Annotated in this window: 42 protein-coding genes (1 of these 42 running past the window's edge); 24 read left to right on the top strand and 18 right to left on the bottom strand. The window is 64.8% G+C overall.

Annotated features, from left to right (window positions below; translation table 11 throughout):
* The first annotated feature begins 712 nt into the window (after positions 1 to 712).
* The 5 genes from FHS94_RS15155 to FHS94_RS15175 all read left to right on the top strand — a co-directional run bounded on the left by FHS94_RS15155 (position 713) and on the right by FHS94_RS15175 (position 7591).
* Positions 713 to 2902, top strand: coding sequence for a TonB-dependent receptor (locus tag FHS94_RS15155; protein WP_184059395.1), 2190 nt, complete (start codon positions 713 to 715; stop codon positions 2900 to 2902).
* A 16-nt stretch (positions 2903 to 2918) separates the two neighbouring features.
* Positions 2919 to 3932, top strand: a complete 1014-nt coding sequence (locus FHS94_RS15160; protein WP_184059397.1) for a 4Fe-4S dicluster domain-containing protein — start codon at positions 2919 to 2921, stop codon at positions 3930 to 3932.
* Positions 3929 to 5149: an MFS transporter gene (locus FHS94_RS15165; protein WP_184059399.1), complete on the top strand. Its 1221-nt coding sequence runs from the start codon at positions 3929 to 3931 to the stop codon at positions 5147 to 5149. The genes FHS94_RS15160 and FHS94_RS15165 overlap by 4 nt, the downstream gene beginning before the upstream one ends.
* Positions 5150 to 5473: 324 nt before the next feature.
* Positions 5474 to 5635: a hypothetical protein gene (locus tag FHS94_RS15170; RefSeq protein WP_184059401.1), complete on the top strand. Its 162-nt coding sequence runs from the start codon at positions 5474 to 5476 to the stop codon at positions 5633 to 5635.
* Between the two features lie 348 nt (positions 5636 to 5983).
* Positions 5984 to 7591 (top strand): bifunctional GNAT family N-acetyltransferase/carbon-nitrogen hydrolase family protein, encoded by a 1608-nt coding sequence (locus FHS94_RS15175; RefSeq protein ID WP_184059403.1) that lies wholly within the window; start codon positions 5984 to 5986, stop codon positions 7589 to 7591.
* A 445-nt stretch (positions 7592 to 8036) separates the two neighbouring features.
* Here FHS94_RS15175 and FHS94_RS15180 read toward each other — a convergent pair whose 3' ends face one another.
* The 4 genes from FHS94_RS15180 to FHS94_RS15195 all read right to left on the bottom strand — a co-directional run bounded on the left by FHS94_RS15180 (position 8037) and on the right by FHS94_RS15195 (position 9715).
* Positions 8037 to 8357, bottom strand: a complete 321-nt coding sequence (locus tag FHS94_RS15180; RefSeq protein WP_184059405.1) for a hypothetical protein — start codon at positions 8355 to 8357, stop codon at positions 8037 to 8039.
* Between the two features lie 461 nt (positions 8358 to 8818).
* Positions 8819 to 9079, bottom strand: coding sequence for a hypothetical protein (locus FHS94_RS15185; protein WP_184059407.1), 261 nt, complete (start codon positions 9077 to 9079; stop codon positions 8819 to 8821).
* 90 nt (positions 9080 to 9169) lie between these two features.
* Complete coding sequence (locus FHS94_RS15190; protein ID WP_343055310.1) at positions 9170 to 9403, bottom strand: hypothetical protein; 234 nt, start codon at positions 9401 to 9403, stop codon at positions 9170 to 9172.
* A 105-nt stretch (positions 9404 to 9508) separates the two neighbouring features.
* Complete coding sequence (locus tag FHS94_RS15195) at positions 9509 to 9715, bottom strand: cold-shock protein (RefSeq protein WP_184059411.1); 207 nt, start codon at positions 9713 to 9715, stop codon at positions 9509 to 9511.
* 499 nt (positions 9716 to 10214) lie between these two features.
* On the opposite strand from FHS94_RS15195, the gene FHS94_RS15200 reads away from it, so the two are divergent.
* Positions 10215 to 12218, top strand: coding sequence for a hybrid sensor histidine kinase/response regulator (locus FHS94_RS15200; protein WP_425506191.1), 2004 nt, complete (start codon positions 10215 to 10217; stop codon positions 12216 to 12218).
* Positions 12219 to 12393: 175 nt separating this feature from the next.
* On the opposite strand, the gene FHS94_RS15205 is transcribed toward FHS94_RS15200, so the two are convergent.
* On the bottom strand, positions 12394 to 13155 hold the full coding sequence (locus FHS94_RS15205; protein ID WP_184059413.1) for an ABC transporter permease: 762 nt from the start codon (positions 13153 to 13155) through the stop codon (positions 12394 to 12396).
* On the bottom strand, positions 13152 to 14081 hold the full coding sequence (locus FHS94_RS15210) for an ABC transporter ATP-binding protein (protein WP_184059415.1): 930 nt from the start codon (positions 14079 to 14081) through the stop codon (positions 13152 to 13154). Before FHS94_RS15210 ends, FHS94_RS15205 begins: the two co-directional genes overlap by 4 nt.
* A gap of 270 nt (positions 14082 to 14351) precedes the next feature.
* Here FHS94_RS15210 and FHS94_RS15215 point away from each other — a divergent pair, with 270 nt between their 5' ends.
* Entirely contained in the window at positions 14352 to 15935 is a 1584-nt protein-coding gene (locus FHS94_RS15215; RefSeq protein WP_343055311.1) for a Na+/H+ antiporter, read from the top strand.
* A gap of 395 nt (positions 15936 to 16330) precedes the next feature.
* Positions 16331 to 17128, top strand: a complete 798-nt coding sequence (locus tag FHS94_RS15220; protein ID WP_184059417.1) for a SirB1 family protein — start codon at positions 16331 to 16333, stop codon at positions 17126 to 17128.
* A 263-nt stretch (positions 17129 to 17391) separates the two neighbouring features.
* Here the strand turns inward: FHS94_RS15220 and FHS94_RS15225 are convergent, their stop codons facing one another.
* Positions 17392 to 17574 (bottom strand): hypothetical protein, encoded by a 183-nt coding sequence (locus tag FHS94_RS15225; RefSeq protein ID WP_184059419.1) that lies wholly within the window; start codon positions 17572 to 17574, stop codon positions 17392 to 17394.
* 114 nt (positions 17575 to 17688) lie between these two features.
* On the opposite strand from FHS94_RS15225, the gene gcvA reads away from it, so the two are divergent.
* Positions 17689 to 18606 carry a transcriptional regulator GcvA gene (gene gcvA / locus FHS94_RS15230; RefSeq protein ID WP_184059421.1) on the top strand — a complete coding sequence of 306 codons (918 nt, stop codon included), beginning with the start codon at positions 17689 to 17691 and terminating at the stop codon, positions 18604 to 18606.
* Positions 18607 to 18656: 50 nt separating this feature from the next.
* Here gcvA and FHS94_RS15235 read toward each other — a convergent pair whose 3' ends face one another.
* A complete protein-coding gene (locus FHS94_RS15235) occupies positions 18657 to 19331 on the bottom strand; it encodes an RBBP9/YdeN family alpha/beta hydrolase (protein ID WP_184059423.1) in 675 nt (224 codons plus the stop codon).
* Positions 19332 to 19591: 260 nt separating this feature from the next.
* On the opposite strand from FHS94_RS15235, the gene FHS94_RS15240 reads away from it, so the two are divergent.
* From FHS94_RS15240 to FHS94_RS15255, 4 genes are all read left to right on the top strand, one after another.
* On the top strand, positions 19592 to 20233 hold the full coding sequence (locus FHS94_RS15240; protein ID WP_184059425.1) for a peroxiredoxin: 642 nt from the start codon (positions 19592 to 19594) through the stop codon (positions 20231 to 20233).
* The gene (gene epsC / locus FHS94_RS15245; protein WP_184059427.1) at positions 20230 to 21192 is read left to right on the top strand and encodes a serine O-acetyltransferase EpsC; all 963 of its coding nucleotides are present in this window, start codon (positions 20230 to 20232) and stop codon (positions 21190 to 21192) included. Before FHS94_RS15240 ends, epsC begins: the two co-directional genes overlap by 4 nt.
* Complete coding sequence (locus FHS94_RS15250) at positions 21192 to 21941, top strand: gamma-glutamyl-gamma-aminobutyrate hydrolase family protein (protein WP_184059429.1); 750 nt, start codon at positions 21192 to 21194, stop codon at positions 21939 to 21941. The genes epsC and FHS94_RS15250 overlap by 1 nt, the downstream gene beginning before the upstream one ends.
* A gap of 151 nt (positions 21942 to 22092) precedes the next feature.
* Entirely contained in the window at positions 22093 to 23475 is a 1383-nt protein-coding gene (locus FHS94_RS15255; protein ID WP_184059431.1) for a YeiH family protein, read from the top strand.
* Positions 23476 to 23697: 222 nt separating this feature from the next.
* On the opposite strand, the gene FHS94_RS15260 is transcribed toward FHS94_RS15255, so the two are convergent.
* Both FHS94_RS15260 and FHS94_RS15265 read right to left on the bottom strand, forming a co-directional pair.
* Positions 23698 to 25152, bottom strand: coding sequence for a tryptophan 7-halogenase (locus tag FHS94_RS15260; protein WP_184059433.1), 1455 nt, complete (start codon positions 25150 to 25152; stop codon positions 23698 to 23700).
* Positions 25149 to 26639 (bottom strand): tryptophan halogenase family protein, encoded by a 1491-nt coding sequence (locus FHS94_RS15265; RefSeq protein ID WP_184059435.1) that lies wholly within the window; start codon positions 26637 to 26639, stop codon positions 25149 to 25151. Before FHS94_RS15265 ends, FHS94_RS15260 begins: the two co-directional genes overlap by 4 nt.
* 158 nt (positions 26640 to 26797) lie before the next feature.
* Here FHS94_RS15265 and FHS94_RS15270 point away from each other — a divergent pair, with 158 nt between their 5' ends.
* Positions 26798 to 30214: a TonB-dependent receptor gene (locus FHS94_RS15270; protein WP_184059437.1), complete on the top strand. Its 3417-nt coding sequence runs from the start codon at positions 26798 to 26800 to the stop codon at positions 30212 to 30214.
* A 73-nt stretch (positions 30215 to 30287) separates the two neighbouring features.
* On the opposite strand, the gene FHS94_RS15275 is transcribed toward FHS94_RS15270, so the two are convergent.
* Complete coding sequence (locus FHS94_RS15275; RefSeq protein ID WP_184059439.1) at positions 30288 to 31520, bottom strand: ROK family transcriptional regulator; 1233 nt, start codon at positions 31518 to 31520, stop codon at positions 30288 to 30290.
* A 254-nt stretch (positions 31521 to 31774) separates the two neighbouring features.
* Between FHS94_RS15275 and FHS94_RS15280 the strand changes: the two genes are divergently transcribed.
* From FHS94_RS15280 to FHS94_RS15305, 6 genes are all read left to right on the top strand, one after another.
* Positions 31775 to 32713, top strand: a complete 939-nt coding sequence (locus tag FHS94_RS15280; RefSeq protein WP_184059695.1) for an ROK family protein — start codon at positions 31775 to 31777, stop codon at positions 32711 to 32713.
* Positions 32714 to 32751: 38 nt separating this feature from the next.
* Positions 32752 to 36192 (top strand): glycosyl hydrolase 2 galactose-binding domain-containing protein, encoded by a 3441-nt coding sequence (locus tag FHS94_RS15285; RefSeq protein WP_246348651.1) that lies wholly within the window; start codon positions 32752 to 32754, stop codon positions 36190 to 36192.
* A gap of 9 nt (positions 36193 to 36201) precedes the next feature.
* The gene (locus tag FHS94_RS15290; RefSeq protein WP_184059441.1) at positions 36202 to 36927 is read left to right on the top strand and encodes a GDSL-type esterase/lipase family protein; all 726 of its coding nucleotides are present in this window, start codon (positions 36202 to 36204) and stop codon (positions 36925 to 36927) included.
* Positions 36924 to 38873: a glycoside hydrolase family 97 catalytic domain-containing protein gene (locus FHS94_RS15295; protein WP_184059443.1), complete on the top strand. Its 1950-nt coding sequence runs from the start codon at positions 36924 to 36926 to the stop codon at positions 38871 to 38873. Before FHS94_RS15290 ends, FHS94_RS15295 begins: the two co-directional genes overlap by 4 nt.
* On the top strand, positions 38870 to 39886 hold the full coding sequence (locus FHS94_RS15300) for a glycosyl hydrolase (protein ID WP_343055312.1): 1017 nt from the start codon (positions 38870 to 38872) through the stop codon (positions 39884 to 39886). Before FHS94_RS15295 ends, FHS94_RS15300 begins: the two co-directional genes overlap by 4 nt.
* Positions 39887 to 40002: 116 nt before the next feature.
* Complete coding sequence (locus tag FHS94_RS15305; RefSeq protein WP_184059445.1) at positions 40003 to 40764, top strand: VIT1/CCC1 transporter family protein; 762 nt, start codon at positions 40003 to 40005, stop codon at positions 40762 to 40764.
* Positions 40765 to 40839: 75 nt separating this feature from the next.
* On the opposite strand, the gene FHS94_RS15310 is transcribed toward FHS94_RS15305, so the two are convergent.
* Entirely contained in the window at positions 40840 to 41940 is a 1101-nt protein-coding gene (locus tag FHS94_RS15310) for an energy transducer TonB (RefSeq protein WP_221234804.1), read from the bottom strand.
* 742 nt (positions 41941 to 42682) lie between these two features.
* On the opposite strand from FHS94_RS15310, the gene FHS94_RS15315 reads away from it, so the two are divergent.
* Both FHS94_RS15315 and FHS94_RS15320 read left to right on the top strand, forming a co-directional pair.
* On the top strand, positions 42683 to 45985 hold the full coding sequence (locus FHS94_RS15315) for a TonB-dependent receptor domain-containing protein (RefSeq protein WP_184059449.1): 3303 nt from the start codon (positions 42683 to 42685) through the stop codon (positions 45983 to 45985).
* Between the two features lie 71 nt (positions 45986 to 46056).
* Positions 46057 to 47049, top strand: coding sequence for a 2OG-Fe(II) oxygenase (locus FHS94_RS15320; protein ID WP_184059451.1), 993 nt, complete (start codon positions 46057 to 46059; stop codon positions 47047 to 47049).
* Between the two features lie 261 nt (positions 47050 to 47310).
* Here FHS94_RS15320 and FHS94_RS15325 read toward each other — a convergent pair whose 3' ends face one another.
* From FHS94_RS15325 to FHS94_RS15345, 5 genes are all read right to left on the bottom strand, one after another.
* Complete coding sequence (locus FHS94_RS15325) at positions 47311 to 47880, bottom strand: YkgJ family cysteine cluster protein (RefSeq protein ID WP_184059453.1); 570 nt, start codon at positions 47878 to 47880, stop codon at positions 47311 to 47313.
* A 322-nt stretch (positions 47881 to 48202) separates the two neighbouring features.
* Positions 48203 to 49588 (bottom strand): M20/M25/M40 family metallo-hydrolase, encoded by a 1386-nt coding sequence (locus tag FHS94_RS15330; protein WP_184059455.1) that lies wholly within the window; start codon positions 49586 to 49588, stop codon positions 48203 to 48205.
* A gap of 119 nt (positions 49589 to 49707) precedes the next feature.
* Positions 49708 to 50094, bottom strand: coding sequence for a hypothetical protein (locus tag FHS94_RS15335; RefSeq protein WP_184059458.1), 387 nt, complete (start codon positions 50092 to 50094; stop codon positions 49708 to 49710).
* The gene (locus tag FHS94_RS15340) at positions 50091 to 50669 is read right to left on the bottom strand and encodes a response regulator transcription factor (protein WP_343055315.1); all 579 of its coding nucleotides are present in this window, start codon (positions 50667 to 50669) and stop codon (positions 50091 to 50093) included. Before FHS94_RS15340 ends, FHS94_RS15335 begins: the two co-directional genes overlap by 4 nt.
* Before the next feature lies 1 nt (position 50670).
* Positions 50671 to 52275 carry an ATP-binding protein gene (locus tag FHS94_RS15345; RefSeq protein WP_246348652.1) on the bottom strand — a complete coding sequence of 535 codons (1605 nt, stop codon included), beginning with the start codon at positions 52273 to 52275 and terminating at the stop codon, positions 50671 to 50673.
* Positions 52276 to 52611: 336 nt separating this feature from the next.
* Between FHS94_RS15345 and FHS94_RS15350 the strand changes: the two genes are divergently transcribed.
* The gene (locus FHS94_RS15350) at positions 52612 to 55611 is read left to right on the top strand and encodes a glycosyl hydrolase family 28-related protein (protein WP_184059460.1); all 3000 of its coding nucleotides are present in this window, start codon (positions 52612 to 52614) and stop codon (positions 55609 to 55611) included.
* Positions 55612 to 55745: 134 nt separating this feature from the next.
* Positions 55746 to 57107 carry an MFS transporter gene (locus tag FHS94_RS15355; RefSeq protein WP_343055316.1) on the top strand — a complete coding sequence of 454 codons (1362 nt, stop codon included), beginning with the start codon at positions 55746 to 55748 and terminating at the stop codon, positions 57105 to 57107.
* On the opposite strand, the gene bglX is transcribed toward FHS94_RS15355, so the two are convergent.
* Positions 57096 to 57671, bottom strand: the end of a protein-coding gene (gene bglX / locus FHS94_RS15360) for a beta-glucosidase BglX (protein WP_184059464.1). It continues 1710 nt past the right edge of the window; 576 of the gene's 2286 nt are visible here — the last part of the coding sequence; its start codon lies beyond the right edge, outside the window; the stop codon is at positions 57096 to 57098. The genes FHS94_RS15355 and bglX overlap by 12 nt on opposite strands.

Here is a 57671-nt window from a genome sequence, read left to right on the forward strand (position 1 = left end):
TGGACATTGATGACTCGGGACATGGTTGCTCCTCGACAAAGCGGGAGCGCAGACCATCTCTCAGCTGGGCCGATGCTCAGATCGAAGACCCAGTGGGTATGAGATGGTGCTGAGCGCACCGTTCCGCAAGAACCAGCGCTTCTGGCCAAGTCGGATCGCACGGACGCGTGGCTGTGATCTGGACGGGCGAGACTTGCCAGCTCAGGCCTCGCCGTCATCGCAATTGCGGTTTTCGACATTTTCATCGTAGCGCAGGCGGTCTCCCCATGGAGGGACTGCCCGGTGTTCTCACACAGCTGCGGCCTGGATGAGCGCAGGGCGATGACGCATCAGGCCCCGCTCGACAAACTTGAGGTTCGGCATCCGGGCCGACCCTTTTCGGAGTGGCCCAGTCGGCCCTGGGGCAGCCACGAAGGCCATGAACCGATGCCGTGCGCCCATGCCTACTTACCTAACGCGCCCCTTTTAGCTGAGCCTACAATCCTACATTGTATGAATGTAAACGAGCCTACGTACCTACAGTTTGTCCGCCTCGCAACGAAGTGGAGCTAGTCGCCGAAAATCGGTGTTGCGAAGGGCAATGTCAGCCGCTGTCGCTCTTGCAACGCCCACTTCATCCGACTTTCCTGCGAGGCGGGGCCGGCAGAAACCGGCAAGGGGAGAGGTTTTCAGGATGCGATGGCACTGTGTCCCGCTGCTTGCGGGGTTGTCTTTGACTGCATTGGTCGCGAGTCCGCTCGCAGCACAGGAACTGGGCGCGGTCGGACCTGGTACATCAGATGAGAGCGGCCCGGACATCGTCGTCACCGCGCGCAAGCGAGCCGAGACGCTGCAGGACGTGCCGATGGCCGTAACGGCCGTGACGGACACCGACCTTGCGATCCGAAACGTGCAAGACGTCAACGGTTTGTACGCGGAGGTGCCGGGGCTGTACCTCGCACCCGGCAGCGTCAACAACAGCGCCGATACGGCCTATCTGACAATGCGCGGTGTCGGGTTCAACGCCGGCCTGGAGCCCGCGGTCGGCGTGTTTCTCGACGGGATGTACATACCCCAGCTGGGGTTCGACACCGCATTCCTCGATCTGGAGCGAGTGGAGGTGCTGCGCGGTCCACAGGGTACGCTCTTTGGCCGCAACACACAGGGCGGCGCCCTTAACTTGGTCAGCCGGCGGCCCGGCCCCGACTTGCGCGGCCGGGTGCAGCTTGAGGCCGCAGAGTTCGGCACCTATCGTGCAGCAGGCTCGATCAGCGGTCCGTTGGTGGACAGGCTGTATGTCGGCGTCAGCGCCGAGCATCGCACCACGGACGGATTTCTCCACAATGTCGTACTGGGCGGTCAGCAGGACTGGTCACGCCAGGACACCGTTCGCGGCGTGGTTCGCTGGGTGCCGAGCGATGACGTCGAGGTGATGCTGATCGGCGACGCGAGCCATCGTTATTATAACGAGGCGATCCGCGGCGTAAGGCTGGCCACCCGGCGGTACGAGAGCTTGGTCGATCAGGACGCGCCCGACACCAAGGACAATCACGGGGCTCAACTGAACGTCACCGCGCAGCTGGGCAGCGGGCTGACGCTCACGTCGATCAGCGGATACCGCTATTCGGCGGCTGACGTATTCACCGACATGGACAGCCGAGTGAGCGTTCAGCGTCAGGCGACCTTGCCCGGGTTCCTGCCGGTGGCGAGGACGCCGCAGACGTTCAGCGGCGCTACTCTGGACGTGCAGACGCGCCAGAAGTTCAAGAGCCAGGAGCTTAGGCTGAATGGCAGCCAGGGCACGGTCGATTGGCTGGCGGGCGGCTACTATTTCGACCAGGACCAGGATTTCGACCGCTATCGGCGGGTTGGCCCCGGAACCGTGCCGTTCCCCGCTGCCCTCTACATCTATGAAAATCATATCGATGATCGGAACGGTTTCGCCGGCTTCGGCCAGGCCAGCTGGAAGGCAACGGATGCAGTCGAGCTGACCGGCGGCGGACGCTGGTCGCACGAGAAAGTGATCGGCACAGGCAACCGGGGGCAGGTATTCGGACCGCCGCTCAACCTGTTCCAGCCGGTCAACCGCAACGCACGGGCAAGCTACAGCAACTTTTCCTGGACGGCGTCGGCGTCGTATAAGGCGGCGCCGGGCACCCTCCTTTACGCGACCTATGCCGAGGGCTGGAAAGCGGGTGGCATCAACCGATCGGGAAGCGCCGCCGCCAATTCGCCATATGCGGACGAGTCGTCGCAAAATTACGAGCTTGGCCTCAAATCGAGCACGCGCGACCAGGCCCTAACGCTCAACGTAGCGCTCTATTACATCAAGATCCGCAACCAGCAGGTCACGAACGTCATCCCGGATCCGGGCGGCGGCCCGACCCCGGTCAGCGTCGTCGAGAATGCCGCGGGCAGCCATGTATCGGGGGCCGAGGCCGAGCTGACGGTGCGACCCGTCGAAGGCCTACGGCTACGTGGCTCCCTGTCCTATTCGCGCTCGCGGTTCGATGAATTTGTCGGTGCGTTCACGCTTACGGACAAGACGGACTTCTCGGGTACGCAGTTCGAGAAGGTGCCTGAGGCGACCGTGTTTGCAGCGGCGGACTATCACGTCCCATTGGGCAACAACCGGGCGCTCGACTTCCATGCCGAGTACCAGTTCGTCGACTCCATCATCATTCAAGACAACACGCGGGCATCCCGTTCGGGGGACCAGCTCACGGCGCCGGCCTATGATCGCGTAAACCTGAACATCAGCTTCGACACGGGTCGTGGCCTGCGGATCACCGGGTTCGTCAACAATCTCCTGGATACGTTCGACGTGACGTTCCCGTCCAGCGATCCGCTGCTCGGACGCGATGTGTTCGTGGCTCCCCTGCCGCCGCGCCAGTTTGGCGGGCGGGCAGCGCTGATTTTCTAAGGAGGAGGACAATCTGATGGCACGCCGTGAACCGCGTCCTTACATCGCGTCGCCCGAGGTCCAGGCTTCCTGGCCCGGAGACGTGTCCGGCAACACGATCAACGGCTTGGGGGAGCGCGAGCCTCGCCGCGCGTCGCCGTTCTTCTGGCATCCTGCGGACCAACATCCATTCGGCAAGCTACAGGCGATCGCCAGCGCGGGTTGCCGGGTCAACGATGCGGCCACCGCAGCTTTTGCCGCGGCCAATACCTATCCCGAGTTGGCGCCGGTCAACCCGGATCGCGTCGATCGCACCCCGGAAGCGTGGACGACGCTGGCGCGTGACTTTGCACTCCGCAACGAGGCGGACTTGTTCGGCGCCACGACCATGAAAGAGCCCTATATCGTCGAGGGCTATTCGGTGGATGAGCCGAACGTCATCGTGCTCGGCATCGCGCACGACTATGAAGAGTTGCGACAGGTCACCGACAGTCCCGCGAGCGGACGGGGAATCACCGAGGTGGGCCGCCAATATGCGCGCGGGACACGTACCAGCTACGCGCTGGCCAACTGGATCCGCAGCCAGGGCTTTACGGCGAAACCCTTTCCAGGGCCCCGCGCCGCGTCACTCCTGCTCATCCCGGCAGCCGTTGACGCGGGACTGGGGCAGCTTGGCAAGCATGGCTCGCTGATCAATCGAAGCTATGGCTCGAACCTTCGGCTGGCGGGGATCACTACGGACATGCCGCTCGCATTCCACCAGCCGGACGAGTTCGGCTCCGACGATTTCTGCACTCGGTGCCGCGTTTGCACCGATGCTTGTCCGCCGGGCGCGATCACCGAGACAAAGCAGTGGGTGCGGGGTGTCGAGCGCTGGTATGTCGATTTCGACAAGTGCATTCCCTATTTCGCGGACAATGCCGGATGCGCCATCTGCATCGCGGTTTGTCCCTGGGCTCGGCCGGGTGTTGCGGACAACCTGCTCGTCAAGATGGCGCGCCGGCGTGACATGGCCGGAGACGTGGCGGGTGGGCATGAGGTATCCCGATGACCACGGGCCGGACCCACGGCGGCAGAGCCTTCGCGATCTGCTTCTTGGCCGGCATGTGCGAGGGTTATGACATGCTGGTGGCAGGGGTTGCCGCGCCCCGATTCGCACCAGTGCTCGGGCTGGACTCAGGGCAGGTCGGCCTTGTCTTTGCAGCCGCCGGAGTCGGCCTTCTCCTGGGTGCGACGATTGGCGGGCGCTTGGCCGATCGACACGGTCGACGTGCCGTACTGGTCGCGTCTCTAGTGGCGCTCGGGGTGTTCAGCATCGCCAGCGCATTCGCGCACGGCCTCGGCTTTTTACTCGGCGTCCGTTTCCTAGCGGGGCTGGGTCTCGGCGGGGCGCTTCCCAACCTTCTCGCGATTGTGAACGAGACAAGTCCGGCCACCAAGACCACAACACGCGTTACCATGCTCGGTTCTGCCATGCCGTTGGGCGGCGCTTTGCTTGGCGTCGGTACGGTCGTCGTACCTGAACTGTCCTGGCAGGCGATGTTCTGGATCGGTGGGCTCCTGCCCCTTGCCGCTGCGGCGGCGTGTCAGGCGATCCTCCCCCGGTTCACCGCTCCGGGCCGGGCGGACGGAACACCGGGCAGCCTTCGACTCGCTCTGGTCGGGGATGGCCGGGGTTCGTCGACGGCGCTGCTTTGGACGACGACGCTCTGCGTTGCGATGTCGGTCGCCCTCATGGTGAACTGGCTTCCCTCGCTGATGGCTGCGCGTTCGTTCAATGCGGCCGCCACCGGCCGAATTGTTATGCTGCTGACGCTGGGCGGCGCCGCGAGCGGTTTTGCGTTCGGCGCGCTGACCGAGCGGCTGCATGCCAGGGTTGTGCACGGCCTCGCCTGGTCGGGGATGGTGGCGAGCATATTGCTGATCCTGGCGGCAGATCATTCGGAACGCGCTGCGGCGGCGGCCGCGCTTGGGCTCGGCTTCTTCCTCAGCGGCGGCCAGTTCCTGCTCTATGGACTGGCTACCGACCTTTATCCACAGGCGGTGCGCGGCACTGGCACGGGTTTCGCGGTCGGCGCCGGACGGTTTGGGGCGATACTCGGGCCTCTACTGGCGGGATTGCTTCTGGCGCGAAGCGGTGATGCGGACGACGCCTTTCTCGCGTTGATCCCTTTGATCCTGGTATCTTGGCTGACCGTATTTGCGCTGTCGCGCATCCACCCGCGCCGTCTTGCCGGGCCATCGAGAACGGGCGCAATAGAGGTCTGACTCTTGGGTCCTCCCGCCAGAGGAGGCCCGTGGAGGCCGCCCCGTTCTGGGGCGAGAACAAGGCTTGTGAGATTGGCTCGATCCTGACGCCTCCCATGCGACAGTCATGGTTCGGAACCGGGAGCAGGTAAATCCTGTCTAAGAGCCTCCCCGAGCTTTACCGGTGCGCTCAGCATCATCAGCGCACCCGTTGCGCGCGAGCAGCCAACCCGCTAACCGAATGCGACTGAGCCAGCATCTTGGCTGGCATCCCCAATTATCGTCTGGTTACGACGTATCTCTCACGCTCGGAGAGGCGGCGGACCGGACTGTGCGAGACTTGTGATGGCTAAGAACCGGAAAATTGTTCCAGGTCCGTTCATTGTTGTGAACGACGCGGGTGAACCTTTGCGCGATGAGCGTGGCGCCATTCGGGAGTTCTCCACCGAAAAGCGTGCTGCCGCTGCCGTCGGCCCCGGCCACCGGGTAGCGCTCGGCAAGCGCTAAGTTGCCTCTGGGGCTTGAGGGGCGGTTCAGTACCGCGGCGGCGCTGCCGCTTGCGCCCGTCGAGCTCTGATACTCAGGTGGGCAGCGGCGCCCTCTCCTGTACGCACCCGGCTCACCAGTAAGATCGTCGGTGGGGCCGCCGTTCACAGCCCCCGCGTAGACCAGCGGGCAGGCGGGGGCCGTGTACTCCGCATCTCTGGCCTGCACCTGCATGCATTGGCGTCAGCACGGTCTTTGCCCGTCGCGCCGAAACCGCCGCTGGAGCGTTCTTGCCGTTGCAACCGACGTTAAGCGGGGACCTACAGGCCGGCCCCGCCCACTGTCCAGCTCATCACCGGGAGCAATCTGATGTTCAAGAAGACACCCGCGACCCTTGAGGTCCGGGTAGCCACCCCGGATGACGTTCCCGGCATTCTGTCTCTGATTGCCCGGGCTTATCCCGGGTTCGGCAATTATAGCGCCGGTCAGGTCAGCGGCCAGATCAACAACTTTCCGGAGGGGCAATTCGTCGCCGTGTTGGGAGGCGAGATCGTGGGCTACTGCGCGTCCTCCCGCATTGACGAGGCAATTGCACTGGCGCCGCACGATTGGGCGACGATCACCGGCAACGGGTTCGGCAGTCGGCACGACGCGACCGGGGACTGGCTGTACGGCATCGAGATGGCGGTTGACGACCGGAAGCGCGGACTTCGAATCGGCAAGCGCCTGTACGAGGCGCGCCGCGTACTCGCCGAGCGGCTGGAGTTGCGCGGGATCGTGTTCGGCGGGCGGATGCCGGGCTTTTCCAAGGTGAGGGCAAAGGTTGACGGCCCGGACGATTACTTGGCCCGCGTCGCCGCCGGGGAGTTCCGCGATCAGGTAATCAGCTTCCAACTGAGCAACGGTTTCTCGCCGATGGGCGTCCTTCCGCAGTACCTGCCTTATGACAAGGCTTCGGAAGGGTTTGCGGCCCATATGGTCTGGCGCAACCCGTACGTGGACCCGAACGAGCCGCCGGCCTTTCGAGTGCCGCGCCATGTCGAAAGCGTACGGCTCGCGACAGTTCAGCTCCAGGCCCGCGCGGTCAAGGATTTCGCGGAGTTCGTCCAGAACGTGGAATACTTCGTTGACGTGGCCGCGGACTACCGGTCCGATTTCGTCGTCTTTCCCGAACTCTTCACCATGTCGCTGCTCTCGTTCGAGAAGCAGGAGCTTTCGCCCATGGAGGCGATCGACCGGATGACCGAGCATCGGGAACCGATCGTGCGCGAACTCTCCCGCATGGCATTGCGCTACAACATCAACATTGTCGGCGGATCGCATCCGACCCGCACCGAAGACGGCAGCATCCAGAATGTCGCTTATGTGTGCCTGCGGGACGGCTCCGTTCACGCACAGGAGAAGATCCACCCTACGCCGAACGAGGCATATTGGTGGAAGATCAAAGGTGGCAGTTCGGTGGACGTGATCCAGACCGACATAGGCCCGGTAGGCGTGCTAATCTGTTATGATAGCGAGTTTCCTGAGCTTGCACGGCGTCTGGTGGACGAGGGCGCGCGCATCATCTTTGTGCCGTTCTGCACCGATAACCGACAGGGCTATATGCGGGTGCGCTATTGCGCCCAGGCACGCGCGATCGAAAACCAGTGCTTTGTTGTGCTGTCCGGCAACGTTGGAAACCTGCCGGGTGTGGACAACATGGACATCCAATATGCCCAGTCCTGCATTCTGACGCCTTGCGACTTTCCCTTTGCCCGCGACGGTGTGGCGGCCGAGGCAAGCGAGAATATCGAGACGCTCACGATCGCGGACGTCAACCTTGCCGACCTCACTTGGGCGCGTGCCGAGGGCACTGTCCGTAATCTGGCTGACCGACGGTTCGATCTGTATCGGATCGACTGGCACCGCAGCCCGCCACGCGACGTGCCTCCGCCCGAGGATCGGCCTCGCGGCTCCAAGGCACCGGGCGGCGGTTGAAAGGCGGATGGTTGCAGGAAACAGCGACAGGGATGGGTGGCGCTCACCCGTCTCGCACCGACAACCGGCAGCCTTGGTACAGTGAGCCAGCCGCAAGGACAGCGAGGCGGCAGTCTGCTGGATCAGGCCATTGAGCCTCCGACCTTAACTCGCGTCTGGTCATGAGTCCTTGGCGCACTTGGCGAATAAGGTCCTCGGATGCAGACCGGGCTGGACGAGCGACCTAACGCCGACAGAATTCGCCTCTACGCTGACTCGCCGCGTTTGCGAGCGGCGATCAGGGTCCTGATCTGCGTTTGCACCGATGAGCCCGAAAGGTGCTGATCTACGGCTTCGAAACCTTCGCGTCGGAGCGTGATGCGAACGTCGCTGACCGAGTTACACGAGCTCGCCTTGGCCAGCTGGAAGGCTCGCTCAAGGGTGCTCTGCGCCCCATCCTGCATGGTCACGACACTTGCCCCCGGCGTTCGATTTCGTCGCCAAGCGCTGCCTTGCGATCGTCATCCACCCCATCCTGCATGGCATGGTGCGTGCCTGCCAGGTGGGAATCGCTCAAACGGGTGGGGTGATCGGAGAAGTTGAGGCCCTGTACGTAGGTGCTCTCTAGGTCGATCTGTTGTCCGGTGCTCGAAAACAAGCGCGCCAATATCAAATCGAGATCATCACTCGATAGATTGCTGGCCCGATCCACCAGCTCGCCGGCGCTGAATGAGGTTCGGAAGGCTTGGAGACGGCCCAAAGCTGAGGCGAGTGGGTCGGAAGTCATGCTGCACTTTACCAATTGAGGCGGGTGGGACAACAACCTAGTTCGCCTGCCAGTGCGAGACGGTGGCGAGCGACGGCAGACCCGTACCAGCGCCCGGCAATCGCGCGTGCGACCGGCCGCCATATCGCGGCCGTGGCCGACGTAGCGTGGGCAGGCAGTCACAGGGCTGCACTTGTATTGGCCCTACTCTCAAAACCTCAGCCGCGCTCGCGCATCAGCCAGAGGAGCACCTTCCAGCCGATTAACAGAGCTGCAAAGCACACCACAACAGCAAGGGCCACGTAGTTCAATGCCAGTCCTCTCCGACTGTCGTCAGCTGTGCTGCGATCCTGTTATCGGCCGCATGCCAGACTTGTTAAGCCAACACTGGCCGGATCGGCGACCGGTTGAGGTTCTAGCCGGGGGAGTCATCGCCGGCACACCCAAGCCGAAGCTGGGATGCCTGAGCATCCCGCTGCTGCTCAAGGACGGTCCGCGAGCGCCGCAAAAAGCTGATCAAGATTGTGCTGCGCATCTTGCACGACGGGATTGCTCGCGTTGCCTGGCATGGAAAGCGGCTTGCTCATGATGTCGTGCAACCCTCGGGTCTCAACATCAGTAAGCAGGTCCCGCTTCCGCAAGATGATGGCCAAGCTCAAGATCCCGTTGAACGCGGCGACGTCCAGTGCCTGCTGAGCCTCCAGTAGCTGCTGCGCCGTAAGCTCATGGCCTGGCTGCGACATGCGAACGCCCCCTGCAGGAGGCAGTGAATAATCCCCGCCTCGGTTATCGATGGAGTATGTCGGCCGGTCTTTAAGCCAGGAGACCTGGTCTCACTTCGACGCGAATTGCCCGGCCTCAGCACCGAACTGCTGCTTGGCATGGGAGCGTGCGGCCATGGCGCTCTTGAACAACTCGGGTTGCAGGCTCGACGTCACGATCGGATAATTCTGTGAGTTGAAGCGGGTATCGCGAATAGTGATCCGGAACTGACCTTCCGCATCTTTGGCGATCAGAAAGGGTTTGACTGGCGTTCTGGACATGGGAGCCTTTCTCACGTCGCCCACGGTGATCTACGCTCCAGGCGTGACTAGCCGAGCGGATCTGTGCGACGCTTCAGTTATGAATTCGAACGGGCAACGGCGGACGCTTTTGGCATCCGCCGCAGTCCATCATGCGTCCTGCAGGTTGACAGCAGACGTCTTGCCGCGACGATCGGTCTCGAGCTCATAGGACACGCGCTGGTCCTTATTGAGCGTGGCCATGCCCGCGCGCTCAACGGCCGAAATATGGACAAACGCGTCGCCACTGCCGTTTTCCGGCGCGATGAAACCATAGCCCTTGTCGTTATTAAAAAATTTTACGGTGCCATTGATCATGAGAATATCCTTGTCCCATGGTGTCGGGCATGCGCCAACAACGGCACATCCCGGCGTCTTGAAGCTAGAAAGGACAAGGGGAGGAGCCGAGGCGGCCCGTCATCCGTCGCAGGCGACGTTCAGCCCAACCAATATAGGCCTGCTTCCGGGATTTACTACCCCAGGTCTCGGAAACTCTTCTTGATCGGTGATCGAGGTAGCGCATCCACGTGAACTCTCACCTCCTCTGTCGAAAGAAGCGCGAGGCTAATACCAGTTTGCCTGGCGCGAGCGGCGGGCGAGCGGGATCGGGCGGTTTCCCTAGCCCTGATGGCTGGTTTGGCCCCACGGTGCCGAATGTCTCGTGACCCGTAGCTGCGGCAACGGCCAATCGCGCCGTGTTGGGAACCGACGGTGGCGCCGTAGCACGAGGAAGGTCGCGCAATTGGACGCCCATCTCCGCTTCGAACCAGGCTTAAGCCTTTGATCAGGAACCGTTCACGGGGTTGGACGACGCCATGTGTTCGATGATACGGGCCGCAAGATGCTAAGTTTCATGATCGGCGGCGGCGAAATGGGCGCGGCCATCCGCGCACATCGCTGGATCGACACTCCCCTCGGTGCGCCCGAGCAATGGCCATCCTCGCTGAAGGCCCTGGTTGGCGTCCTGCTTGACGCGAAGCAGCCAATGTTCGTGGTTTGGGGACCTGATCAGACGCTTCTTTACAATGACGGCTACGCGACCGTTCTGGCGGGCAAACATCCAGGCGCACTCGGTCGGCCGTTCCTTGAAGTCTGGTCGGAGCTGAAAGCGGACCTGAGGCCGATCGTGGAGCAGGCCTATGCCGGATCGGCCGTCCATATGGACGATATCACGCTGGTCATGGAGCGCCGTGGTTTTAGCGAGGAAACGCACTTCGCATTTTCATACACGCCAATCCGGGGAGAGGCGGGCAACGTCCAGGGCTTCTTCTGCGCCTGCACAGAGATCACCGACCAGGTCTTTGCCGACCGGCGATCCGCCGCCGAGCGGGAAGGCTTGTTCAGGCTGTCCCGCGACCTGTTTTGCGTGGGCAGTTTCGACGGTTTCCTGAAATCGGTGAATCCCGCGTGGTCGAGGCTGCTTGGCCGATCGGACGAAGACCTGCTCGCAAAGCCATTTTCAGAAATCGTACACCCGGACGATCTGCCCACGACGGCGGACGTGCTCGCGAAGCTGAGCAGGGGCGAGCCGGTTCACCAGTTCCACGTGCGGCTGCTCAAGGCGGATGGAGCTCCGGTCCAGTTTGCCTGGTCGGCGGTCCCGGACTCGAACCATGCCTCCAACACGTTCTACAGCGTGGGCCGCGACATCTCCGAAGAGCTGCGCCGCGAGGAGATGCTGCGGCAAAGCCAGAAGATGGAGGCAGTCGGGCAGCTCACGGGCGGGCTCGCGCATGACTTCAACAATCTGCTTGCCGGCGTCCTGGGCTCGCTTGAACTTATCAACATGCGGCTCGCGCAGGGACGCATCGCGGAAGTCGAGAAATACGCTACCGCAGCCCAGGGCGCTGCCAGCCGCGCCGCAGCCCTGACGCACAGACTGCTCGCCTTTTCACGACGCCAGACGCTGGCGCCCAAGCCGACGGACGTGAAGAAGCTGGTTTCCGGCATGGAGGACCTGATCGGCCGGACCATTGGTTCAAACATCCAGCTCGAGACGGTGAACGCCGCGGGGCTCTGGCCTAGCCTGATCGATCCGAGCCAGCTCGAAAACGCGATCCTGAACCTGTGCATCAACGCTCGCGACGCGATGCCGGATGGGGGCAAGATCACGATTGAGACCGGCAACAAATGGATGGACCATCGTGCCGCGAAGGAACGAGGGCTGGAGCCGGGCCAGTATATTTCGCTCTGCGTCTCCGACACAGGCACGGGGATGACGCCCGAAGTAATTGAGAAGGCGTTTGAGCCGTTCTTCACGACGAAGCCGATCGGCGTCGGGACGGGGCTCGGTCTCTCGATGATCTATGGCTTTGCTCAACAATCCGGAGGCGCCGTTCGGATCTACTCGGAACCGGGCCAGGGAACGCTGGTCTGCATCTACCTGCCGCGACATTGGGGCGAGACGGAAAACGAAGACTCGATCGCCGACCTGACCGATGCTCCACGGGGCGAGGGCGAGACGGTGCTCGTCGTTGACGATGAGCCAACCGTACGAATGCTGGTCACGGAGACGCTGGCCGACCTGGGGTACAACGCCATTGAAGCAGAGGACGGGGCAGCGGGCTTGAAGGTGCTCAACTCCGGGGCATGCGTCGATCTGCTCGTGACCGACGTTGGTCTGCCCGGTGGACTGAACGGGCGGCAGGTAGCCGATGCTGCGCGCGCGCTTCGCCCAGACCTGAAGGTGCTATTCATCACCGGCTATGCCGAGAATGCGGTACTCAGCCATGGCCACCTGGATCCGGGGATGCACGTGCTCACCAAGCCGTTCGCCATGGATGCACTTGCCAGCCGCATCCGACAGCTGATCGAGGGATGAGCTGCCCGACGGCTGTGCTGCGTCACGCCGAAGGTCTCCACACTCTCGTGTGAGGGTGTATGCTCCCGCGTGAAGCCGTCAGTCACCGCCAGGACTCGGAGGGTCCGCCAATAGCGCTGCTTGGACCCTCGCCCGACGGCCAAGGCAGCCAAATCGATCAGCCAGGCCCCGGAGCTCAGTTTTTCAGACGCCAACCGCTCTTGAAGATCCAGGCGACGATGGCGAGGCAGGTCACAAGAAAAGCCAGCGCCACGGCCAGACTGACGACAATGTCGACGTCGCCCTGGCCGAAGAAGCTCCACCGAAATCCGCTGATCAGATATACAACTGGATTGAACAGGCTGATCGTCCGCCACGGTTGCGGCAGCAGGTCGATCGAATAAAAGCTTCCGCCCAGAAAGGTGAGTGGCGTGAGCAGCAGCAGCGGCACGAAATTCAGCTGCTCGAAGCTTTTTGCCCATATCCCAAGGATGAAGCCGAACAGGCTGAACGCGACCGACGTGAGCAACAGGAATGCGATCATCGCGCCCGGATGCACCACCCGAATGGGGACGAAGAAGGCGGAAGTTGCAAGGATGATGGCGCCGATGACGACGGATTTCGTTGCTGCGGCGCCGACATAGCCAAGCACCAGTTCCATCGCCGATATGGGTGCGGACAGGAGTTCGAACATCGTGCCGGTGAACTTGGGAAAGTAGATGCCGATCGACGCGTTCCCGACGCTCTGCGTCAGCAAGGAGAGCATGATAAGGCCGGGCACAATAAAGCTGCCATACCCAACCCCATCCACGCTTTGCATGCGGCTGCCGATCGCCCCGCCGAAGACGATGAAGTAAAGGCTGGTGGTCAGCACCGGTCCGACGAGGCTCTGCCAGAGTGTTCGAAGCGATCGGGCCATTTCGAAGCGATAGATCGCCCAGATACCGTGCAGGTTCACGCCCGTTCCCCCACCAGTTCGACGAAGATGTCTTCGAGGCTCGATTTGGAGGTTTCGAGGTCCTTGAACGCGATATGCCGATCCGCGAGTGCGCTCAGCAGCGAAGGGATGCCGGTATCCTCCTCGGTCGAGTCAAAGACGTAGCGGAGCGTCTTGCCCTCGTTCGCCAAACTGAGCTGCCAGCGCTCGAGGCCGTCGGGCACCGCGTCGAGCGGTTCGACCACCGTCAGCTCGAGTTCGCGCTTGCCCAGCTTCTGCATCAGCGCGGTCTTTTCGTCGACGAGCAGCAGCTTGCCCTTGTTGATGACGCCAACGCGGTCGGCCATCTCTTCGGCCTCTTCGATGTAGTGCGTGGTCAGGATGACTGTGGTGCCGCGTTCGCGGAGACGATGAACCAGCTTCCACATGTCACGGCGCAATGCCACGTCGACGCCAGCGGTGGGCTCGTCGAGGAACAGGATCTCGGGTTCGTGGGCGAGCGCCTTTGCGATCAGCACGCGCCGTTTCATGCCGCCCGACAGTTCCATGATCTTGGCGTGGCGCTTGTCCCACAGCGACAGGTCGCGCAGAACCTGCTCGATATACGCGCTGTGACCCGATCGGCCGAACAGTCGGCGTGAGAACGTGACCGTGGCCAGCACCGTTTCGAACATGTCGACTGACAGTTCTTGCGGCACGAGGCCGATGCGGGACCGCGCCGCCTTGTAGTCGGTGAGCGCGTCATGACCGGCAACTCGGATCGTGCCCGTGGAGGGTGTGACGATCCCGCAGATGATGCTGATCAACGTGGTCTTGCCGGCACCGTTCGGACCCAGAAGTGCGAAGATCTCGCCTTTGTGGATCGTGAGGTCCAGGTCGTGGAGCGCGGTGAATCCGCCCTTGTAGGTCTTGGATACGCCGGTCACGGCGAGGATTGGTTCTGGCATGAAGTCCCTTTGCCGCGCGTAGATAGGAGCCGGTAGGGGTACATGAAAGCCGTGCAAGGGTGTTCGGCTCACCAGCATCGCCCCTTTCAACGGGGATCATCCGGGGTGGCAGTTCTGGTCACGCTGAGGTCCGCCTGCGCACCTGACTGCCGGTGGGCTGGCGCGGCGACGGCGGATTGGCCTTGCAGCCGACCTTAGCTGCCTGGCCCGGTTGACCGGGCTCGGCCTGACCCGCAGTGTTTCCCAATTCCGCACCTAGAAGGGACTTGCGTGCACCCCGTAGCCAATTTCGAGCTGATCATCGGCATGTTCCTGGCGGTGCTCGGGCTCCATTATCTTGCTCGGCGCCTTGCGCTGCCGCCGGCGGCCGCGCTGCTCATCGGGGGCGGCGCCCTGGCCTTTCTCCCAGGGCTGCCGATCATCACCATTGATCCGGAACTCGTCCTTGTGGTGTTCCTGCCACCGCTGTTGATGGACGGGGCATGGTTCACCGCCATCGCTCCCTTCCGCCGTCACATGGCGGGTATCCTGTCGCTGGCCGTTGGTGCCGTTCTCTTCACGACCCTGGTCGTGGCTGTCGTTGCCAAGCTTCTCATGCCGTCCCTTCCTTGGGCTGCGTGCGCCGCACTGGGGGCGATCCTGTCGCCGCCGGATGCGGTTTCCGCCCGGGCCGTGCTTCAGCGGGTCAAACTGCCTCGCAAGTTATCCACGCTGCTGGAGGGTGAGAGCCTGCTGAACGATGCGACCGGCCTGGTGTTGTTTCGCTTCGCCGTTGCGGCAGTATTGACCGGAAGCTTCAGCCTTGGCGCGGCAACAAGCAGCTTCTTCCTGCTTGTTGCCGGTGGGGTCGCCGTGGGGGGTGCCATTGGCGGCGTGTGGGTCCTGCTTCTGCGGCGTCTGGGGGACGATACCCTGATGATCGCCGCGACGGTGCTGGTCTGCTGGAGCGCGTACATCGGCGGCGAGATGCTTCACGTTTCCGGGGTCATTGCGGTCGTTTCAGCCGGCCTGACCTGCGGCTGGTACCAGCACGTCGTGTTCAGCGCGAGCGTCCGCATTCGCGCAATGGCGTTCTGGCAGGTCCTGGTGTTCCTGCTCGAAGCCGCTGTTTTCATGCTGATTGGCTTTTCGCTCCGTAGTTTGCTGGAGCGGGTCGGCGGTGCCGCGGTCGTAGCGGACACGATGGCAGCGCCTGTCCTCCTGATCGTGGCCGCCGTGGTTCTTGCCAGGTTCGTCTGGGTATTCGGCGTCGACACCCTTCTGGCGGCTTTCCGGCAGGCTGGCTGGAAACGTGTAACTCCGCTCGGCCCGCGTGCTGCCCTGGTGATGAGCTGGGCAGGCATGCGGGGCGTGGTGACGCTGGCGGTTGCGCTGTCGCTTCCTGACACGATGCCGGGTCGTGATCTGATGCTGGTCGCCGCCTTCGCGGTTATTCTGGTCACCGTACTGGTGCAGGGCACATCCCTTGGCTGGCTGATCCAGTTGGCCAAGCCAGCGGAAGATGCGAATGCGGCTCTGCCGCTCGACCTGCAGGCTGCTGAGGCAGCCATTTTTCAGGCACAGCTGAAGTCTGTCGAGCGGCAGGCATACGCCGCGGACGGTTCGCTCCTTCACCCGCAACTCCTCAGGCGATATCGGACGCGCGCCACTGCGGGCGAAGCCTTTCAAGGCACAGCTGAAGAACGCACTGCGGCCATCGCCAGCCACTTCGATGTTATCATCGGCGCCGTCGACGCGGGACGCGCGGAACTCGTTCAACTACACCGCGATGGCAAGATCGACGACGAGACCCTCCATGATCTGGAGCGCGACCTCGACCTTGAGGAACTCGCGGCTGCTGCGGCAAAGGGCTGACGACCAGAGGCGCATTCTCAAAGGCGCTCGATCAATAACAGGCGTATTGAGCCGCGGCTCAGGGACCTTCCACCGCCGAACGGTCCGGTAGCCCACAGCTCCAGCCGCGCGCTGTTAAGTCCGACCCGAGGTCTTGATGTGCCGTACTTCGGAACGTCGCCAGCCGTCTCGTCATCCCTGTTTGCGGTTCAACCAGCGTAAGGCGGGCCACAAGGGAAGCGGCGCCGTCATGCGGTTCGGGGAGCAGTTGCTGCCGAACTCATGCGAGCATCTCAGCAGGCTGCAACGGTGGGAGGCGCTGGCAACAGAGGCGGTGCTTGCCGACGCATGACCCCGCGTGCCGGCGTACAGGCGGCAGCTTATCCTGGCCGCCCCGCATACCCATATCCGGCCTCATGAACGAGGACCTGAACCTGCTCGGCCTGATCGACGAGGAAGAGATCTTGCTTGACGAGGCTGCGCTGTCGCTGGCGCTTCTGGATCATCCGGGCACCGACCTTGCCCCTTATCATGACCTGCTCGATACTATGGCGACGCGGCTGGAGTCCGTTGGCGGCGCGGAAACGCCGTCGGAGCGCGCCGACGCCCTGGCCGCGGTGCTCGCGGGCGAGTTCGGCTTTGTTGGTGACGTCGAAAGCTATGACGACCCGGCGAATGCCGACCTGATCAGCGTCCTCGATCGCCGCCGGGGATTGCCCGTGAGCCTGGCGATCGTCTGGGTCTCAATGGCGCGCCGCCTCGGCTGGAGCGCCGATGTGCTCGATGTTCCGGGCCATGTCCTCGTTGTCCTTGGCGCGGAAGTGGCGCCCGTGATCGTCGACCCGTTCGCGCAGGGCGTGCGCGTCGGCGCTGAGCGGTTGGCGGAGCTGGTCGAGGCATCCGCAGGCAAGCGGCGTGCTGTGACGCATGTGGCAGCGATGCCGAACCGGGCCGTGCTCGTCCGGCTCCTTCAGAACCAGGCGTCGCGTGCGGAGCAGGCGGGCAAGGGACGGCGCGCTCTCGAACTATACGTCCGCATGACGACGATGGCGCCAGCCTTTCCACATCTGTGGTGGGAGCGCGCCCGGCTTGAACTTGTCGACCATGCGTTTGGCGCGGCGCGCGGCAGCCTTGGTGCGATGCTGGAGCTCACACGCGACCCGGAGCTGCGTCGCCATGTGACCGAAGCGCTCGGCCGCTTGCCACCGGAATGATGCTGCAAGAAACTGCGTCTTTGGCTTGGTCCCGACCCGGCGAAGCGTTCCTCTGCAGCAGTTCTTGACGGCCTGTGCGACACCCGTGCGCCGATCACTTCGGCGGTGCCGGGCACAACATCGCCGGCGATGCTGGTGCTCTGCGGCACGTGGCACGATTTCTTCGGCGACCGAGTGCTGCGCCATTATTGTGACGAAGTGAACCCGGCCACTCGAGATCCGTCAGTGCCGAACGCCTTCGGTTGGTCTGTCTGCGATCGAGGTCAGCCCAGGCGCTTGGGTGAGGGGCACTGGTTTACGGGTGTTTCCCGCCGCCAGGGCGCTTCATATGTACGCGCAGCGAGCCGTTCGAACGCAAAGCGGGTCTGGCGCCAGCGATCTGTCACGAATGCAGCAAAGTCGCCGTGCCGCTCCGCCCAGATCGGGGTCAGGAAATCATCGTGCATGGCTGTTCTCCTCGTCCACCCGTGGCAAGAGGATCGTCGCGGGCAGGGGCAAATCTATGCTTTCGCTGGTGGTGTCGCCAACGAAACGCTGGACCTTGTTGATAAGCTGAGCTTATGATCTCACGCGTGCGCCACCTGCCGCCGCTACCTGCCATTCGCGTGTTCGAGGCGGCCGCGCGCCATGAGAACTTCACCGCTGCCGCGAACGAACTCGGCCTCACGCAGGCTGCGGTCAGCTATCAGATGCGTGTGCTGGAGGAGCGGCTCGGGACGGCGCTTTTCCGCCGTGAAAAGAAGCGGGTGAAGCTGACGGAGGCGGGCCGCCGGGCGGCGGGGGAGATCAGCCGCGCCTTTGACGTTCTGGACGGCGCCTTTGCGCAGCTTCGCACCGAAAGCGAGGCGATGCTGACGGTTTCCACCTCCACGACATTCGCGAATACCTGGTTCGCCCGCCGGTTGGGCGTGTTCCAGATGGCAAACCCCGGCATGGCAGTCCGACTGGTAGCAAGCGACGCGCTGGTCGACTTTGCGGCGGACGAGGTGGACGTGGCAGTGCGCAGCGGGCGCGGGCAGTGGCCGGGCCTGGTGGCCGACCGGCTGATCGACATCGATTTCACGCCGATGTGCTCGCCCGGGTTCCTCGCCGCGCATGGCGGCAGGCTGGAGCCGGCGGACCTTCTGACGCTCCCCGTGATCAGCCCGCAGGACGACTGGTGGCGCGTCTGGCTGCGGGAGGCCGGTGTGGACGTGCCCGGCGGGTCCATCCGTCCCGGAGTGCGCCTGGACTCACAAGCGAACGAAGGCGCCGCCGCGATCGCAGGGCAGGGGATGGCGGTGCTGACGCCCTTCTTCTGGCGCGATGACGTTGCCGAGGGACGGCTGGTGCGCCCGTTCACGCAGGTCACGTCGCTGGGGCACGGCTATTGGTTCGTGTGCGCCGAACACCGCCGGCAGATGCCCAAGATCAAGCGGTTTCGCGAGTGGCTGCTCGCCGAGGTCGCGAGCGACCTGTTGAAGGACAACACGCCCTGAGCTTTACAGGCGAGCCTGGTTCCAAGACCACTGGCGAGAGGAGGGCGGCGTTACAGTGGTTGCGGGCGACCCCCGCGCACCGTCTCGACGTCCAGTCTGGCCGGCGTCAGGCCCGGCTCCTTTGAGGAGGCCAAGAGCCCTTCCGCCTCATGGACGATGCGGCGCAGGCGGCCTGTTCTGGTGTCACGAAGAAGCTCCGCGATCCGTTGACCGGGCGTCCACGACCCAAGGCCGGAGGCCGCATTGATGTGCCCTGCTTGACCGATATTCAGATGTCCGGCTCCCCAAGCGTGGGCCAGCGCCCGTGACTCGTCGAGCGTCGCGTGCGGGTCATCCTCGCTCGCGACGATCAGGGACACGAAGGGCAGTGTGCGGCGGGGGACTTTGCCGAACCGCGCGATCCGCTCGTCAACTCCCGGCCTATCCGCCGCCGGCGGTGCGACGAGCAGCGCGCCGAGCACGGTAGAGGCGCCGCTGGCGCCCATCAGGTTCGCCCACCATGCGACTGCCTGGCACCCCAGGCTATGGGCGACCAGCACGACCGGGCAGGCCGAAGAGCTGACGGCTTCGTCGATCCGGCCGATCCATGTGTTACGGACCGGGTCGTCCCACGAACCCAGTTCGACGCCGCGACAATCGTTGCGCTCACGCTCCCACCGCCGCTGCCAATGGTCGGCTCCTGATCCATGAAGACCCGGCACTGTGAGGAAAAGCGGGCGAATCATCGACTATTCCTCCAGCGAGGCAGGTCGCTCATGCAGCGGACGCGAGTATTCGCTAAAGTTGCGCGCCGGGCGATCCGCGACAAGCTTTCGACCGCTAAAGACGTGCTTGCACCGGCGCCGATCGTTCGCCGGCTGCCGGCGCGGCAATCGGTCATCGAGGGTGCCGCGACCCCGTCGAGGCGAAGCTTCGCCAGCAACAAGCTTTTCTTCTGATTCCTACTCAGGCGATGGGATATGCTGCCGAGTCTCGGAGGTGATCCATGTCGCTGAAGCTGTTCGACACCGTTCCCGATTTCACGCAATCGTCCACCGTTGGGGCGCTGTCCTTTTATGAATGGGCGGGCGCCGACTGGGTCGTGCTTTTCTCGCATCCACGGGATTTCACGCCGGTTTGCACAACGGAACTGGGCGCGGTCGCCCGGCTGAAGCCCGAGTTCGATCGACGCGGCGTGAAGCTGCTTGGCCTGTCGGTCGACTCGCTGGATCGGCACCATGCCTGGGCGAATGACATCCTGCTGTCGCAAGGGGTGGAGATCAATTTCCCGTTGATCGCGGATGAGGACCGGCGGATCGCCAACCTGCTTGGCCTTATCCATCCCAACGCCTCTGACACGACAACCGTGCGTACCGTGTTCGTGATCGACTCGTCGCGACAGGTCCGGCTGACGCTGACCTACCCCGCGTCCACGGGGCGCAACTTCGCAGAAATTCTGCGTACGATCGACAGCCTGAAGCTGACCGACACGCACAAGGTCGCCACCCCTGCCGACTGGCGGCCCGGTGAGGACGTGATCATCCTGCCAAGCGTCACGGATGAGGTTGCAGGGCGGCTGTTCCCACAAGGCTGGACCGAACAAACGCCGTACCTGCGCACGGTTGCGTTGCAGGAACACACGCCGTGACCGTGACGGCGATCCGCAACGACCATCCCGAACCGACGATCGGCTCCGCGGTAGCCGCCCTGCGCGCGGCACGTCAGGCATGGCGGGACGGGCAGGACGAATCGCGCGACGTGGACAGCTTTCCCGGGCGCGCTGCGGTCAGGCGGATCATGGACCTGCTTTCGGGCGCGCTGTTTCCCCGTCGTCTGGGCGGGTTCCGGGGTGCGGATGCCGAGGAGGACACCTTTGTCGCCGCCCGGCTGATCGCCGCCTTTGCCGATCTGGAGCGGGAAGTCGCGGCAGAGCTTGGCTATTGGCAGAAGGAATCGCGCGGCGCGTTCGACCCGGAGCAAGCCGGCATGATCGTGCGGCTGTTCAGCGCCACGCTGGGCGATATTCGATCGCAGGTCGACAGCGACGTGGAAGCCGCTTTCCTGGGTGATCCCGCCGCCCGCAGCGTTGACGAAATCCTGCTCTGCTATCCCGGTGCGATCGCCAGCCTGCATCACAGGATCGCCCACCAGCTGCACGGGCTTGGCGCGCCAATCCTCGCGCGGTTGATCTCCGAACTCGCGAACGAGCAGACGGGGATCGACATCCATCCCGGTGCGACGATCGGCCGCGGCTTCTTCATCGACCATGGCACGGGCGTCGTGATCGGTGAGACCGCGATCATCGGCGACAGGGTGAGGCTCTACCAGCATGTGACGTTGGGTGCGCGCAGCGCGCTGGGTGCGTCCCGCCACGGCGGGCGAAGGCGGTTCGATCGGCATCCCATCGTCGAGGACGATGTCGTGATCTACGCTGGCACCACCATTCTTGGCCGGGTAACGATCGGCGCCCGGTCGATCATCGGCGGCAATGTGTGGTTGTTGTCCGACGTTCCGCGTGACAGCGTGATCGTGCAACCGGAGGCGCAGCAACTGGGTAGCCCTTTATCCGAAGAACTTCGCGACACGCTGGTGGAGGCCGTATCCTGATGCGCGCCGCGCGCCGGCCGCTTGTCGGCGTGCTGTGCTGCAACGAGTTCGCCGACCGTGCCGTGCAGGTTGTCGCGAGCCGCTTTGTGCGGCCCCTGACCCATATGGCCGACGCAACGGTTCTGTTGGTGCCTGCCATCGCCGATGCAGCGGACGTGAGCGGCGTAGCGGCGGCGCTCGACGGGCTGCTGCTCACCGGCTCGCGCTCGCATGTCGCGCCCGAACGGTATGGCGCCGGCCGGATCGGCGCTCCGGTGCTGGACACCGACCGTGACGAGGTCGCCCTCGCCCTGTCCGCGCAGATGATCGAGGCTGGCAAGCCCGTGTTCGGCATTTGTCGCGGGTTGCAGGAGATCAACGTCCTGTTCGGCGGAACGCTGCGGGAGCCGTCGGTTGCCGGCCGCCACCATCGTGGCCGATGGGACGACAGCTATGACGAGCTATTTGACCATTACCACGGCGTCGATCTGGTCGAGCATGGCCGCCTGGCCGTGGCAACTGGAGAGCGCACCCTTCGGGTCAACTCGGTCCATGAACAGGGGGTCGACCGGCTGGGTGCCGGCCTGAGCGTCGAAGCGACCTCGGAGGAAGACGGGTTGGTCGAAGCGGTGTGGGCCCGCCCCTGCGGAGCGGACGTTCTGGGGGTGCAGTGGCACCCGGAGTGGGATGCCGGGCATTCCGACGCGAGCCGCGCTTTCTTCGCGCTGGTCGGCACCTCGCTGCGCACCTCTGCCCATGCACAACGATGAACTGCGACAGGGGCGAGTTCAGCGCTAGCCGATCGGGCTGAGGGGAGGCACGGCGATGTGGACCGCAGCGGCCGCCCTACCAATAATGACCGAATAGCGGTGTTGCGGGATGGCCCGCGATGACGCTCGTTGCTGATCAGGGGGGATGCGCATGGCGACAACAGCAGGATCGACGGCGGCGAACAGCACGGGCCAGCGCGCGCCAAGGCTGAGCGAGGATTGGTGGGCGCTCTCCATTGGGCTGTTCGTGGTGGTGCTCGCTTGCGTCCTGTTCTGGAGTGGTGGCAGCCTGCGCTGGCTGGCTGTGCTGCCGCCCCGCTGGACGCATCCGGGGCAAGTCGCGGCTGACCTGGTTGCCAATTGGGCCCGCTATGGCGCGCAGTTCCTGTTCTGGCTGGCGGCCTTTTCCGTCGTGCTTTCGGCGCTGGGGCAGCGGGTTCGCGCTTTCGCGCCGGCGTTCGCCTTTCTGTATGTGGCGGCCTATCTGATCTTCGTGATCGGGCAGTGGGATGGCGCGACCCGGTACAATCTGGAACCGCCGCTGGTTGCCCTTCTTCTCGGGCTCGTCATCGCCAATGTCGGCCACCTGCCGCGCTGGCTCGATGCGGAGTTTCGAGGCGAGTTCTACGTCAAGACCGGCATCGTGCTGCTGGGCGCGACGCTGCCCTTTTCGCTGCTCCTGCTCGCTGGGCCGATCGCCGTGCTGCAGGCGTCGATCGTGTCGGTCGTCACCTTTGGCGTGATCTACCTTGTCGCGATCAAGCTGGGGTTAGACCGGCGCTTTGCGGCGACGCTGGGTGTTGGCGGCGCGGTATGCGGGGTCTCTGCGGCAATCGCCGTGGCCGGCGCGGTTGGCGGTCGGAAGGAGCACACCGCGGTCACGATCACCCTGGTCGTCCTGTGGGCAATCATCATGATCTTTGTTCTGCCGCTCGCCGCGCGCGCGATGCACCTGCCGACGGGCGTGGCGGGGGCCTGGATCGGCACATCGGAATTTGCCGACGCCGCCGGGATAGCCGCGGCCCAGGCCTATGGCGGCTATGCCGGCCGGATCCCTGGCATCGCCGGCACCGCAGACCAGGCGCTGCAGGCGTTCACGCTGATGAAGGTGGTTGGCCGCGACATGTGGATCGGAATCTGGGCGGTCGGCCTTGCAGTGGTCGCAACTACTCGCTGGGAGCGGTCGCCGGGTGTGGCTCCCGACCCGCGCGAGGTCTGGCGGCGTTTCCCGAAGTTCATCATCGGGTTCTTCCTGGCCTCCGGGATCATCACGATTGCCACGGCGAGCTACAGCCTTGCCGACTATAATCGCGTCGCGGTGGCGGGGCTGGTCGGGCCGATAAAGGACCTGCGTACCTGGGCCTTCATCTTTTGCTTCTTCAGCATCGGCCTGACCACCCGATTTCGAGATCTGGCGGCCGCAGGGCGAAAGCCGTTTGCCGCATTCACGGCGGGCGTCGGGGTCAACCTTTCGCTGGGGTTCGTGCTGTCGATTTACGTGTTCGGGGCATATTGGGCGACGCTTGGACAATGAACCTTGCGGTGAGACTGCTGGGCGCTCTCGGAATGCGTCTCGTTGCACCTGCGGGCTGCCGCGGTTGCACGCATTTTTGCCAGGACGGGGCCAGGCTGGAGGTAGCGCTGCCGGGGCTGGCGGTGCTGTCATCAGCCGCGGGTTCGACGCGAGCGGATGACGGCTTCTGCCGGCACCACGATGCGTTGATCAACGGGCAGGCCCGATGCGCGGACTACAAGCTCAGTCCTGCGCCGTGTGGGGCTTCGGTACTCTCACGAAACTGATGCCGGGCGCCGGTGCGCCGTCGGGAAACTGAGCTGCTTGCATGGCGAGAGACCGACAGGCGCTCATCAAGGTCTGTCGCTCAACGTTCCGATCGGTGCCGAGCACTACCGGGTCGGGAACGGCGGGGCGAATCCCCTGCCCGAGGAGGACCGCACGCCAGGCGTCGGCGGGCACGCTGTCCTCGTCGCGATGCGGCAGCTGTCCGCGTCGGCGGAACTGGGCAAGCGTGTCCGCCAGTGACGACGGTGGTTCAACTGCTGACAACCCCGTCCAGAACGGGCCACGGCGTCGCCCGCCTGCCAGATAGTGCGCGGCGACGAAGTCGCGAAGGTGCTCGGTTCTAAGGCGGGCCCTCCGATTGTATTCCGCGACAAGGACGGGCTCCATGTCCCGAGCGGGCAGCAGTTCGAGCGCGAGAAGCAGATGGTGCGCCGCCAGGGTAAAGCCGGGCAGGGCGAGGGCGCCGAGTTGCGCGGCCCCGTCGCCCAGACGCAGCAAATTGCCGGTCCACCCATACGCAGCCGCACCGGGCGTCAGTTTCAGCGGTTCTGCCGCATCGCTGACAGGCTTTGCCTGCCCGATGCCCGCATTGAAGGCGACTGCGCCAATCCCCGTGTCGCCATGTGCCCACCGCGCACGCCACCCGTCGCCGACTGTTTCATACTCGTCGACCAGCCCCGACGCGTCGGTTCGTGTGACGGTCAGGCGATCCGCTGGGAGGACCCCGGACCAGTCCAGCCATTCCTCGCCCGGAAGCGGCTTGCCCGCCGCCCAAACGAACAGGTCCGCTTCTATCACGCGGCCGCTCGCCAGGCGGATCGCCCGCCAGCCGCCATCAGGTCCGGGCAGCGCGGCTTGCAAAGGGCCTTCGCTGACGACCACGTTCGCCCGTTGGCACCCCGCGCCGATAACCGCGCCAAAGCGGTCCGGGGCGAGGGCGAGCGTCACGTCCGCCTGCGCCAGTTCGGTCGAAACCAGTGCGTCCGGGGAGAAGCGGCCCGCTTCAGCCAGCGCGGCCGCGGGGAAAAGGTCGTGAAAGGCCATGCGGGCACCGGCATGAAGCCAACGCTGGTGGAGCGCGCCCGTGCCGGGGATGCGGACTGTCTCCCCCTCCGGGCACATCCAGCGGCCGCCCGACCGGCTCCAGCCAGTAAAGCGGCGGGCGAGAAGGGGAGCCGCAATGCCGCGGGCCAGCAGGTCCGCTTCCGCCAAGCCGAGTGAAGGCAGAAGCGGAAAGGCGGATGGCCACAGGCGCGGCAGCCGGTCCGCCAGCGCTTCGGCCGGAACAGGCATGGTGACCAGCTCGACGCGAGCGTGGGGCAGGGTGCGCGTCAACGCCAGCGCAGCCATCCCGGCGACGACCCCGCTACCGACAATCGCGACGGTGCGGATCGGGGGCGACGCACTCATGCCGCACGCATCAGCTGGTCACGGTGATCGGGCATGGCCGCGACCTCACGCGCGATCGCGGCGCGAAGTTCGGCCAGGGCACGGTCGAGCGCCTCCTCGCCCAGCAAATCGGCCCGTTGGTCCCAGCGTTCGGGAATGATCCCCTGGCCCAGATACACCGCCACCCAGCTGGGCTCCAGGAACAGGCCATAGCCATATTGCTGGACCTGCGCGCTCCGCCGCCAAAGCTCCAGCTTTTCCTCCAGGCTGTCCGGGATTCGCATGGTGCGGACATGATCCCAGAAGGGAGAATCGTCGCGGGTCGTGGCATGGTAGTGGAGGATCAGGAAGTCGCGGATGCGATCATATTCGGCGTCAACGGCGGCGTTGAAGCCGTCGCGGTCAACCGGCTCGATCGTCCGTCCGGGGAAGTGCTCCAGCAACCGCGTGATCGCCATCTGGACGAGGTAGATGCTGGTGGACTCGAGCGGCTCCAGGAACCCGGAGGCGAGGCCCACCGCGATCACATTGCCGACCCAACTCCTGCGCCGCCGCCCTGCCTTGAAGCGCAACAACCGTGGTTCGGCCAGTGAAGGCGTCTCCAGCGCGTCCAGCAATGCTGCTTGCGCGGTTGCATCATCGCAATGCGCGCTTGAATAGACATAGCCGTTGCCGACGCGATGCCGCAGCGGAATGCGCCAGCGCCATCCGGCCGGCATGGCGACCGCGCGCGTGAATGGCTCGATCGGTCCTGGCGGGGAGGCGCACGGCGCAGCAACGGCGCGATCACAGGGCAGCCAGTGCGACCAATCCTCCCACGGCTCATCCAGGGCGGTGCCAAGAAGCACACTGCGGAACCCCGAACAGTCGATGAACAGGTCACCCTCGATCCGCTGCCCGTCGGAGAGTTGCAGTGCGCGCACGTCACCGGTCGGGTCGTCGCGGTCGACATTGGCGACGAGCCCCTCGACGCGACGCACGCCGCGCTCCTCCGACCATGTGCGCAGGAATGGCGCAAACCGAGTAGCATCGAACTGATAGGCGTAGCCGAAGCTGTTGGTCACGTTCCGGTTCGACGGAAAGGCGAAGCGGCTCTGTTCCGCCGCGACCACGGCGGGTGAATAGTCGCCGATCGGGGAGGTGCCATCCGCCCCGCGACGTCGAAGCCAGTGATGGTGAAAGGCGATCCCGTTCAACGGTTGGCCATAGCTTCCGAACGGGTGAATGTAGCGGTCGCCGATCCTGCCGAAATCCCGGAACTCGATCCCGAGTTTAAAGGTCGCCTCTGTCGCGGCCATGAAGGCGTGCTCGTCGATGCCAAGGCGCGTGATGAAGGCCCGCAAATGGGGCAGCGTCGCCTCGCCAACGCCGACGATGCCGATATCGGCTGATTCGACCAGCGTGACCTTGCAAGCAGCGCCAGCCAGCGCCGACAGCGCGGCAGCCGTCATCCAGCCTGCCGTTCCCCCACCCAAGATGACGACCCGTGATCTTGGCTGGACCGGCATGTCTCTCTCCCTCCAGATATTCGTACCGTCCGCACTAATTATATCAACTTTCGATAATCTCTTGAGAGGCGCGGTGAAGCTTGTTACGAAAGATTCAAGCCCAGCCTCTTGGCTGGAAAGCACGAGCACCTGTCAGGGGCCAAAGGGAGGATCGAGAGATGAAGGCGCAGATTTCCGGCAGTCGGTGGGCCGCGACGGTGTCCGTGCTGGCATTGATGCTGGCTGGCGAAGCTTCGGCACAGACGACCGACAGGCCCGGTGCGGAACAGACCGACCCCAACCAGCCCGCACAGGGTGACAACGTCCAGTCGGCCGGACAGAGTGGGCTCAAGAAGCCCCTGTCCAATTCGACCAGCATAGAGGCGCAGGCGCAGACCGATCAGTCGCCGGTCACTCCCGCCGATGTTGCCACTCCGGAAGCGGACGCTGGCGAGGACGTGGTCGTTACCGGCATCCGGCAGTCGCTCGCCAACGCGCAGTCGCTGAAGCGCAACGCCGACACGGTGGTGGACGCGATCACGGCAGAGGACATCGGCGCGCTTCCCGATCGGTCGGTCAACGAGGCGCTTCAGCGCGTGCCGGGCGTCGCGATTACCCGCTTTGCCGCATCGAACGATTCGCAGCACTTCTCCGTCCAGGGATCGGGCGTGGTGATCCGCGGCCTCAGCTATGTTCGCGGCGAGTTCAACGGCCGTGACGCGTTCGCCGTCGGCGGCGGGCGCGAGATCGGCTTCAACGATATCCCGACCGAGATCGTCGGGTCGGTCGAGGTGTTCAAGAACCTGACCGCCGACCTGATCGAGGGTGGCATCTCGGGCAGCGTCAACATCAACACCCGCAAGCCGTTCGACAGCTCCAAGGACCTGTTGTTCCTGTCGGGCAGCATCAACGGCGGCGACCTTGAAGGAAAGAGCGCCCCGTCGGTGGTGGGCCTTGTGTCCAAGACCTGGGACACGTCGGGCGGCAGCCGCTTCGGCGTGCTCGCGTCGGGCACTTATTCGCGCATCCGCAGCCGCGCGGACTCCGTGTTCCTGTCGTCGTACCTGCCGCGCTACAATGACGACAAGAACGGCAACGGGGTTCAGGACGCGGGCGAGGGGCGCACCCTGAACGCAGGGACTGCCTATCAGTCCACGGTGTTCGATACATTCCCCGTCCCGGTCGGCCGCGACTTCGTGTACGCGCCGCTTGGTGGGGGATCGCGCACGCAGGATTTCGATCGCCGCCGCCTCGGCTTCTCGGGTGCGCTGCAATTCGAGAATGCCGACCGCACCTTCCTTGCGACCGCGCAGTTCGTCCGAACCGAGAGCACGGAAGAGTGGCTGGAGCACACGGTCGAGCCGAACGTCTATTATGGCGACGTCAACACCGTCTTCCCGATCGGCGCGGCTACTTATGATGACGACGGCGTTTTCACGTCGGGGACGCTGGGCAAGACCACCGGCCTGATTCAGGGCAATCGCCCGAATGGCGGCGGCTATGGACCGCTCGCGCAGTTCGCGCCCAACGGCATCTTCACGACCCAGTCCAACCGGCACTTCTATTCGAAGTCGATCACGCAGGATCAGTCGCTCAATATCAAATGGGAGCCGATCGACAGGCTGCACCTCAACTTCGATGGCCAATACGTTAAGTCGAAGCTGAACGCCGATGACGACATCCTGGATACGGGCACCTTCTCCCAGGTCGCGATCGACACCCGCGGCAAGGTGCCGACCATTCAGTTCATCACGCCATCTTCGGCGACCGATGCCAATGGCGCACTGATCGGCGGGCAGCAGAACACCGCCGCATACTTCGCTAACCCGAACTCGATCTATTTCCGCGACGCGTTCAACAACCTGGCGCGGAATGACGGGGACGAGTGGGCCTTCCGCGCTGACGCAGCCTATGATTTCAGCGACGGTGGCTTTTTGCGCCAGTTGCGCGTGGGCGGACGCTATTCCGATCGCCAGCAGACGGTGCGTAGCAACGACTACAGCAACTGGGGCAACGTATCCGAGACATGGGCGTCGGCTGGCCCGGTCAGCTTCGCCAACCTGCAGCCGGGCGACGGGCAGTTCTACAATTTCGAGAACTTCTTCCGCGGCCAGGCGGTAACGCCGCCGGGAACCACGTTCGTGCCGGATTCGGTGCTGAACGACCATGACGCATTGATGGAGCTGCTTCGCCGCGCGTCTGCCGCTGGCGGCGGCAGCTACACGCCGGTCGAGGACCGAACGCTCGACGGTTCTGCCCCGCCCAAGAACGCGGCGGGCCAGACGTTCCCCAACGCCAACCTGATCGACGGCTATTTCCGCCCGAACGAAATCTACAAGAACCGTGAGAAGACCTGGGCCGCTTATGCCCGGATCGACTTTGGCACCGACGACATCGGCGGCGGGATCGGGCTGAGCGGCAATGTCGGCATCCGCTATGTCCGCACCCGCGACGATTCAGTGGGGTCGATCACGTACCCCAACGCCAGCAGCATCTTCACGCCGGTTACCGAGCCCGGCTTTGGATCCAGCCTGTCGGAATATTGCCGCTATCAGCTCAGCCGTCCGAACGGTCAGGGTACCATCCCGGCGATCTGCACCATTTCGGCGGCGCAGCAGGCGAACGTACTGGCCTTTTCGAACGGCGCCTCATCGCCGGACACCGCCGTCCAGAAATATGATGACTGGCTGCCGAGCCTGAACCTGAAGCTGCAGGTTTCGCCAACGCTGCTGTTCCGTGTGGCGGCATCAAAGGCGTTGTCGCGGCCGAACTTCGGCGACCTGCGCAATTATATCGGTGCAACGCCGTCCGGCGGCAACGCGGCAGGCAGCTTCGGCTTCCAGGCAAGCGCGCGTAACCCGTTCCTGACGCCCGTTCGCGCCAAGCAGGTCGATGTCACCGCCGAATGGTATTTCGCCAAGGTGGGCTCGCTGACCGGTGCCTTGTTCTACAAGGACCTGTCGAACATCATTCTGGACAATTTCGGCTATATCCGGACCCTGTCCAATGGCGGGCAGACGTTCGACGTCGCGGTGAACGGGCCTGCCAACGTTAGCGGCAATTCGAACATCAAGGGCGCAGAAGTCGCGTACCAGCAGACGTTCGACTTCCTCCCCGGCCCGCTGAGTGGTCTTGGGACGCAGTTGACCTACACGTACGTGAAGGCCGGCAAAATCCCGAACTCCGTGCCAGCCAACGGCCCGGCCGATGGCAGCCGACCGCCGCAGGACATCACGGGCCTGTACAGCAACCTGCCGCTGCAAGGATTGTCGACCCACAATTTCAACGCGTCCGTGTTTTACGATTTCGCCGGTATCTATGCTCGCGTCGCGTATAGCTGGCGTTCGAAGTACCTGCTGACCAACCGCGATTGCTGCTTCCCGTTCCTGCCCGTGATGGCAACCGCGTCGGGGCAGATGGACGGGTCGCTGTTCTACACGGTCAACCCGCACTTCAAGATTGGCGTGGAGGCGCAGAACCTGCTCGACACGACCACGAAGACGCGGTTCCTCCTGAATGGCGATGGCCTCACGGCACCGCGTTCATTCTTCAAGAGCGACCGTCAGTACACCCTCAGCGTTCGCCTGACTCTGTAATCCTGCAGATACCACTCCCCCTTGCAGCCGCGGCCTCGTGCCGCGGCTGTCTTTGTTTGTGCCCCAGCAGCGCCTAGCGGCCTGCCTGGATCAGGATGGCGTCAGAGGGGAGCAGGTGAGCCAGCAGGGGCAGGATGGCGGCACCGATGGCGGGAGCATCCTGTGCCATGTCGGCAGGCATCACCGGGGCGCGGGCCGGGAGGGGCACGTTTTCCAGTTCCCGATTGAGGTCAGCGGCCAGCCGCTCGATCAGGGGCAGGGGAAGGCGGCCGCCGATCAACACGGCGTCGGGGTTGATCAGGCAATTAATAGCGATCAGCGGCTGGACCAGCGATCGCACGGCATCGGCAAGCCATTGGTCCACCACCGCAGCTGCCGCGCCGTTCAGGTCGGCCAGTTGCTCCACGCCGACTGTGAAGCCGACATCGCCCAAGCGGTCGAGCAGCGCGGATAGCGACACCGTGTCCTGTACCATGGCGCCGGGCCGGTCCGACGTTGGGTCCGGCATGAGGCCGATTTCACCCGATCGTGCGTTCGCTCCGCGGTGGTAGCTGCGATCGACGACGACCCCGCCGCCCAGTCCGGCGCTGACGAGCAGGTACACGAAGCTGGGGTTGTTGAACGCGGTCCCGTACTCCGCCTCCCCCAGTGCGGCCGCCGCAGCGTCGTTGTCGGTGTGGATGGGCCAGGGCAGCACCGGCGCCAGCAGTTCCGCGGGATCGATATCGAGCCATTGGTCATATGTGGCTGGCCGGTGGGGCAGGGCGATACGACCGAGTTCATCGGGCAGCGCGACACCAGCGCCGAGCACGCGGGAGCGATCAACGCCGCCCGCCTCAAGTGCAGGTGCCAGCTCGTCGCGAACGAACGCCACCACGTCGCCGGGCAGTGGCCAGGCATGTTCCCGCGTCACCCGGCTGCGCACGGAGCCAGCGAGATCGACGACAACTAGGGACAGGTGATCGCGATCGATGTTGAGGCCGATCGAAAACGCTCCATCGGGCGCAACCTCCAGCCGCAGCGCTGGCTGTCCGCGGCCGCCCTGGCGACGGCCGGTCACGCGGATGAGGTCAAGGTCGACAAGCCGGCTGGTGATGTTCGCGATGGTGGGCGCCGTCAGCCCGGTCTGCTCCGCAATCTCGACCCGAGTGATGCCGGGCGCAAGCCGGATCGCCTGCAGCACGGTGCGCTGGTTGTAGTCGCCCGCACGGGCAAGGTTCGTGCCCGACAATGACCGCGACAGCCGTCCGCCACGGCTGTCCCCGGTTCCTGAGTCACCTCGTGTTGATCTGATACGATCCAGCATGGGGCAATGGGGCTCCCTGTAAACGCTCTGCTTAATCCCGGCCGGGAAGGCCCGCCAAGCTTGCCGCCCATTAAGTCATGTTAGCGCTTCCATTGCACGTTTGACGAATACCAATTTTGATTTAATAAATTACAGGAGCGCTGATGGCCGGTGCAGACGCCGGCCAGACAAGGACGCTGCAAGGGGAGAGCGATGAACTCTGGGCTTAGGCTGCGCACGCGATCGCGAGACGATCTAGCAGGCCCTGCGGCGTGATGATCGAAGCGGGCAAGCTTCGTTCTGCAGGCGGGGCGACACGGGTTGCAGGAGTCGAGCTCGGCGGCACCAAATGCGTGGCTGTGCTGTCGCGCGACGGCACCCAGATCGACGAGCAGGTTACTGTCCCGACGAGCGATCCTGTTGCGACCCTGTCGGCGCTGGCCGGGGTTCTGGATGGCTGGTGGCGTAGCGAGCAGTTTCAGGCGCTTGGCATCGCATCATTCGGCCCGATCGCACTCGATCCGAACTTTCCTGAATATGGCCGCATCACCACGACGAGCAAACCGGGTTGGCAGGGGGCAGACGTGCTCGGCGCGCTTGCGGCCCCCTTTCCCGTGCCGAGCGCCTTCGACACCGACGTCAATGGCGCGGCACTGGCCGAAGGGCGATGGGGCGATGCGCGTGGCCTGGATGACTATGCCTATGTCACGGTCGGCACAGGGGTGGGCGTCGGGTTGATCGTGGCGGGCCGCCCGACGCGTGGCTTTGGCCATTGCGAGCTTGGCCATGTTGGCGTGCCGCGCCTGCCGGGGGCAGACTGGCCGGGCAATTGTCCCTTTCATGGCTCCTGCGTGGAAGGGCTGGCCTCTGGCAGCGCAATCGGTGCGCGAATGGCCCGCCTGGGCTGGGACCAGTCGCCGGCCCCCGACCACATGTTCTGGGATGAGCCGGCGGATGCCCTGGCCCAGCTATGCCAGATGCTGGTGCTCTCGACGGCGCCGAGACGGATCCTGATCGGGGGCGGGGTGACGAACGGGCAGCCGCACCTTCTGGACAAGGTGGAAGCGCGGCTTCGACAGATTCTGGCAGGTTATGTCGATCTGCCCGCGCCGACCGGCGCTTATGTCACCGGGCCGGGCCTTGGCGACCTGGCGGGACCGATGGGGCCGATCGCGATGGCTTTGACCCTTTGCGAACACCACGCCGCCAGTTGAGCGGCGACCATAAACATAGACTGATCAGGAGAGGCACGATGGCGACCAGGATGTGGAAGGCAGTAGCCGCAGCTACTCTGTTGGCGGGGGTAGCAACTATCGCGACCGGTCAGGAGCGAACGGGCCCTCTGGCCCTCCCGGCCGGGCCGTTCAACGTGTCGATCCTGGCTGGCGGTATCGGGGTGGAGCGTGACCTGACGGGCGCCGATGCGCTGGCGTCGGCGGGGTCGCCCTACACGCTTTCCACCTGGGTCCGCCCCGCTGCCCGCCAGGATGGGGAAGTCGTGCTGCTCACCCTCGGGACTGGGGAGGGGGCCTGCCGGTGTCTGGCGCTCCACGGCGGACGCGCCGTTGTCCGCGACGGTGACATTCGACTGACGGGCGGGGCCGTCGTGCTGCCCGGGCGCTGGACACACCTTGCCGCCTCGTCGGACGGACGCACGCTGACCTTGTTCGTCGACGGTCGTCCTGTTGCATCGCGCGCGGCGTCGTCGTCGGCGGTGGCAACGCACTTGTCGGTCGCTCCGGCAAAGGCGGGCGCCGCTCATTTTGGCGGTGACCTGGTCGATGCCCGAGTATCGGCGGCGAGCACCAGCGATCGAGAGATCGCTATCCGGGCCAAGGCGCGGCCGGATTTCGACCTGGTGCAGATGTGGCGGGTTGGCGTTGGATGGCCCTTTCAAAAGCAGGCCAATATCGGCCTCACCCGGCAACAGGACGCCTGGACCCTGCCGCAGACCCGCGACGGCGCATATTCCGCGCCAGTCGCCAAGCCCGTCCCGAAGCAGCCGGCGCTGGCGCCGATCGGCCCCGACCGGTGGCAGATCAATGGTTGGGAGCTTGCCTCCGCCACTGACGTGCCGGGCGATGGCGCGGCCCTGTCACGCACCGGCAAGCCGGCCGGCAAGGTCTGGCGAGCCGCCACGGTGCCCGGAACCGTGCTGACGACGCTGGTCGATCGCGGCGTTTACCCCGACCCCTATTATGGCCTGAACAACCTCAAGATCCCGGAAAGCCTGTCCCGCCAGGACTGGTGGTATCGGACTCGCTTCACCGTGCCGGCGGATGCGGCGGGCAAGAAGCTGACGCTGGTGTTCGGTGGCATCAACTACGCCTCTGAAGTGTGGATCAACGGCATTCGTCTTGGCGGAACGCGCGGCGCCTTTATCCGCGGCCAGTTCGACATCCAGCCCCAGGCGGGCGAGAACATCGTGGTCGTGCGCGTGTCGCCGCCGCCTCACCCTGGCATCCCGCACGAGCAATCCGTGGCGGGCGGAGTGGGCGAGAATGGCGGCCAGCTTGCCATCGACGGACCGACCTTTGTCGCGACCGAAGGTTGGGACTGGATCCCCGGCATCCGCGATCGCAACACGGGCATCTGGCGGCCCGTCGAGTTGCAGGCGCACGGCTCTGTCCGGATCGGTGATCCGCACGTCGTCACGGACCTGCCGCTGCCCCGGACCGATCGGGCCGACATCTATGTGACCGTGCCGATCAAGAACGACACGAGCGCACCGCGCCAGGTTACCGTTCGCGCCGGCTTTGACGCGGTGCGGGTAGAGCGCACGCTAACAGTCGCTCCCGGCGAAACGGCAGTGCGGTTCACCCCGGCAGAGTATCGGCAGCTGGCAGTGGCGAACCCGAAGCTGTGGTGGCCGAACGGCTATGGTGACCCGGCGATGCACGACCTCTCGGTCGAAGTGGTCGACGCCGGTACGGTCAGCGACCGCAAGCAGACCCGCTTTGGCATCAGGGAGGTGAGCTACGACCTGTCGCTGTTCGACCGGGCTGGTGCGCTGCGCCGGGTCAACGTCCAGACCACGAACGGAGCGCTTTCTGGCACCAAGCTGATCGACGTCCGGCATGAGGCGATCAAGGAAACGCCGACCGGCTGGGTGGAGTCGCTGACGACGGCGGGTGAATCCTCCCCCGCCGTGACGCAGATTGCGGATACCTTGCCCGAGCCGCACCTCGCAATCCGCGTGAACGGCGTTCGCATCGCCGCGCGCGGCGGCAACTGGGGAATGGACGATGCCATGAAGCGCGTCAGCCGGGAGCGGTTGGCCCCATACTTCCGCCTCCAGAAAGAGGCGCACATGAACATCATCCGGAACTGGATGGGCAACAACGACGAGGACGAATTCTACGATCTGGCCGATGAAAACGGCATTATGGTACTGAACGATTTCTGGCAGTCGACGCAGAATTTCCAGGTCGAACCGGACGACCCCTCGCTGTTCCTGGCCAACGCACGCGACACGATCGCACGCTATCGCAACCACCCTTCGATCATCCTGTGGTTCGGCCGCAACGAAGGTGTGCCCTATCCGACGCTGAACGAAGGGTTGGACAAGGCGGTGTTCGAGCTGGACGGGACACGCTGGTTTACGGGCAGCTCCAATACAGTGAACCTGCAAGGCTCCGGCCCGTACAATTACCGTCCGCCGGTAGGCTACTTCACCAACCTCGCCACCGGCTTTTCGGTGGAAACCGGAACGCCGTCGCTGTCCACGCTGGAGTCGATCAAGAGCTATGTTCCGGATGCGGACCGCTGGCCGCTTGGTGACGTGCTTGCCTATCACGACTGGCATTTCAGCGGGAACGGCGACACCAAGACGTTCTTGGCGGCGCTCGACACGATGTTCGGCGTAGCAACCAGTTTCGAGGATTTCGAGCGCAAGGCGCAGATGATGAACCTCGAAACCCACAAGGCGATGTTCGAAGGGTTTCTGGGCCATCTGTGGACCAAGAACTCGGGCCGCCTGTTGTGGATGACCCAGCCCGCATGGCCGTCCAATGCGTGGCAGATCTATTCATGGGATTACGACACCCACGCCGCCTATTATGGGTCGAAGAAGGCGGCCGAGCCCGTCCATGTGCAGCTGAACCAGCCGGGCAACGAACTCATCGTGCTGAACACCACACGGGAGGATCGGCATGGACTGACGGCGACGGCGCGGGTCACGACCCTGGACGGACGCGAATTGTTCACCCGTACCGACCGGGTCGATGCGCTCGCCAATCGTGCCACCCCGCTTGCAGCCGTGCCGCTCGATGGGCTGTTTGCGGCAAACCCGATGGTGCTGGTGCGGCTAACGCTCAATGACGCCGCCGGCGCACCCGTGTCGGAGAATTTTTACTGGCGCGGGCGCGACACGGCTGCGTACCGGGCGCTGAACGACATGGGCCAGGCGCCATTGACGCTTACCGCCGCAGCGCCGGTCGGCGACGGCCAGGATCGCCGGGTCACGGTGACGCTGGCGAATGCGAGTCAGACGCCCGCACTCGCCGCAAAGCTGACTTTGGTGGATGCCAAAGGCCAGCGTATCCTGCCTGCGTTCTACAGCGACAATTACGTGTCGCTGATGCCGGGGGAAAAGCGCTCGATCGAGGTGCGATACCCGGCCAGCATCGCCGCCGTCCCCAGCTTCACGTTGCGCGGTTGGAACGTCCCTGAACAGCGCGTTTCGGCACGATAGGAGGTGAGAGTGATTGAACGACGTCACTTGTTGGCCGGCGCCTTGGCCGCGCCCGTGGTCGGATCGATGCTGGCACGGCCTGCCTTTGCTGCCGATCATGCCGCAGCCGAGAAGCGCCTGCACGATGATTGGGCCTGGACCGGTCGCTATGTCGAGGAGAACCGGCAGCTGATCGCCTCTCGCGTGCCGGTTGGGATCGTGTTCATGGGCGACTCCATTACGCAGGGGTGGCGCGACAAGCGGCCCGGCTTCTTTCGTCCCGGGCGGATCGGGCGCGGCATCGGCGGGCAGACCTCGCCGCAGATGCTGGTGCGGTTCATGGCCGATGTCGTGGCACTGCGGCCCAAGGCGGTGCACATCATGGCGGGCACCAACGACATCGCCGGCAACACCGGGCCAATGACGCTCGAGCAGACCGAGGCGACCCTGACCGCCATGGCGCAGCTTGCAACGGCGAACGGGATCAAGGTGCTGCTTGCCAGTGTTCCCCCCGCAGGCAACTTTCCATGGCGTCCCGGGCTGGACACGGTGACGCCGATCCGCGCCATCAATGGATGGGCACGCGGTTGGGCCGCGCGCCAGCGTGCGACCTTTGTCGACTATACCCCGGTCCTTGCCGATGCTTCCGGCGCGATGAAGGCCGGCCTCGCCTATGACGGCGTGCATCCGACAGAGGCCGGCTATGATGCCATGGCGACGGTGATCGAGCCGGTGTTGAAGGGGATGGGCCTGTGATCCTCGCTGTTGCTCTGGCTGCGGCGGCGGTGCCGGTCACGCTGGCGTCGCCCGACGGGCATAACCAGGTCACCGTCGCGCAGGACGATCAGGGCCGCCCAACCTGGTCGGTCAGCCGCAATGGCGAGATCCTGATCGCGCCATCGCCCATCGCGCTGGAGCTGACGGACGACCGTATCGGCTATGGCATGGTTCGCGAGGGTGAGGAGCGGCGCAGCGGGGATGATCGCTACCCGATTGTCGCCGGCAATGCGGCGACGGGCGGTGGTGCGTATCGCGAGATGGTGGTGCACTTTCGCGAGCCCGCCGGTGCGCGGCGCCAACTCGACCTGGTGGTTCGGGCGACGGACAAGGGCGTCGCGTTCCGCACCGTGCTGCCGCTGCAGCCCGCCACCGCGGCGGCGCTGGTCCGTGTCGAGGAGACCGAGTTCCGCTTTCCGCAGGCGTGGCGCTGCTGGGGCTTTAACGTCGGCCATACCGGGTCGAGCCATGAAGGCGAGTTCGATCCCGTCGACACCACGAGGGTCCGCGAACACAATCTGTTCGACCTGCCGGTTCTCTGCCAAACAGGCCGGAGCGCATTCGCCCTGGCCGAGAGTGACCTCGGCGATTTTGGCGGCCTGTACCTGACGGGGCGCGGCGATGGCGGCCTGGGTTTCAGGGCGAAGCTGTCGCCGGCGCTGGACGACCCGCGGGTGGCGGTCAGGTCGCGGCTCGGCAGTCCGATCCGGACCCCCTGGCGCGTGGTCATGCTGGGCGACAGGGCAGGGGACCTGGTCGGCTCCACGCTGGTCAGCGACCTTGCCAGCCCGTCGCGCATTGCCGACACGAGCTGGATCAAGCCGGGCCTGTCCGCCTGGGACTGGTGGAACGGTTTTTCCGTTCACGGCAAGACCGACCAGGGCACCACGACCGATACGGCCAAGGCCTATATCGATTTCGCCGCTGCCCAGGGCCTGCCCTATGCCCTGATCGACGATGGCTGGTATGTGGGTTCGGGCAAGGCGCCGCTGGTGCTGCCCGGCACTGACCTGACCCGCCCCACCGATGCTTTCGACCTCGACGCGGTGCTGGCCCATGCCAAGGCCAAGGGTGTCCGCATCTGGCTGTGGGTGCACTGGCGCGCGCTGGACGCGCAACTTGAAGAAGCCATGACCTTTTTCGAGAAAAAGGGTGTCGCGGGCATCAAGGCAGACTTCATGGACCGTGACGATCAGGCGATCGTCGCCTGGTATAATCGCGTGCTCGAATCCGCGGCCCGCCACAGGCTGATGGTCAACTTCCATGGTGCCTTCACGCCGCGCGGCCTCAACCGGACATGGCCCAATTTCGTGACCCAGGAAGGCGTGCTGGGTGCCGAATACAACAAATGGTCGAGCCGCATCACCGCGCGCCACAACGTCATGCTCGGCTATACGCGCGCGCTGGTCGGGCCGATGGATTATACGCCCGGTGGTTTTCGCAATGTTGCGCCTGCTGCTTTCGCCTTTCGAAACGCGCTGCCGTTTGTGCAGACCAGCCGCGCGCATGGCCTCGCCATGTACATCGTCTATCCGAGCCCGGTCGCGATGGTGTCGGACAGCCCCGACACCTATGCCGCATCGCCGGCGGGGCTCAGCTTCATCAGGTCCGTGCCGACAGGCTGGGACGAAACGCGGTTCCTGGACGGAGAAGTCGGTGAACATATCGCGGTCGCCCGGCGCAAGGGAGCGCGCTGGTATATTGGCGCGATGAACGGGGAGAGCGCGCGTGACGTGTCGCTGCCGCTCAGCTTCCTTGGCTCGGGCAAGTTCACGGCAAGCCTGTGGCAGGACGGGGATGCTCCCGATCAACTGCGGGACGACGCGCGCAGGGTGTCCGCGAGCGATCGGCTGACGTTGCATCTGGCGGCGAGTGGCGGTGCCGTCGCCGTGGTCGAGCCGACAGGCATGGAGAAGAGGCGGTGAGCAACACTGGACCAGATTGGAGCCGGCGCAAGGCCCTGGCCGGTGCCGCCGCAGCCGGATTGCTGTCGGCGATGCCGGGGCATCTGGCGGCGGCGCGACGGTCATCGCACAGGCTCAGCAACCCAACGGCTTCGGCGGAGGCGAAGGCGCTTTATGCGTATCTCTGGTCGCACTATGGCAAGCACACGCTGACCGGGCAGCAGGAGCGGCCGGGTGGCCATGGCCAGGAGCTGGAGTACCTCCAGCGCACGACCGGCAAGCTGCCGGCCATTCTTGGCCTCGACTATATCGATCCTGCGGATCTGGCGGGGGTCAATACGCGGGCAACCGACTGGCACCGGTCGGGCGGGATCGTGACGCTGTGCTGGCATTGGGGCGCACCGGACATCGGTACCGGGTACGAAAACTCGAAAAAGGACTTCGACGTCGGGCAGGCGCTGACGCCGGGCACGCCGCAGAACAGGCTGATGCTTCAGCAAATGAAGCAGGTCGGCGATCTGCTGGCAGAGCTGCGCGACAAACGGGTGCCCGTGTTGTGGCGGCCGTTTCACGAATTCAGCGGCGATTGGTTCTGGTGGGGGAAGCACGGGCCCGACGCGTTCAAGGCGTTGTGGCGGCTGATGTACGATGACTTTGCCCGGACACGCGGCCTCGACAACCTGATCTGGGTGCTTGGCTGGGCGGGGCAGAATGTCGATCCGGCCTATTATCCCGGTCGCGCTTACGTGGATGTCGCGGGCGCCGACATCTATGTCGAGGATCATGGCAACCTGGCGCCGATGTTTGGAAAGGTGAAGGCGATCGTCGGCGACACGGTGCCGATCTGCCTGCACGAGAACGGGCCGATCCCCGATCCTGCGCTGCTGGGTCCACAGGCCGACTGGCTGTGGTTCATGACCTGGCACACCCGATGGCTGACCGATCCGTCGCAGAACGATGCGGCGCGGCTGGCTCGCTTCTACGCTTCTGACAGGTTCATCACCAAGGATGAGGTGAAACTGGCTCGCCGGTGATCGCGCGGCGAGCACGTTCCGCACGAGGGATAGAGGCGGGTCAGGCGGACCGACAATTAATCATCGCACATCTGGAACCCTAGTGGCACGATGGGCCAGCAGACTGAGAGTCCACGATGACTGTCGATCAATCCACGGCTGTCACCCCTGCGCCTCGCGATACGCGGGATGCCGGCGATCCGCCTGGGCCGCCGCTGGAACACCACCTGGTTCACCGCACCGGCTGGCTTCGCGCGGGAGTGTTGGGGGCGAACGACGGGATTATTTCGGTTTCGAGTTTGCTGGTCGGGGTAGCCGCTGCGCCGAGTGCCACTCATGCCAAGGTGCTGCTGGCGGGGGCGGCGGCTCTGGTCGGTGGCGCGCTGTCGATGGCCGCCGGCGAATATGTTTCGGTCAGCTCGCAGTCCGACACTGAACGCGCCGACCTTGCCCGCGAGCGAGCCGAACTGGCGCGCGTGCCCGAGCAGGAAACGGCTGAACTTGCCGCCATCTATGTGTCACGGGGCGTCACCCCTGTAGTGGCGCGCCAAGTCGCCGAACAAATGATGGCGCATGACGCGCTGGGTGCTCACAAGCGCGATGAACTCGGCCTGTCGGACGAGCTGGCGGCCCGCCCGGTGCAGGCCGCCTTATCGTCGGCGCTTGCCTTCACGGCTGGAGCAATCGTGCCAGTGCTCGTCGCCTTTGTCGCTCCGATAGACAGCATCGTCATCACCGTTTCCGTGATCGCGTTGCTGCTGCTGGCGTTGTTGGGCGCGATTGGCGCATGGATCGGCGGCGCGAAGATCGGCCGTGCGGTTGCGCGCGTCACGTTATGGGGTGTCGTCGCAATGGGTGCGACGGCCGCGATCGGGCACCTGTTCGGGGCGCCTGTGTGAACAGGCCACGGCACCGACGACAGCAGGCTGCGCTCATCCCAACCCCGTCCGACAAGCCCCGCCACGTCGCGGGTGTCAGCCGTCCTTGAGAGGGAGATAGTTGCTATCAGGGGTCATGTCGATCGAGACGACCCGCGGCGTTGGCGAGCGGTACAGAAGGTGTGAGCCAGACCGTGCTACAAGGTCGCCGACGAATGAGTAGCGCACCGTTTGCCGCAGGCCCGTTGATCCGGAAAGTGCCATGGGCATGTAACGGCGCTGGCTGGTCGCCTGGATCACCGGCCGAAGCCACTGCCGCTCCAGGTGGCCCGATTTCGCGACTAGCTGAACATCGCCAACATGCCCGTCTGGGGTGACCAGAAAGCTGATGTCGGCCCAGGGCGTGTCAGAGTTCGCGGTCAGGTCGTGAATACTCGGGGCGAGTTCGACAGGTGGTGAATAGAGCAGCGTAGGGCGTGTTGATGCAAGCGGCTCCATGCGTGCAATGGCAGCGTCGAAGGCGGCGTCCCGCTCGCTCGCTTTCCTGGTCAGTTGGACCTGGATCAACTGGCAGGCATTGCGAAAGGGCGCCATGTCTGCATCTGACGTTTGCTGTATCTCCTTCACCGCGGCGCGCGCGCGGCCGTTGTAGATGGACTGGGTGCTCGCCACGGCGGAGAGCAGCACTGCCTTGCGCAGCATTGCCATACCCTCGACAGGTCGAAGCGACAGCCGCCTGGCCTGGCTCCGCACTGTGTCATAGCGCTCGATCGCCTCGTCGAGGCGACGATCCCTGGCGTACGCGTCACCAACCTCCAGCCGTGCCAGCAGAACGCGAACATCGTCCTTGTTCAATCCAGCCTTTAAAGCGTCAACAGCGTCGATCATCAGCAACTGTTCGGAATCCGGAAGTCCGACCAGGCCGGTAATCCGGCCGGTTGCCCTGTGGAGTCCCGCTACCTCGACCGGGATGGATGATGCGTAGCGTGCGTTCCTGTGGCGAGCCTTTCTCAGGGTTTCGCGGCTCCCCGCATAATCACCCAGCGCAAACTGACCGTTGGCGTACTCTTGGGAACGGACGATGTCGTCCGTGGCCGGGCAATGACTTTGCAGACAGTCGTCGACCGCTTTCTTGAGGCTGGCGAGCGACACGCCCGTGACGACAACGTCCCTCGCGCGCGTTTCGGAAGCAGGCACGCGAGCGGTCCCGGCCGGCGATGTCGCAGCTTGCAGCAGCAAGAGAATTGAAGCGATCAAGGCCTGGGTCCCATTCTACTCATGATGGACAAGTTCCCAGGTCACCGAATGACCCAGCCTTGCCTTGATTGCCAAGGTGATAGCGCCCGCAGCAAAAGGCCAGAGCGTATTTTGTCGATATGGGGCCAATCCGGCCAACACCTGCGCGGGGACGATGTGGCTCACATCAAAGGCTGTACTGCCGGGGACAGCATTGCCGGCTTAATGAGTCGGGAAGTCAGTGACCGAAAATCCGGCGGTGAGATCAGACATGTAAAAGCTGGACCCAAGGGCTGTAAAGTTGCGAGTGCCCGGTGTATCATCAACAAACGCCACGCCAGAACACTCTCCCTTAAAACGCTAAGCCATCATAGCACTTCGGGGGCGATAGCCTCTCTCAGGTTCATCTGAGCGGGACCTTGACGCAACTTCGCGTCTGGCAGAATCGACTTCTTGCAGGGGTCGACGATACTCGATCCAGGAGCGTCGTACTGGGCAGCGATGCTCGCCTGCCCGCAACCGGCTTACATGACTGCAACACCTTCTATTTAGACGACAACATGATTGTAACATGAATGACACACCGACGCGAAAAACTAAGCGCACAACCACGTGCGCTTAGTAATATGTTGCGTCGCGGCGCGATCCGCCCTTTTCTGATCTCAACAGGAATACCTGTGACGTTAAAGGGGTGAAAACCACAATGAAGATTACGCAGCTGATGGGCGCGACGGCCCTTGCAGGGTCGCTGGCCCTCGCATTCCCCGCCCTCGCTCAGACGACTTCGCCCACCACGGGTGCCGGCGACGTCGTCAATCCTGGCCAGGCGGATGCGGACAGCGCCGTTGCTCGTAACGCCGGTTCGGTCCAGTCGGTCGAGGACGATGGCGAAGCCAACACCGTTGTCGTTACCGGCACGCGCATCGCGCGCCCGAACGACGTATCGCCGATCCCGGTCAGCACGGTTACTGCCGGCGAGCTCGCCGTCACTGCCCGTACCTCCGTCGGCGACGTCCTGAACGACCTGCCGCAGCTGCGCAGCACCTACAGCCAGTCGAACTCGACCCGGTTCCTCGGCACCGCGGGCCTCAGCCTGCTCGATCTTCGCGGCCTTGGCACGCAGCGCACGCTGGTGCTGGTCAACGGCCGCCGCCATGTCGGCGCGGACGTGCTCAACAATGCCGTGTCCGTTGACGTCAACACCATCCCGACCGACCTGATCGAGCGTGTCGACATCGTCACGGGCGGTAACTCGGCCGTGTACGGCTCGGACGCCCTCGCCGGCGTCGTGAACTTCATCCTGAAGGACAGCTTCCAGGGCGTGCAGCTGCGCGCGCAGGGTGGCATCAGCGAGCACGGCGACGCGGGTGCATATTTCATCAGCGGCGTTGCGGGCAAGAACTTCGCCGACGGTCGCGGCAACATCGCGCTGAACGTCGAATATGCTCGCCAGAACAGCCTTTATGCGTCGCAGCGCTCTCACTATCGCCGCAACGACACCTTCCTCACCGTTGATTCCGACACCGCGACGGACCGGGTCAATGGCAACCTGAACTATGACGGCAACCCCGACTCGGTCTTCTTCCGCGACGTGCGCGGCGCGACGATCAGTTCGAACGGCCTTGTTGCGTTCGGCAGCCCGACCGGTGCCTGCGGCCGCGACGTTGTTGGTCGTGCCTTCACCTGCAACTACCTGTTCCAGGCAGATGGTTCGCTGGTTCCCCAGACCGGCACCCGCGTCGGCCTGTCGGGTGGTACCGCGGCAGTGTCCACCGTCACGCCCGCTGGCTCCTTCATTGGCGGCAACAACGAAACCCGCCGCGAAGGCCAGCTGGTTCAGCTGCAGCCGCAGCTCGACCGTTACACGGCGAACCTGATCGGCCACTTCGACGTGTCCGACGCGTTCAAGCCGTTCGTTGAAGCAAAGTATTCGCGCACCGAATCGGTCGGCCAGGGCACCTCGGGCCCGGCATTCTTCACCGGTTCCACCATCGATGCGCTGTACGAGCGGCCACGTCTCGACAACCCGTACCTGTCCGCCGCTGCCCGCGGAACGATCGCGACGCAGCTGCTCGCGAGCGCAAACGCCGGGTTCAACCCGACGACCGGCGCAGCTTTCACAAACACGCTGAATGATGACGGTTCGGTGCTGCGTACGGCGGCCCAGAACCAGGCCAACACGATTGCCGCGATCAACGGCGGTTCGCAGCGCTTCATTCTGCGCAAGAACCTGGTCGATCTGGGCGTTCGCACCGAAGCGGCCAAGCGTGAGACGTACCGCATCGTAGGCGGCGTTCGTGGCGACATCGCTTCGGACATCCGGTACGAAGTGTCGGCCAACTATGGCGAGTTCAGGGAGCAGACCAAGGTCCTGGGCAACGTCAACGTTCAGCGCCTGTCGCTGGCGCTCGACTCGACCCGCAATGCAGCCGGCCAGATCGTCTGCGCGGCACAGGCCGCACCGTCACGCGCCAACGGCACGGGCGAAGATCTTGCCGGGAACGCGGCGATCCTCGCGGCGGACATCGCCGCTTGCCAGCCACTGAACCCGTTCGGCTCCAACGTTTCGGAGGCAGCGCGCAACTACATCCTCCAGAACACGGTTTCGCGCGGCAAGATCACGCAGTTCGACGCAACGGGCTTCATCTCGGGCACGACCGACAGCTTCTTCCGTCTGCCAGGCGGTGGGATCGGCTTCTCCGTCGGCGCTGAATATCGTCGTGAGACGAACTTCTTCCGCGCTGACCCGCTGGTCGAGCAGGGCTACACCTTCTACAACGCCCTGACGCCGTTTACGCCGCCTTCGTTCGAGGTGAAGGAAGCGTTTGGCGAAATCGAACTGCCGCTCCTGCGCGACCTGCCGATGATCAAGGAACTGACCATCAGCGGCGCAGGCCGTGTGTCGGACTACAAGGGTTCGGCCGGCACGGTGTACACCTACTCGCTGAGCGGCACCTATGCGCCGATCCGCGACATTCGGTTCCGCGCCAACATGTCCCGCGCCGTCCGTGCGCCTAACCTGTCCGAGCTGTATTCGCCGCAGGGCCAGAACTTCGCGCCTGGCTTCAGCGACCCGTGCTCGGCGATCAACATCGCCAACGGCACCCAGTACCGCGCTGCAAACTGCGCCGCGGCGGGCGTTCCGGCCTCCTACGACTACCGCTATGCGCAGTCGCTGGAGATCCTGAGCGGTGGCAACCCCGAACTGGCTGCGGAAACCAGCAAGTCGTACACCTATGGCGTGCAGATCCAGCCCAGCTTCGTTCCGGGGCTGAGCCTGTCGGTCGACTACTTCAACATCAAGGTGAACAACGTCATCACGGCCCCCAGCGCGCAGGGGATCGTGAACAGCTGCTATGACTCGCCGACGACGAGCAACCAGTTCTGTTCGTTGTTCACTCGCGTCGCTGCTGGCGGAACCGGGCCGAACGGAGAGGAAGCTTTCCGGATCGTCGAGGGTAACCTTCAGCAGACGCTGCTGAACTACGCCAAGCTGCAGGTGCGCGGCATCGACGCCGACCTCGCCTATACCCACAAGTTCGGTGATACGCGTCTGACCAGCCACCTGGTCTATTCGCATCAGTTCCAGAACGACTCGTTCACTGATCCGCAGCAGCCCGGTTTTGCCGACACGTTCCTTGGTGAAGTTGGTACGCCGCGCGACGAGGTGAACTGGAACATCGGCGCTGACTTCGGCGTCCCGTTCGTCAACCTCGAGCTGCACTACATCGCCAAGCAGGCTGTCGGTGCGATCGAGAACCACAGCACGTTCCAGGGCCGCGCACCGCAGAACCTGGATGATTATGACATCCCGTTCTATCCGGCGGTGTTCTACATCAACACGCGGTTCGGCGTTAACATCACGCCGGGATCGAACTTCTACGTCGGTGTGGACAACCTGACCGATCAGCTGCCGCCGCTGGGTGCGACCGGCACTGCGTCGGGCTCGGCGATCTTCGAGAACGTTGGCCGTCGTTTCTACGCGGGCATCACTGCGAAGTTCTAAGTCACAGACGATCGATTAACTGGAAGGGCCGGGTATTTCCCGGCCCTTCTTTTTTGTGCGATGGGCCATCCATGCCGGCGCCGCACGACAGCATCATCACAAGGGCCAATTCGCTGCTTGCCGGAGGGCGGGTCCATGATGCGATTGCCCTGGCGACCAGGGCCGCGCAGGCGGGTGATCCTGATGCGCTGATGCAGGTTGCGATCTGGCGGCTTTCCGGACATCCTCTACCTCGTGACCTGCCGGAAGCGCGCCGGCTGCTACGCCGCGCGGCAGAAGCCGGCCATGCCGACGCGGCTTTGACGGAGGTCGCACTGGTCGGAAACGGCAGTGGTGGGGCGCCGGACTGGCCCGGTGCGCTGGCCCTTCTTCGGTCGGCGGCCCGCCGCGACGCCACGGCAGCCGCTCACCTGGCGCTGGTCGAGGCGATGGCGCTTCGCCCTGACGGGGCGCCGTCCACCCTGTTATCTGGCGATCGGCTCAGCACGTCCCCGGACGTCACCCGCTTTCGCCAATTCTGCACGCCTGCCGAATGCGCTCATGTTGCATCAGCCGCGCAGCACCTCCTGGCCCCCTCGGCGGTGGTGGATCCCCGCACTGGCCGGCTGACCGAGCACCCTGTCCGCACGTCGGATGGCGGAGTGTTTCCCCCCACGCGCGAGGACCTGGTGTTGCAGGCGATCAATCGCCGCATCGCCCTTGCCACCAATACGGCCGTCGCGCAGGGCGAGGGTCTGGTGGTTCTCCGTTACCGCCCCGGCCAGCAGTTTCGCCTGCACCACGACTGTCTGCCTGGCGTGCGAAATCAGCGGATAAGGACGGTGCTGATCTACCTGACCGACGAGTTCACCGGCGGCGAGACGCAATTCCCCGCCGCGTCGCTGACGGTGCGGCCGCAGGTCGGGGACGCGGTGCTATTCACCAATACGCTCAGCGACGGCCGCCCGGATCCTTCTGCGACCCATGCCGGCCTGCCGGTCAGCACCGGGACCAAATGGCTCGCAACCCGCTGGATCCGCGCGAACCCTGTTGACCCCTGGAACGCGGCGCAAACGGCCAGTTAGGTCGTGCCGTATGTCCCCCGAGAACGCCGCCTGGCGTGCCAGCCGTTAGTGGAACGACCGAGCAGGTCGGCGATCATCGGCACACGCGACGACACTTCGGCGGTGGCCCGCGTCCGCTTGACTGCTGCGCTCAGGCCCACTGCTCGTCACAAGCATCGGCTTCGCCACCCGGCTTGTGTGTGCATGTGAACGGACGGCCGAGATCAGGACGACGTCAGCGCGCCGCGACCGTCCGTAACCGGGCCATGGACACCTTCAATTCTATCGGGCCTGTTCCCCCGGCGTGAAAAGGCCATAGAGGTCGCGCCATGCGCGCACCTCGCCCTCTATATATTCGGGTGCGGGAGTTCCCGAGAGAACATGTTGAGCGACCTCGTTGTCCGGGTGCATCAGCATCTTCTTCGATCCGTCACTGAACCAGACGGGGACCAGCTGATCGCATACGCTGTCGAGCACCTTTGCCGCCAAGCCATTCTCGATCGCGGCGCTGCCGGCGAGCAATCGGACGTTGATCGACACACCCTCGAAGCAGTTCTGGGGTTCCCGGGCGAAGTTCAGCGACACGAGAAGGCCGGAGCGGTCGGGCCTGGCTTCGTCAGGCATGCTTGCCACCCTTCGCCAAACGCAAAACCATGTTCGGCAGATGCCCGGACGTACGGCATGGATAGAGCACCCGCGCGCGCTGAGGTGAGTGCACGGTACCCCGGCAGGCTTTTTGAAATCCGGAGCATCGACTTTCAGGACCGTGCAGCACGCCGTGCACCCGCCGCAGCTCCGTTCGGCCAGAACCGGTCCAAGCAGGGCTGTTTCCAGGTCGGCGTCGGCTTGCATATGCCGACTAAGTGCTTGCACCGGGGTCACGGCACAAGAGGCGGCGTTCTTCGGGCGAGCCAGCACATGAGGTGGTCAAGAACAAGCTTCTGGCGCGGAACACTCATAGAAGCCTCGACCCGAAGATCTGGACGTCAGGAACGTCGGCGCCGGGATCACCGCGCGCGCCGAACAGCGCTGGTCATGCGAGGCACCTCACGCCCTGCAAGGTATCTAGGCCGCGGACCGCCTGCTCGGCGTCCGCTGGCAGCCATTGCTCGACACCCAGTGATAAATGGAGCGCTAGAGGGGGGCGAACTCAGGCCATGAGACGGCTTCAACTTCACTCCGTATGCGCGGCTCCGGTGGTGGGGGCCAGTTCCGCTGGATCATTCGCGAAGAAGGCCAGCGTGGCTGTCCAGGCTGCGACGTTCTGACGAAGCTGGTCCTTGTCGATGCGGTCCAGCGTGTCATCGGCAGTGTGGTGCACGTCGAAATAGCGCGACGCGTCCTGCCTCAGATCGATCACGGGCGAGCGAGTGGCCGCAGCGGCAGGAGCGACGTCGGTTCCGCCGTGCGCCGGGTCTTTCCCGCGCGTAATGCCCAGGGGCGCCAGGAGAGAAGATAGCCGTCCGATCAGCGGCGATTGGGGGCTGCCGCTGCTGGTCGTGAAGCGCCAGACGCGATCGGCCCCGCTGTCGGACTCACCCACCAGGACATGCTTTTCACCGGCGTGCGCCTTGGCATAGGCATCGCCACCCAGGCCGCCCACCTCTTCAGCACCGAACCACACGACGCGGATGGTCCGCAGCGGACGGCCGGCGTCCATGATGCGCTTGGCGGCGGCGGCGGTGATCGCCACGCCCGCGCCGTCGTCGATCGCACCCGTGCCAAGGTCCCAACTGTCGAGGTGTCCGCCAACCAGCAGGATACCTGCCTTCGGATCGCGTCCGGGAACCTCGGCCACGACGTTGCCCGATTGCGCCGTGCCGGCCGGCCCGGCCCCGATCGTCAGGTGCAGTTTGACCGGCTTTCCCTGCGCGAGGATACGCGCCATCTGCTCCGCATCCGACACGCTCAAGGCTGCTGCCGGGATGGGCTGAACGCCCGCGGCCCAGGTCTGGACGCCCGTATGCGGCATGCGATGGCGATCCGTGCCGATCGAGCGGATAACGATCGCGGCGGCACCCTTTGCGGCGGCAACCGACGGACCCAAACGCCGGATCACTCCCACCTCGCCATAGGAACCGCCGTCCTGCTGGACAGCCATCGCGTGATTCACGAACACGATCTTGCCGCGAATGCTGGAAGGATCCGCCGCTTTCAGCGCTTCCATGCCGTCAAAGCCGACGACCTCTGCCGTCAGGCCCTGGGCCGGGGTGGGAACGCTGTTGCCGAGCGCGGTCACGGCCAACTTCTGCGGATAGGGCGAGATGATCTCGGCCGTTTCAATTCCGCGCCGCCAGACCGGCATGGTGTAGGTTTCGACGTGAACATTGGCGAAGCCGAGCGCCTTCAGCTTCTTGACCGCCCAATCGCGGGCCCGCGCCTCAGCCTCTGTCCCGGCGAGACGCTGGCCGACCTCGGTCGTCAGCCCCTCCACGATGTCCCACGCTATCCCATCGTCCAGCGCCGCATCCCGCAGCACTTCCGGCGAGGGAGTGGCGGCCGGCGCCGCGGTGGCGGTCGCGGCGGCAACGAACAGTGCGACGAAGGGCAGGCGGATCATAGCGGCTCCATCCAGAACTCGCCTGTTCTTGCCCGACAGCATCCGTCCTGAACAGGGCTGATCACCGTCCAGCGCGAGCAGTTGGGTAGACACTTCCGTGCGGTCGTTTGTCGCGCGGATCAGGCCTTCTCGTTTCCTATGCTCCAGCCGTCCCAGGCGTTCAGGATCGCGATGCCGTCCTCATAGGCCCCCTCGCTCGGGTCCATGCGCTCGAACTCAGCGCGGTTTCGGCTCAGGGTGGACAGCCACTTCGTGCGGACCGCGTCGACGTCGCCCGGCAACATGTAGCGGTGCCAAAGGCGTGCGACCCGACGCTCGGTCCATAGCCGGTCCAGAACCTGACGGATGCGTTCGGGAGAAAGATGCGGGTGCAGGCGACGCAACTCACCGATCATGAACGCGGGATAGATCTCCACCCGTTCCGTCAGGAGAGAAAGGATCGCTGTTTCTGTTTCCATATCGGTCATGCCCACAACAGGCGCGCCATTCACGTCAGGACCGGTCATGATGCGAGCGCAATCAGCTGGGCGAGCCCGTTGGTGCCGGTCTTGGCAAGCACGGCGGCGCGATGATCCTCCACGGTCTTTGGCGACAGGCCAAGGCGGTCGGCGACGACCTTGTTGGGATGGCCCTGCACCAAAAGCTCGAACACCTGCCGCTCACGCGGGGTGAGGTGGGCGGTTCGGGCAAGGGCCGCGCGCCGGCCACGCGACCACGCCACTCCTTCACCGACGGCGGCGAGCAGGCGATCCTCGTCCAGGGGCTTTTCCAGGTAATCGAGGCCGCCATAACGCCGCACGGAGTCCACCGCGTTGGCGGTGGTTGGCCATGCCGTCATGAAAACGATCGCGACGGCAGGGTCGATGCGCCGCAACTGGTCCGCAAAGCCGAACCCGTCGATGTCGCCCATCATGATGTCCGTCACGATGCAGTGCGCAGGGCTTTGCGCGTAAATGGCCAGCAGCGGGGCGGGATCGGAGAAGGGCTCGGCTGCGTAGCCATGACGCGTCAGCAAGCGAGCGACGCTGGCGCCAAGGTCGCCATCGTCATCCACGACATAAACAGCGGGATTGTCGGTCACATCAGGGCTCCCCAGCGAGCGGCAGAAGAATGGAATGGGTGATAAGGCCGTCGGCGTCCTGGCGCTCGATCCGGCCACCATGGGCTTCAACAATGGCGCGGGCGACCAGCAGGCCCACCCCCATGCCCGCAGCGCCGCGCGGGCGAACGGCGCATCGGTTATGGACGCTGATGACGACCTGCTCCTCACGTTTCAGGGCGTCCACGCGGACCACACCGTCGTCGCACGCGTGCACCGCATTGCGGACGAGGTTCACCGCGGCCTGGGCGAGTTCGACTTCTTGCGCGAAGACGAGAAGATCGGGGTCGCCGGGGTCGATCTCCAATCGCACCCGCGCAGCCTTTGCTTCCGCCTGGGCCAGTCCGCTGACAGTATCGAGCAACGCGGAAACGGGCAGCGCAGAGGGTTGGTCGGCCGCACTGCCGCCAAAGCGACGCAGCCTGCGGACCAAGTCGGACAAGGCATGAGCCTTGCGATCGATCAACGCCGCGCCGGCCGCGATCTCCGGGTCCGCGCCGACCGACAATTCGTGAAGGTGCCGCGCCTCGATCGCGAGGGTCGACAACGGCTGTGACACCTCATGGATCACGGCCACCGACATGGCCCGCAACGTCTTCAGCCGCTCGGCCTGGAACAGCAGGCGGTCGCGTCGCGAAAGGTCGGCGCGCGCATGGGCCTGGGCATCCGCGAAGCTGCCGGCCAGATAGCCGGCGACTACTACCGTCGCGAGTGCCAGGTGGATCTGTAGCCGTGCTGCTGCGGCCGTCGCGCCGGCTGTCTGGGGCAGTACGAGCGCAACCACCAACACCAGCGCCATCCAGGCAGGCGCGCGCCCGAAGCGCAACCCGATCCATACGGTCGCGAGCAGCACCGGCATGGGCTGCAGCCCAAGCCCCGCGGCGGTGAACGTGCCGGCGATCAGCAGGCTGGCGAGCAGTACGCCCACAGCCTCCGCCAGGGCAGCCTTGCGAAGAGCGAAGTTAGGGATTTCGCGTGAGGCCAGCCGATCGGCTATCCACAACAAGGGTGGCGCGACGATCAAGGTGCCGAGCAGGTCGCCAACCGCAAAGTCGGAAAGGGACAGCAGCACGTCGTGCGCCCCGGCAACGCCCGTCAGTTCGGGTCGCAACAGTGCCTGGGGCAAGGCCGCGAGGGCGGCCATGTTGGGGGCGAGCACGGCGGCTAGGCCGAAGGGCATCGGTGCCGTCAAAAGCTCCGCCCGCGCGCCACTGGCCAACCATCGGATCGCCGCGACCGTCAGCCCATAGGCCACCACCGGCCGCACCACGCCGATGATCGCCAGCACCCGATCCGCCCCGAAAGGATCTACTGCGCCGTCGATTGTGTCGACCAGAAGCTCGACCAAGGCCGCCGCGATCGTTAGCCGCGCACCACCTCGCCACAGCAGCGCCAGGCGCACGCCCGCCGCCGGGAACCACAAGGAATAATAGCCGGTCCCACCCCATGGAGCGGCAACACCGTGCGCCAGCCAGAAACCGACTGCATAGAGGGCGAGCAGGATCCAGTCCCCACGCATCGGCACCCAGGCGAGCACCGGCCGGGCACGCTCGCCCTCGCGGGGCAGGGCAGGGGTGAAGCTGGCCATCGGCGCTTTTCTTGTCATCGACCTTGCGTGCACCCCATCCGGGAAAAACCCTGACCATCCCTGGCGCTTACGATAGCCACCGGTCGGTCCCGCAAGCCGTTGGTAATCCCGAAACTGGACAGGCCCTATCCGATCCAACCGGATTGGAGGCGGTGAAGGTCATCGTGCGAGGCGGGGCTTTTGCAGGGGAGCGCCGCCCGACCAATCCGCGGCCCATGGGTCGATACCTTCGCCCCACAAATCGTTGCGGGCTACGACCTTACGACGGATTGCGCCGCCCGATGGCGTTGCATAGTCGTACCCGGCGGACACAACAGGGTCGCGGGAGAGACTGATTTGAAAGCCTTTGTGCTGTTCGGCGTCGCGTTGGCGGGATTGAGTGCCCCGGCCCTTGGCGCTTCCACCTCCGTTTACCTGACGCGACCCGATGAGCCGCAGGCGATCACGGTAAAGGGCGTCGGGGACGGTCGTGCCGATGACTCGGCGGCGATCCAGCAGGCGATCGATGCCGCTGCTAAGACCGGTGGCGCCAAGGGCGGGATCGTCTTCCTGCCGTCCGGTCGTTATCGCGTCAGCCGCACCATCCTGCTGCGCTCCGCCGTGCGCGTGTTCGGCATCGGCAAGACGCGGCCGGTAATCGTGCTGGGCGACAACACGCCAGGGTTCGCCGACGGCGTTGCGGCGGTGGTGAGCTTCACCGGCGACGACCAGTACCGCTCGGGCAAGCCTCCCATTCCGCCGCCCACCACGCGACCCTTTGACCCCAACGTGTTCGACGCGACCCAGACCACGTTCTACTCCGCCCTGTCGAACGTCGATTTCGAGCTCGGGCAGGGTAATGCAGGCGCGGTCGCCATCCGCTTCCGCGTCGCACAGCATGCGTTCGTTCGCCACGCCGACTTCCACCTGGGATCGGGGCTCGCCGGCATCTACCAGGCGGGTAACGAGTGCGAGGACCTGCGCTTCTTTGGCGGGCGCTATGGCATCGTTAGCGAAAAAACCTCGCCCGCATGGCCGTTCACGCTGATCGATTCCGAGTTCGAAGGGCAGCGCGACGCGGCGATCCGCGAGCATGAGCTGGGCCTGACCCTGGTCAACGTCGCGATCCGCAACACGCCGGTCGGGATCGAGGTCGATCGTGGTTATTCGGACTCGCTTTGGGGCAAGGACGTTCGTTTCGAGAATGTCTCGCGCGCGGGCGTCGTGATCTCCGAGGAAAAGAGCGTCTTCACCCAGATCGGCTTCGACAACGCAGTGGGCGTGAACACCCCCACCTTTGCGCTGTTCCGTGACAGCGGCAAGACGATCGCGGGGCAGGGCAGCCGCTGGCAGGTCAAGGATTTCTCCCACGGTCTGAAGCTTCCCGCACTCGGCACGACCGGTGGCTACGCCACCGAGTTCACCATGGGGCCGCTGACGCGAACGCCGGCCCGTCGCGCGCCTGCGATCCGTTCGTTGCCGCCGGTGCGTGAATGGGCGAACGTGCGTCTTGCAGGCGCCAAAGGTGACAACAGCAGCGACGACACCGCGGCGCTTCAGCGCGCGATCAACGCCCATCGCGTCGTGTACCTGCCAATGGGCAAGTACCGCATCACCGACACGCTGAAGCTGCGCCCGGACAGCGTCTTGATCGCGCTGCACCCGGACCTGACGCAGATCACGCTCGCCAATGGCACGGAGAATTATGCCGGCGCGGGCGCCGCTAAGGCACTGGTGGAAAGCGCGAAGGGCGGCAACGCGATCATCTCGGGCGTGGGCCTATGGGCCGGGGCGATCAACCCGCGTGCGAGCGCTCTGATCTGGAAGGCGGGCGAAGCGTCGCTGGTCAACGACGTCCGCATCCATGGGCCAGTCGTGCTGGCGGACGGCAAACCGACCGGCGCCAACGAACCTGGCGCGCGCATGGATTCTCAGCATGCCAGTATCTGGGTAACCGACGGCGGTGGCGGCACCTTTGCGGCGATCTGGACCCCCAATGGCCTCGCCTCTAGCGGGTTCATGGTGTCGGACACCAAGACGCCGGGCTATGTGTATGAGCTGTCGGCGGAGCACCACCTCAAGAACGAGATCGTTCTTCGGAACGTCCAGAACTGGCAGTTCCTGGGGCCGCAGACCGAGCAGGAGGTCGCAGACGGCGTGAACGCGGTGTCGACCGAGTTCCACGATTCCAGCAACATCCTGTTCGCCAACTACCACAGCTATCGCGTGACGCGGACGGCCAAGCCGATGGACACCGCCGTGCGGCTGTTCAACTCGGGCGATATCCGATTCCGCAACGTCCATGTGAATGCCGACAACAGCTTCGCGCATTGCGACACCAAGGGATGCGGCACCTTCGCGCGCGCGAGCAAGTACGCGTTCGAGAACTCGATCAAGGATTATACGCGCCGGCAGGAGGTGCGTGAGCGAGAGTTCGCAAAGCTCGATGTACCCGCTGCGCCGGCCACCGCCGCGACGGAGTCCGCGGTGCCCGTGACGCCTGGGATCAAAAAGCTGGCCGACGGCTTCTACTCGGTCGCGGGTGGTGCGGTGGACGCGAAGGGCAAGCTGTACTTCATCGACCGCTTCCACCACCGCATCCACGGATGGTCGCAGGAAGAGGGGCTGTCGCTGCTGACGGACACACCACTTGACCCGGTGAACCTGGCGGTCGACCGCTCGGGCGACTTGATGGTCCTGTCATCCGCCGGGATCGACGCCACCGTGTACAGCATCGACCCTGCCCATCCCGAGCAGGCTCGTCCGATCGCGCCCACCGCGACGCGATCGCGTGGGGGTGCCGCGACACTGTTGCCGGTCAATGTCTATGCCAATGGTGAGTTCGCCGACCGGCTCGACCCAAAAACCTATGAGTTCCCGCCACTGTCCGCGTTCTTCCTCAACAAGATGGGCGAGGCCAAGGCGCAGGAATATGTATCGCCCGACGGATCGCTGGTGCTGCCCGCGTTTCGCGTGTGGAACCAAAGCACGTCCGACAATCTGGGCTGGCGCTGGTCGGATTCGCTCGACGCCTATGGCTTCGTATCGGGCAAGGTGGGCGAGCGGGTCTTCCTGACCAACGCATCCGAAAACCGGACCTATAGCGGGCTGGTGGGCGCTGGCGGGCAGTTGACCGACCTGCGTGTCGCGGCTGATCGCGGCGGTGAAAGCGTGGTGCGGGATGCGGCGGGCAATCTGTATGTCGCGAACGGGCAGGTGTTCGTTTACGACCCGTCCGGCACGCTGCAGCGCCGGATCGACGTTCCCGAACGCCCGCTGCAATTGCTGATCGGTGGCGCGGACAAGCGCACCCTGTTCATGCTGACGCACCACGCCCTGTACGCAATGCCGCTGTGAAGTTGGCGTAGTTGACGATCGATGCGAGTGGAGGGCCATGAGGCTCTCCACCGCGCGCCCACCGTCCAGGGGCGCCGCCGACCAATGGTACATGGACGATGATAGGGCGCGCGCTGTGTCACTTGGGCGCAGCCGTGGTTGAGGCGAGCCAGGCCGAACAGGTTCCGGTCGCCCGCCTGGCGCTGTTCGCGTCGGGCGACTTCGGGTTCAACCTGTTCTGGCAGAGCGCGACCTATTACCTGCTGTTCTTCTACACGGACGTGCTGGGGATCGAGATCCGCACGGCGGCGACGATCTTCCTCCTCGCTTCGCTATGGGACGGCGTGGCGAGCTTTGCCGTCGGGGTCATGATCGACGCGCGATCGTCAGGGCGCACGCATCGCCGCCTGATGACATGGGGCGCGGTACCGCTGGGGCTGAGCTTCTGTTTGGCTTATTTGCAACCGCCGGCCGGGCTGTCGGTCACCGCGTGGATGCTGGCGGGCCAGCTGCTGTTTCGCACGGCTTATGCGGCGGTGAATGTGCCCTACCTCGCCCTTACCGCCCGGGTCAGCGCCGACAGCCGCGATCGAGCATTGGTTGCCGGATTGCGGATGCTCGCCGGCACGGCTGCGGCCGTCGCTGTGACCGCTGGCACGATACCGATTGGACGGGCGATGATGGGCGGAAAGGGCGACGCCGCGGCGTTCCTGGCGGCCGCGATCCTGTTCGCCGGCATCGGTGCCGCGTTGATCGCACTGGTCGGTTGGACGTTCCGCGACCGCGCGCCTGTTGCCGCAGTGGCACACCGGATACCGATCGCCACCGCGCTCGCCGATCTCGCACGCAATCGCGCGTTCACGACGTTGGCGGCCGCGATGATGGCCATGATCGTCGCCACCACCGTGCTCGGCAAGTCGGTCCTGTACTTCTACAAGTACGTGCTCGCCGACCAGACCGCGGGCCAGCTCGCGCTGGCGTCGATGGCGGCGGTCAGCGCGCTGGCGGTGCCCATCTGGATGGTGGTGGCGCGCCGGATCGGAGCGCGGGCGCAGTGGTTCTGGGCCGCAGGCGCGTGCGCTGCGGGTGCGGGATCGTTCGCGCTGGTCGACTTCGCGTCCATCGATGCGACGCGCCTGTTCCTGGCCGGGATGCAGGCGACGACGGTGGGATTGCACCTGGCGTTCTGGGCATTGCTGCCCGACACGGTGGAATGGGGGCAGCAGCGCAGCGGTTATCGCGTGGAAGCAACCGCGTTCGGGCTTGCAACGCTTCTGCAGCGGGTGGCGATCGGGATTGCGACCCTGCTGCTAGGGTTCGGGCTGGATGAAGCGGGCTATCGCGCAAACGTACTGCCGTCCTCGGCCGCGGCGGGCGACATGCGCATGGTGATCGCGCTGCTGCCGCTCGGCTTTTTCGCGCTGTCGGCCCTGATCATGGCCTGGTGTCCGCTTCGCCAGGGCGCGCACGCGGCGGCGGTGCGCGCCCTGAAGGGTGAGCGGGCGTCAGGCAGCTAGGAGCTGGAAACGCCCGGTCACGCCCTCTGCCTGGGCCGAGGGTGCGATCCATAGATCAAAGTCGCCCGGCTCCACGGTGGGCTGGAGGTCGCTGCCGATAAACTGAAGCTGCTCGCGCGTGAGGGTGAAGCGCACGGACTGTGTTTCACCCGGCGCCAGCGCGACCTTGCGAAATGCCTTCAGCTCGCGAACCGGCCGGGTGATGCTGGCGACGCGATCGTGGATGTAGAGCTGGACGAGTTCTTCGCACGCGCGCGTTCCGGTGTTGGTGACGCTGGCCGCCACCTCAAGCGACCCGGCCCAGGGAAGGCTGCCAGTGCCAAGCCGCAGGTCGGCGTAGCGCACCTTGCCATAGGTTAGGCCGTGTCCGAACGGGTAGAGCGCGGCGTTCAGCACGGTGCGCCACTGGTTCTTGTACGGCTCGCGCGGGCCGGCGGGGGCAGGGCGCCCGGTCGGCTTGTGGTCGTAATGATAGGGTTCCTGCCCGCTCTCGTAGGGAAAGGAGATCGGCAGGCGTCCGGACGGGCTGTATGCGCCGAACAGGACGTCGGCGATGGCGTGGCC

The organism is Sphingomonas aerophila (assembly GCF_014199305.1).
Lineage (GTDB): Bacteria > Pseudomonadota > Alphaproteobacteria > Sphingomonadales > Sphingomonadaceae > Sphingomonas > Sphingomonas aerophila.

Bases quoted from the DNA above. Each gene is read 5' to 3' on its own strand.
- FHS94_RS15160 (WP_184059397.1), top strand. From the start codon at position 2,919: ATGGCACGCCGTGAACCGCGTCCTTACATCGCGTCGCCCGAGGTCCAG.
- FHS94_RS15165 (WP_184059399.1), top strand. From the start codon at position 3,929: ATGACCACGGGCCGGACCCACGGCGGCAGAGCCTTCGCGATCTGCTTC.
- FHS94_RS15170 (WP_184059401.1), top strand. From the start codon at position 5,474: ATGGCTAAGAACCGGAAAATTGTTCCAGGTCCGTTCATTGTTGTGAAC.
- FHS94_RS15175 (WP_184059403.1), top strand. From the start codon at position 5,984: ATGTTCAAGAAGACACCCGCGACCCTTGAGGTCCGGGTAGCCACCCCG.
- FHS94_RS15180 (WP_184059405.1), bottom strand. From the start codon at position 8,357: ATGACTTCCGACCCACTCGCCTCAGCTTTGGGCCGTCTCCAAGCCTTC.
- FHS94_RS15185 (WP_184059407.1), bottom strand. From the start codon at position 9,079: ATGTCGCAGCCAGGCCATGAGCTTACGGCGCAGCAGCTACTGGAGGCT.
- FHS94_RS15195 (WP_184059411.1), bottom strand. From the start codon at position 9,715: ATGATCAATGGCACCGTAAAATTTTTTAATAACGACAAGGGCTATGGT.
- FHS94_RS15210 (WP_184059415.1), bottom strand. From the start codon at position 14,081: ATGCCAGAACCAATCCTCGCCGTGACCGGCGTATCCAAGACCTACAAG.
- FHS94_RS15220 (WP_184059417.1), top strand. From the start codon at position 16,331: ATGAACGAGGACCTGAACCTGCTCGGCCTGATCGACGAGGAAGAGATC.
- FHS94_RS15225 (WP_184059419.1), bottom strand. From the start codon at position 17,574: ATGCACGATGATTTCCTGACCCCGATCTGGGCGGAGCGGCACGGCGAC.
- gcvA (WP_184059421.1), top strand. From the start codon at position 17,689: ATGATCTCACGCGTGCGCCACCTGCCGCCGCTACCTGCCATTCGCGTG.
- FHS94_RS15235 (WP_184059423.1), bottom strand. From the start codon at position 19,331: ATGATTCGCCCGCTTTTCCTCACAGTGCCGGGTCTTCATGGATCAGGA.
- FHS94_RS15240 (WP_184059425.1), top strand. From the start codon at position 19,592: ATGTCGCTGAAGCTGTTCGACACCGTTCCCGATTTCACGCAATCGTCC.
- FHS94_RS15250 (WP_184059429.1), top strand. From the start codon at position 21,192: ATGCGCGCCGCGCGCCGGCCGCTTGTCGGCGTGCTGTGCTGCAACGAG.
- FHS94_RS15255 (WP_184059431.1), top strand. From the start codon at position 22,093: ATGGCGACAACAGCAGGATCGACGGCGGCGAACAGCACGGGCCAGCGC.
- FHS94_RS15260 (WP_184059433.1), bottom strand. From the start codon at position 25,152: ATGAGTGCGTCGCCCCCGATCCGCACCGTCGCGATTGTCGGTAGCGGG.
- FHS94_RS15265 (WP_184059435.1), bottom strand. From the start codon at position 26,639: ATGCCGGTCCAGCCAAGATCACGGGTCGTCATCTTGGGTGGGGGAACG.
- FHS94_RS15270 (WP_184059437.1), top strand. From the start codon at position 26,798: ATGAAGGCGCAGATTTCCGGCAGTCGGTGGGCCGCGACGGTGTCCGTG.
- FHS94_RS15275 (WP_184059439.1), bottom strand. From the start codon at position 31,520: ATGCTGGATCGTATCAGATCAACACGAGGTGACTCAGGAACCGGGGAC.
- FHS94_RS15280 (WP_184059695.1), top strand. From the start codon at position 31,775: ATGATCGAAGCGGGCAAGCTTCGTTCTGCAGGCGGGGCGACACGGGTT.
- FHS94_RS15285 (WP_246348651.1), top strand. From the start codon at position 32,752: ATGGCGACCAGGATGTGGAAGGCAGTAGCCGCAGCTACTCTGTTGGCG.
- FHS94_RS15305 (WP_184059445.1), top strand. From the start codon at position 40,003: ATGACTGTCGATCAATCCACGGCTGTCACCCCTGCGCCTCGCGATACG.
- FHS94_RS15315 (WP_184059449.1), top strand. From the start codon at position 42,683: ATGAAGATTACGCAGCTGATGGGCGCGACGGCCCTTGCAGGGTCGCTG.
- FHS94_RS15320 (WP_184059451.1), top strand. From the start codon at position 46,057: ATGCCGGCGCCGCACGACAGCATCATCACAAGGGCCAATTCGCTGCTT.
- FHS94_RS15325 (WP_184059453.1), bottom strand. From the start codon at position 47,880: ATGCAAGCCGACGCCGACCTGGAAACAGCCCTGCTTGGACCGGTTCTG.
- FHS94_RS15330 (WP_184059455.1), bottom strand. From the start codon at position 49,588: ATGATCCGCCTGCCCTTCGTCGCACTGTTCGTTGCCGCCGCGACCGCC.
- FHS94_RS15335 (WP_184059458.1), bottom strand. From the start codon at position 50,094: ATGACCGGTCCTGACGTGAATGGCGCGCCTGTTGTGGGCATGACCGAT.
- FHS94_RS15345 (WP_246348652.1), bottom strand. From the start codon at position 52,275: ATGGCCAGCTTCACCCCTGCCCTGCCCCGCGAGGGCGAGCGTGCCCGG.